Here is a 44,189-nt window from a genome sequence, read left to right as displayed (position 1 = left end):
CGCCGCCCATGTCCATCGTCGAGCAGAAGGCGGGCGTGATGCCGAGGTAGGCAGCGATGCGCGACGCCCAGCCGTGCTGCTCCCCCATCGCGGCGGGCATGCAGACCAGCACGCCGTCGACGTCGTCGCGCGCGATGCCGCAGTCGTCGATGGCGCGCTTGGCCGCCTCGAGGTTGAAGGCGAGCGCGCTCACGCCCGGCAGCTTGCCGAAGCGCGAGAGCCCGATGCCCGCGACCGCGTAGCGGTCACGGACGCGGCCAGCGTCCGCCACGCCCTACCCGCGCGCGAGCGCGAGCGAGGCGCTGCCGACCAGCTTCTTCTCGCCCTCTTGGTTCTCGGTCCAGATGTCGCAGTCGACGACGCGCACGGCGCCGTCGTCCTGGATCGCGGTGACGGTTCCCTTGCAGGTGATGACGTCGCCCGGCCAGGTGAGCTTCGCGAAGCGCGTCTTGAAGCGGCGGACGGCGCTCGGGTGGCCGGCGGCCCGGACCAGGAACTCGCCCAGGTAGCCCATCGACAGCATCCCGTGCGCGAAGACGCCCTTGTAACCCGAGTTGCGTGCGAACTCGTCGTCGAGGTGCATCGGGTTCGGATCGCCGGAGGCGGCGGCGTAGCCCTTGAGCGTGTCCTTCGTGATGGCCGGCTTGGTGAGCGTCGGCAGCGCCTGGCCGACCTGGACCGTCTTCGCGTCGAGTCCGGCCATCACATCCTCCGCGAGATCAGCGTATTGCGGGAGAAGAACACCACCTGCCCCTTGGCGTCGGTGGCCTCGGTCTCCATCACGACGAAGTCGAGCGTGCCGCTGCCGCCGGTCTTCTCGTAGACGTCGGCGATGCGGCCGGTGAGGGAAAGCGTCTCGCCGGCGCGGATCGGGCGGCGGTACTCGAACTCCTGCTCGCCGTGGACCAGCGTCATGAAGTTGAGCCCGAGCTCGAGGAACGTCTCCATGCCGCCCGACATCGCCTGGGTCATGAAGGCGATGGGATAGGTCGGCGGGGCGATCGTCTCGTACTCGGGGTTGGTGTCGCCGAGCGCCCTCGCGAAGCCCGCGACGTGGTCGGCGGTCACGGTCGCGCTACCCGTCGAGAGCACGCGCCCGATCATGTCTTTCGAAGGTGGCATGTCGTCAATCCATCCTGAAGGCCTTGCGCGTCCGCTGCTCCCACTCGAAGAGCGGGTGGAACCGCGCCATCTCCTTCATCTGCTTGAAGAGCGGGAGGCCCTTCTTCTGCTCCTCGCTCCACTCCGCCGCAAAGCGACCGGAGCGGATGTCGTCCAGGTGCTCGCGCAGGCGCGGCGTGAGGTCGATGTCGGCGACCCGGGCGCTGCGCGTCATCGAGCCGTACTGCGAGGTGTGCGAGTGGAACTCGTTCTGCGCGAAGAGGCCCGTGTCGGCCGCGCGCTGGAAGGCGTAGCCGAGCTCGCCCGAGGCGTAGAGCTCCATCACGACCGCTTCGGCCGGGTACCCCTGCTCCACCAGCATCTCGATCGATTGCCGGAGCGCGAGCCCCATCATCGGACCGAAGCCCTGCTCGGTGAAGAGGTCGAGATGGGCCTCCTGCGCCATCGTGAGCTCGAGACACCCGACCCTGGTCGACCCGATGCCGCGCGCGATGGCGAGCATGCGCGCCTTCGCGCGCCCCGTCGCGTCCTGATGCACGCCGACGAACGACGGGAAGCCCTTGCCGTCGACGTAACGATCGCGCACGCCCGGGCCGATCATGCGCGGCGCGACCAGGACGACGTCCAGGCCTGGGGCGGGCGCGATGTGCCCGAAGGCGACGGTGTACCCCGAGGCGAAGCACACGCAGGCGCCGGCGCGCAGGTTGGGCGCCACGTCGCGGGCGTAGACCTCCGGCATCACCTCGTCGGGGATGAGCAGCATGACGACGTCGGCGCGCCGGGCGGCGTCGGCGATGTCGTAGCCCTCGAATCCCTCGTCACAGGCGCGGGCCCGCGCCTCGTCGCCGATGTTGCCGACGATGACCCGCAGACCCGAATCGCGGAGGTTCAGCGCCTGCGAGCGGCCCTGGTTGCCGTAGCCGACGACGGCGATGGTCTGGCCGGCGAGCGCCGCCAGGTCGGCGTCTTCGTCGTGGTACACGGTCGCTGTCGGGGTGTTCGTCACGACGAAATCGCGCAGCCGTGTCGTATCTCGAAAAGGCGCCGCGGCTGTCAACCCGCGCCGCGTCGCCGCCGGAACGCTCCGGGGCGCCGCTTCAGCGCCCGCGGAAGTGACCGAACAGGATCGCCGCGACCGACACCACGAGCAAACCCGTGACGAGGATCAGCGACAGCGTCTCGAAGGAAGGAAAGCCGACCGGCACGGACCTCACGCTCCTTTCTCGAAATAGAGCAACTGCTCGATTCCGAAGGTAATCCCCTGGCGGGCCGAGTCAAGGTCCCGAACGTGCGACGGCGCGGGCTGCCGGAGTGCAGCCCACGCCGTCTCTACGCCGAACGAGGGGGGTCCAGGCTCAGAAGCGGTACTGGGCGCCCAGGGTGATGGGGACGAAGCGGAGGTCGGACACGTCGCCGGTGGGCAGGTCGTAGCTGCTCTCCAGGTTCACGACCACGTGCGAGGTCGCGTACACGTCCACGCCGCCACCGAAGCGGGCGAGGAACCCGGTGGCGTCGCTGGTGCGGAGCCCGAGCGAATCCGACGCGACCGCATGGAGCGCGCCGACGCCCGCGACGCCGTACGGCTGCACGCGGCCGGTGGTGAGGTAGCCCTTGCCGTTCAGGGTCGACGCGATGGCGCTGACGTGGCCGACGCGGTGGCCGTCCACGTCGACGCCGAACGAGGGCAGGTAGTCGACATCGAGCTCGGCCGCGAGGTTCGGATGGGCGCGGTATCCGCCGAGCACGCGGAGACCCGCCGCGTTGCCGACGTCGATGCTCCCCCTCGCCTGTCCGCGATCGAAGCTCTCGACGGCATACGTGCCGCCGCCTCCCACGTACCACCCCGTGCGGCCGAAGTCGGCGTCGGCAGCCGTCCCCGCGAATGCGCTGCCCCCCAACGCCGCCATGAAACCCAACCCGTACCAGAGTGTACTGCGGATCATGATCGACCTCCTCGCGCCGGAGCGCGGTTCGGCGAGCCCCGCGTCGCCACGCCGGGCCCGCAGGTTCGGGCGGGTCGAACCCGACCGGCGCGCGGGGGTTACGCCCTGCCCGGTGCTCTCCGGCACCGGCGGCCGATCAATCGAGGCCGAGGGTCCGGAGCGCCACCTGCGTCACGTGCTCCCGAACCTGGCGGGCCAGCTCGGGGTCGTCGAGCCCCCTGCCGAGCATGCGCTTGTAGAGGTCGTCGGCGACGATGTGCCAGTGCACGAGCGCGTCGATCGAGAGCATCAGCAAGACGGGGTCGACGTTCTTCACCTCGCCGCGCACCTGCGGCGGGCGGAGCGTCCCTTCGAGCAGGCCGAGCCAGCGCTCCGCGATGCGGTCGTCGGCGAGCGTGCCCGGCCGTCCTTCGAGCGCCATGCGGTGGCCGAGCTGGACGTAGGCGCGGTTGCGCAGGAAGAAGTCGAAGAGCTGGTTGATCGCCGACGCTGCCGTCTCCTTGAAGTCGCGGCCGCGCCCCAGGGCGGCCACGACCATCTCGCGCACCTGGTCGGCCATGCGCTCGAGCACCGCGTGGTAGAGGGCCTCCTTCGACGGGTAGTAGTGATAGAGGGTCGAGACGCGGATGCGCGCCTGGCGCGCGATGTCGCGCACCGACGTTCCCGCGAGCCCGGTCCGTGCGAACGTCTCGACCGCCGCCGCGAGCACGCGTTCTCGCGTCCGGTCGCCGCTCGCGCCGGCCGGCCGTCCCGGACGCCGCGTCCGTCGTCGCGCCGGATTCACTCGACCCAGCGGTTCATCGCCCGCACGCGGCACTCGGCCGTGAGCAGGAAGTTGCGGATGGCCTCCCGGCAACGGTCCTGCACCGCTCGCGTGGTCGCGACCAGACGGAAGAGGTCCGAGGCCCTGTCGCCGTGCTCGGGTTCGGCGTAGGCGTGCACCTCGAAGTTGCGGACCACCATCCCGTAGTGGGTCTTGAGGCCCTCGTGCAGGGTTCGGGCGTACCCGCTCCCGGCCGCGACGCGCTCGCCCGCGTAGCCGAACACGGCCAGACCCTCCTCGTACGAGCGGCGGATGTAGAACAGCATCGTGCACGTCATCGCGATCGTCTCGGGCAGCGGCGTGTAGGCCGCGATCTCGTCGTCGCCGAGGCCGAGCTGGTGGCACCACTCGACCTTCATCCGCACGTGGTTCGGATCGCGCAGATAGCCGGCCTCGTCGGCGAAGTTTTGCGCCCAGTGATGGTAGTGGGTCGAGTGCTCCATGGTGAAGCTGTAGGCGTCAGGGGCGTTCGCGATCAGGATCGGGAATTCCGGCGTCATCCACTTCCCGAGGTAGTAGTACTCGAGGGCGACGCGCCGCACGACGTCGCGCGACGCCGTGCCGGCGCCGATCGCGGGCGTCACCTTGTCCTGCTTCACGTAGTCGTGCGCGGCGACGAGCGCGTCGATCTCCTCCAGGTAGCGGTCGATCGGCAGCGCGGGCGGCGCCTCGCGCTGCTTCACGACGTCGGCGAAGGGTCGCGAGGCGTCGGGCATGGCGGTCTCCGCCATGGTGTGTCGTCCGCGGGACGGGTTCGAGTCAAGGGGCTGTTCGCCACCCGCGAATTGGAGTAGTGTGCGCTCGACTTCGGACGTTGAGGAGGGCGCTGCGATGATGTCGAACTGCTCGCTCTACCGTCTGCGGCCGCTCGATCCGGCCGTCGATCCCGCGTATCAGGACGGTCCGCCCCCGCATCCGCACCACGTGAGCCACTCCGGCGAGATCCGGATCGAATGGCCGATCCCGACGATCCCCTCGCCGCTCACGCGCTTCAAGACAATCTCCATCGAGGAGCTCGAGGACGAGATCGAGCGCGAGGCGCGACGAGAAGAGAAAAGCCCCGGTTGACCGCCCGCGCGCCCCGGTGTTAGGCCGCCCGCGCATGCGGCTCGAAAACCGGGTGGCCATCATCACCGGCGCGGCACAGGGCATCGGCAAGGCCTACGCGCTGCGCTTCGCGCGCGAGGGCGCGCACGTCGTCGTCGCCGACCTCCGCGAGGACGCCGCCGATGCCGTCGCCAAGGAGTGCACGGCGCTCGGGCCGCGCGCGATCCCCGCCAAGGTCGACGTGTCCAGCGAAGCCAGCGCGAAGGCGCTCGCCGACCAGGTGATGGCACAGCTCGGGCGGATCGACATCCTGGTCAACAACGCCGCGATCTACTACGACCTCGACCGCACGCAGAACACGCTCGAGTACTTCAACAAGGTGCTCTCGGTGAACTTGACGGGCGTCTGGATCATGAGCCGCGCGGTCGAGCGCCACATGAAGCGCCAGCACAAGGGGAAGATCATCCACCAGTCGTCGACCGCGGCCTACCTCGCGAACGTCGGCATGGTGGACACCGAGAATCCCGATCTGCCCATGCCCCCGTTCCACTACAGCGTCGCCAAGAACGGCGTGGCGGGGCTCACGAAGTACATGGCCGGCGCCCTCGGACCGTGGGGCATCAACGTCAACGCGATCGCGCCCGGCGTGACGCTGTCCGAGGCGACCAAGCGCGTCGTGCCCGAGCAGATCCTCTCGTCGCTCGTGATGTTCAGCGCGCTGCGCAAGCCCCTGCAGCCGGACGACCTCACCGGCACCGCGGTGTTCCTCGCCTCCGACGACTCGGACATGATGACGGGTCAGGTCCTGGTCGTCGACGGTGGCGGCGTCATGCTCGGCTGAGCTGCTCGCGCAGCAGGCGCTTCAGCACCTTGCCGTTCGGGTCGCGCGGCAGCTCGGGGACGAGCTCGATCCGGCGCGGCACCTTGTAGTCGGCGATCCGCTCGCGGCTCCACGCCTGCAGGCCCTCGGGCGTGAGCCCCGATCCCGCGCGCCGCTCGACGACGGCGACCAGCGCCTCCCCCCAGCGCGCGTCGGGTACGCCGACGACGGCGACGTCGACCACGTCGGGATGCGCGACCAGCACGTTTTCGACCTCCAGCGGGTAGATGTTGACGCCGCCCGAGATCACCATGTCGTGCTTACGATCGGAGATGAAGAGGTAGCCGTCGGCGTCGAGGTAGCCCATGTCGCCGACCGTGAAGAACTCGCCGCGGAAGGCGGCCGCCGTCTTCTCCTCCGCGTTGTGGTAGCGGAACTTCTGGCCGCCCCGTGAGGAGAGGTAGATCGTGCCGACGGCGTTCGGCGGACATTCGCGCCCGCCGTCGTCGAGGATCTTCACCGTGACGCCCGGCCACGGCCGCCCGACGCTCCCCGGCTTTCGCCGCCAATCCCCCGGGCTGATGATCGTGCCCGGCCCTTCGGTCGCGCCGTAGAACTCCCACACGACGTCGGGCGGCAGGACGTCCATGATCCGGCGCTTCACGTCGGCCGGACACGGCGCCGCGGCGTGCAGCACCTTGCGGAGGCTCGAGAGATCGTAGCGCCGCCGAACCTCCCCGGGCAGCTCGAGGATGCGGATGAAGTGCGCCGGCACCATCGCGGTCGTGGTGACGCGCTCGGCCGCGACGAGCCGCAAGCACTCCTCGGCGTCGAACTTCTCCATCAGGACGCACGTCGCGCCGATGAACAGGTGCTGCGTCACGTACGCGCTCGGCATCGTGTGGTACGCGGGCCCGACCATGAGGTGCACGTCGTCGGGGCGGAATCCCCACATCTCGACGAGCCCCTTCTGCGCCTCGAAGCCGAGCTTCGGGTCGACCGACGGATGGAGCACGCCCTTCGGGCGCCCCGTCGTCCCCGACGTGTAGATCACGATGTTGTAGCCGCTCTGCGCGATCGCGCCGCGCGGCGCCGCCTCCGGCGCCGACGCCACCGCGGCGTCGAACGACACCCAGCCCGGGGCCTCGCCCAGGACGAGCACGCGGTCGCGCGCGGGACGTCCCGCCGCTGCGAGGGCCGGCTCGACCTCGCCCAGGAACGCCGCGTCGACGACCAGCACGTCGGCCGCCGAGTCGGTGAAGAGGTACGCCAGCTCGTCGCGACGCCAGCGGTAGTTGATCGGGACGGCGAGCGCGCCGAGCTTCGCCGCGGCGTTCGTCACGGCGAAGAACTCGACACCGTTCGGCAGCATCAGGGCGACGCGTCCGCCCGCGGCGACTCCCCGGCCCGCGAGCACGTGCGCCGTGCGGTTGGCGAGCCGATCGAGCGCGGCGTAGGTGAGCCGCCGGGCGCCACAGACCAGCGCCGGGTGCTCGGGCCGAGCCGCGGCGTTCGCGACCAGACCGTACGCGACGGGCGCGTCGCTCAAGACGGAAACCAGCGCTCGAGGGTGCCGGTCGCGAGCATGCGAACGTCCTCGTCCGCGAGGCCGTGCGTCGCCTTGGCGAACCCCGCGAGGAGATCGGGGGTGCCGTCGTAGTGCGGCCAGTCCGACGCGAGCGCGATGTGATCGGCCGGCAGGAACTGGAGCGCGATCTTGATGTCGATCTCCTCGCAGGCCTCGACCGTGACCATCATCTGGCGCAGGAAGATGTCCATCGGCTTCGACTTCCACTCGGGCGCCTTCACCTTCCCGAACATCTCCATGTGCTCCTCGAAACGCTCGAACATCGACGGAATCCAGCCGCAGCCGGCTTCGAGGATCATCGTCTGCATCTGGGGGAAGCGGTCGAAGACGCCGCCCGCCATCATGTCGTAGAGCGTGTGCATCATGTCGAGCGGGAAGCCGAGCGCCGAGGCCGCCATGATGTCCTTCAAGGCGAAGCCGCGCGCCGTGCCATCCTGATCCCAGACGGGCAACGGATGGAGGCCGAGCTTCACGCCCGCGTCCTGGATCGTCTGCCAGAGCGGATCGAAGCTGCGGTCCGAGTACTTCTTCTTCAAGACGGGGTTCGTGCGGATGAAGACGGCCGGAAAGCCGCGCTCGGCGACCCGCTTCGTCTCGGCGATCGAGGCGTCGACGTCGACGATCGGGAGCGCCGCGACCGGGATCAGCCGCCCGCCCGAGCCCTTGCAGTAGTCGTCCTGGATCCAGTCGTTGTAGACCTGGCAGGCCGCCGCCGCGATGTGCGGCTGGAAGGTGCCGCCCGCGAGCATGAAGGTGGGAAAGAGCACCGCGCGGCCGACGCCGTGCTCCAGGTTGAACGCGAGCCGCTTCTTGCCGTCGCGTGTCCATTCGGGTGCATCGACCATCGTGTAGCGCTCGCGATCGTCGTCGGAGAAGACGCGCGCCAGGTCCTGGCCCATCGCCGCCGCGAGCCCCATGTTCTGCAGCATGTCGCGCGGCCGCATACCGCCGTGCATCGTGTCGAGCGTCGCGATGTCGATGCCGTAGATGTGCTGCCGGAATACCCCCTGCTCGTCGCGACCGAAGCGCGGCGCCATCTCGCGCAGGTCCGCCGGCATGCGCTCGGCCCACAGATCGCCCGGCTCGATGATGTGTCCGTCGGCGTCGCCCAGCTCCGTGATCTTCATGGATCGTGCCCTACTCCCGGCCCGACGAGCTTGTCAATCAACTGACCTAATCACACGACCGAGCCCGCGGGGTGGTCGACCGGTGGTTGCCGCGCGCCGGCCCCTCCTCTACCTAGCTGAACCGTGGCCGCTCGCTCCCCGGAGGCGCTCCGCATCGACAAGCTCACGCAGGTGGGTCGCTACGCCCTCGGCGTCCAGTGGGGCGACGGCCATGACAGCATCCTTCCGCATCGCAACGTGCGCCGGGCTTGCCCGTGCGACGCGTGCGTCGCGGAGCCGGTATCCGAGGTCTCGCCCCAAGCCGAGCAGCCGGTGCTGGTCGACGTACTCGGCGGGCAGAGCATCTTCATCCGGTGGGCCGATCGGCACGAGACGCTGCTCCTCGTCTCCGAGCTGCGCGATCTCTGTCGCTGCGCTCGCTGCGTGGGCGAGCCCGACTACCCGATCTCGGGACAGTAGCGTTCACGCCCCCGGCGCCGGTCGCAGCATGCGCTCGAGAACCGACGCGAAGTAGACGCCGATCTGCAGCACGCGCTGCTCGTCGTCGCGTCGTGCGTAGAGCGTGCTGCCCGCGGCGTTGAGCGAGCCGAGCGCGAGCCGCTGCGGCCCGCGCGGCGTCGCCAGGACGAGGAGCCCGTTCGGCGGATCCAGGCCGAACCCCGCGAAGCTCGTCGTCCGGAAGGCGTCGACCGCGCGCAGCCCCGCGAGATAGGCCGCGAGCTCGTGCAGCGCCTCGCGCGTAGACGGCGCCACCGGCGCGCCGCCCGAGCTCCAGCCCTCGTGCGTGCGCTCGGCGACGAGACGCCGTCCGCCGAGCGTCAGCTCGATGCCCCGGATGCCGCCGGGGCTGGTGCGGAAGACGCGTGGACCGCGCGCCAGCTCCTGTCCCGTGCGGCGGAGCGGCGGCTCCGTCACGAGGACGGCGATCGCACCCGCGACCACGAGCGCGACCAGCAGGAGCGTGCGCCGCATCGCTAGCCCCGCCGGCGGCGCAGGCCCACCAGCACGGCGCCCGCGACGAGCACGAGGCCGGGCTCGATCACCGTCGTTCCGAGCAGGAGCCCGCGAGCCTGCCGCTCGGTCAGAACGAGCGGCGAGAGCGGGCGGAAGACCTCGGCCACGCGCGTCGTGCGCTCGCCGGCGAGCGTGCGATCTTCGGTCACCCACGCGACGGCGTTGAGCGCCAGGTCGCGGTTCCCGAGCAGGTCGATGTAGCCGTCGCTCGCGAAGTCGGCGTCGCCCACGACGACCACGCGCCCCGGGCGCGTGCCCGGCCCGGGCGCACCGACCTCGGCCATCACCATCACCGCCGCGCCGCCGGGAACGTCGTGCGCGGCCTCGCTCGGCGCCTCGCCGCGGCGCGCGCGCTCGGGATCCGCCATCGCCCACGCGGTCGGTGCCGTGCGCGCGATCGCCTGCGCGTCGACGCCGGGGACCTCGTGGGCGACGTCCACCGAGCGCGCCGACGGCAGCACGGCGCCGCTCTGAATGGGATTGCCGGTCGGCTCGGAGATGGGATTCCCGCGCTTGAAGAGCTCGACCACGGCCGCGAGCCCGTCGGTGCCGATGATGCTGCGCTCGTGGTCGACGATGAAGTCGTCGCGGAGCTCGATCCCCATGCTCGAGAGCAGCGCACCCAGGTTCGGCAGGCGCCCGGGCTCGAGCAGCAGGAGGAGCCCGCCGCCGCCCTTCACGTAGGCGGCCAGGCGATCGACCTCGGCCTCGAGGAGATCGTGGCGCGGCCCTGCGACCACGACCAGCTCGACGTCGCTCGGGATGTCGGCGCCGACGAGCGACACGCCCTCGGTGCGATAGTTCTCGTTGGCGAGCGCCGAGACGAAGCGGGCGTAGGCGTCCGATTCGCCCGTCGGCGTCCGCTCGCCATGGCCCGACGTGAACAGCACGCGGCGCGGTGTCCCGCGCAGCACCTGCAGGATGCCTCCCACGAGCTGCTCCTCGGGCAGCGTCGTCACGACCGCGCGTCGGCCTTCGTACTCGAGCGCGGCGCGACCGTACTGCGAGATGCCGAAGACGCGCGCGCGCTCGGGGTAACGGTCGAGATCCAGAAGCTCGTACTCGACGCGCGGGCTCGCGGCTCGCATGCGGGCGAGGAGCGCCGCCTGCGGCCCGCGGCTTCCCCGCCGGTAGAAGGCGGTGATCCGCAGTGGCGCCTGAAGTTCGTCGAGCACCTGCTGCGTCACGGTCGAGAGCGAGAGGTCGCGCGCGCGCGTCAAGTCCACGCGACGGTTGGTGCGCTCCGCCGCCACCTGCAGGAGCCCGAGCCCGAGCAGCAGCAGGACCACCTGCAGCCCGAGCTGGAGCCACTGCCAGCCGGCGCGCGCCGTCACGAGCGCACCCCGCGCCAGCGTCGCGAGTCGAGCGCAAGGAAGGTCGCGCACAGGAACGCGGCCGTGAAGAACAGGAGGTAGCTCACGTCGCGGGTGTCGATGCCGCCCTGCGCGAAGACCGCGAAGCGGTCGAAGAGCGAGAACGGCCTCAAGATCCGCAGGCTGCCCTCGCTGACGGCGGCCTCGTTCCAGGTGATCATCCAGAAGAACAGGAGGACGCCGTAGGTCGACGCGCCGGCGATGAGCTGGCTGTCGGTGAGCGCCGACAGGAAGAGCCCGCAGGCGATGAACGCGGCGGCCAGGAGCCACAGGCCGAGGTAGCCCGCGACGAGCGGCCCGGCGTCGACAGGCTGGAGGCGCGAGAGCCAGAGCGGATAGGTGACCGTGCCGGCGAGCATCAGCGTCACGATCGCGAGACAGGCGAGGAACTTGCCGGCGATGATCTCGCCGTCGCGCAGCGGATACGTCCACAGGAGCTCGAGCGTGCCCAGCCGCCGCTCTTCGGCGAACAGACGCATGGTGAGGAGCGGCACCAGGACGAGCAGCCGCTCGCGCATGTCGAAGAGCTGGTACTGCCACAGGCCGCGCGCCAGGTTCATGCCGCCGAACCGGACGTAGAAGTCGAGGTTCGTGTAGAAGAGGTAGCCCGACAGCGCGAGAAACACGGCCGTGAGGGCGTAGAAGAGGAAGGACGAGAAGTAGAGCGACAGCTCCTTGCGCACGATCGCGAGGACGATCACGCCCGTCCCCCGTGCACGAGCTCGAGGAAGATGTCCTCGAGGTCGAGCGTCTCCTGCCGGAGCTCGCGCACGGCCCACCCACCGCGCTGCATCGCCCGGCCGACGCTCCCGGCGAGATCGTCCTCGCCCGTCGACTCGACGACGATCGCGCCGTCCTGCTCCTCGACGCGATCGACACCGGGCATCGCGCGCAGCGTCGCCCGGACGGCGTCGCCGGCGCCGTCGGTGCGCACGATCGCGCGCTGCCGCTTCCCGAGCCGCCTGGCGAGCTCGGCCGGCGTGCCTTCGCCCACGAGCGCCCCGCGCGCGATCACGATCACGCGCTCGCAGAGCGCCTCGACCTCGGAGAGGATGTGGCTCGAGAAGAGCACCGTGCGCGTGCCGCGCAGGCCGCGGATGAGGTCGCGGATCTCGACCACCTGCCCCGGATCGAGGCCGATGGTGGGCTCGTCCAGGATCAGGACCGCCGGATCGCCGAGCAGCGCCTGCGCGAGCCCGACGCGCTGGCGGTAGCCCTTCGACAGCGTGCCCACGCGCCGACCCGCCACGCTCTCGAGCGCGCACGCGTGCAGCGCATGCTCGACCGCCGCCGCTCGCCGGGCGCGGGGCAGGCGCTTCAGGCGGGCGACGAAGCGCAGATACTCGGTTACGAGAAGCTCGGGATAGTACGGGGCGTTCTCCGGGAAGTAGCCGATCGCCTTGCGCGAGAGCAGCGACGCGGCGAGCACGTCGTGTCCCGCCACGCGCACGCGTCCGCTCGTGGGCGGAAAGATGCCCGCGAGCATCCGCATGGTGGTCGTCTTGCCGGCGCCGTTGGGGCCGAGGAAGCCCACGATCTCGCCCTCGGCGACGCGGAACGAGATGCCGCGGACCGCGTCGATCGCGCCGAAGCGCTTCGTCACGTCCTCGACCTCGATCATCGGCCGCGCCGGCACGGCGGGCATGGTTAGCCTGCGCGTGACAGCTCCTGCAACAGATCGACGGTGAGCTCGTCCAGCCCCGAGAGGCGTCGCACGGCGTCGCGGAAGTCCTGATCGCGCGTGAGGTCGTTCGGAATCGCGATGACGAGGCACCCGGCGTCGCGGCCAGCCTCGACGCCGCGCAGGGCGTCCTCCACGACGACGCACTCCGACGGCGCGAGGCCGAGGCGGCGTGCCGCGGCGAGATACGCGTCCGGCGCGGGCTTCGCACGCGCGTAGTCCTCGCGCACCACGATCCCGTCGAGGAGATCACGCACGCCCACGCTCGCGAGCACGACGTCGGCGTCGGTGCGGACGGTGTTGGTCGCGAGGCCCAGGCGATACGCCGGCCGCAGGCGCTCGAGCGCGGCCCGCGCGCCGGGACGCGCCGCGACGCCGGTCGCGATGAGCTCCCGGTAGAGTGCGTTCTTGCGCGCGCGCAGCTCGGCGGCGTCGATCGGCAGGCCGTAGGTGCGACATGCGTACTCGGCGCCGCCCTCGCGCGCGATCCACTCGCGCTGATACTCGTCGACCCCGACGTCGACGCCGAAGGGCAACAACGCGCGCCGATACGCCTGCCACTGGATCGGCTCGGTATCGGCGAGCGTCCCGTCGAGATCGAAGAGCACGCCGCGGATCACGCGCCCGCCCTCACAGACTCCAGCCGCGCAGCGTGCGGTAGATCTCCCGCCACTTCTGATAGCGGTCGTCCAGGACCGCGGTCCGCGACGGGTCGGGCGACACCGTGCGGGTCCGCACCATGGCGGCGACCGCGGTCGGCAGGTCGGCATGGACGCCGGCGCCGACGGCCGCGAGGATCGCGCACCCGACGCTGGCGCTCTCCGGCACCTCCGCGACGAGCAGCGGGCGCCCGAGCGTCGCCGCCAGAATGCCGAGCAGGGTCGGGCTCTGGGTCATGCCGCCGCTCACCCACAGGCGATCGATGTCACGCCCGATGACGGCCGTGATCTGCTCGCAGTTGCCACGGATCGCGAAGGCGACGTTCTCGAAGAACCCGCGCAACAGCTCGCCGCGGGTCGGGCGGTCCATGTGCAGCATCGGGAAGCGGAAGAGCAGCCCCGCGGGCTGGAAGGGATTCATCTCCGCCAGGTTGAAGATGGCGGGGCCGATGTGGGCGAAGACGTGGCGGCCCGTGTCTTCGACTTCGGCGGCGGCGGCGTCCGCGCGCGCGTGGGCGTCGGCGTCGGCGGCGCCGTAGAGCAGCTCGAGCAGCCAGCGGTACGATCCGCCGGTGTCGCCGCCGTTCGATTCGAGCACCCAGCGGCCGGGCACCACGTGGCAGCTCGTCCAGAGATTGCCGGCGGGATCGATGACCGCGCGATCGGTCACGCTCTGCACCGGCGTCGTCGTGCCGAGCACCGCACCGGTCGCGCCGACCTCGAAGACCCCGCTGCCGAGGAGCGCGCTCTCCGTGTCGGCGCCCCCTGCGAAGACGGGCGTGCCCACCGGGATGCCGGTCGCGCGCGCGGCGTCGGCCGTCACGCGTCCGGCCACGGCGCCGGTCGGGCACACGCCCGGAAGGATCGCCGAGGGAATGCCGAAGGTCTCGAGCAGCTCGTCGGACCACGCGCGCGCCGTCACGTCGTAGAGCATCGACTCGCAGGCGTTCGACTCCTCGGCCACGCGCTCGCCGGAGAGCAGGAACGTGATCCAGTCGTTCAGCATGAGCAGCGACACGATGCGCGTCGCGTCGTGGTGCTTGCGGAACCAGAGGTAGCGCGCCAGCGGAAAGATGTACGGCGGCGCGTGCCCGGTGATCGCGTGCAGCCGGCCCGACGGAACCTGCCCCTCGGCCTCCAGCCCTTCCATCGCGGCACGGGCGTCGAGGTTCGGCCCCGCATAGAGCACCCGGCCGTCGCGGTCGAGGAACACGCACCCCTCGCGCTGGCTCGTCGCGATCACGCCGCGCACGCTCGCCCCCGGCGGGAGATCCGCCATCGCGCGACGCGCGCAGCGCGCCAGCGCCCCCCAGAAACGGTCGGGGTCGAGGTCGAACCCGCGCACCATCGGAAAGCTCGGATCGATGACCACGTCGTAGGTGAGCGGCTCGTGGGCCTTGGCGAGGACACGCCCGCCGGCGTCGACGACGACGCAGCGCCCGGAGCCGGTTCCCGCGTCGAGCGTGACGAAGCAATCCACGCGCGACTCAGCTCCGACGCTCGTACACGGCGGGGTTCGCGACCCAGCGCGGGCGCTCGCCGCGCAGGTGACGCTCGATCGCGTCGACCACGATCTCGCTCTGGTGGCGCGTGACGTCGACCGTGGCGCCGCCGATGTGCGGCGTGACGATGGCGTTGGGTAGCGCGAGGAACCGGTTCCCGGGCTGCAGCGGCTCGACGGTGAGGACGTCGAGCGCCGCGCCGGCGAGCCGGCCGGCGGCCAGCATCTCGTAGAGCGCGTCCTCGTCCGTGAGCGCCGCCCGCGCCGTGTTGACGAGATAGGCGGTGGGCTTCATGAGCGCGAGCCGCTCGCGCGAGACGAGCCCCGTCGTCTCCGGCGTCACCGGTGCGTGCAGCGAGACGACGTCTGATTGCCCGAGGAGCTCGTCGAGCCCGACGAGTGTCACAGCCGGGGGTGGCGCCGTCACGTACGGGTCGTAGGCCAGGATGCGAGCTTTGAACGGCGCGAGGCGCGCGGCCACCTCGCGGCCGACCGCGCCGAGGCCCACGAGCCCCACCGTGAGCCCGCCGAGCTCGACGCCCGTGAAGCTCTTGTACAGCTCGAGGAAATCGCTCGCGCGCTCGACCTGTCGCGCACCGCCGCCCCAGTACGTCGCCCACATCGCCGGCAGGCGGCGCGTCAGCGCCAGCATGAACGCCAGCGTCAGGTCGGCGACGGCGTCGGCGTTGCGCCCGGGCGTGTGGAACACCGGGATGCCCTTCTCGGTCGCGAGCGCGACGTCGACGTTCACCGGATCGCCGCGACAGCAGCCGATCATCTGGAGCGGGCAGGTGTCCAGGACCTCGGAGTGGACGAGGTCCGCCTCGATGATGAGCACGTCGGCGCCGACCTCGGCGATCCGCTTCGCGAAGGCCGCGCCGTCGAAGTAGATGTGGTTGCGTGCCTTCCAGTCCTCGTGGACGACGTCCATGTGGCGCGCCAGCCGCGCCAGCGCGGCGGGATCGAACGAGGCGGTGATGAGGGCTTTCATGGTGTCAGGGTTCCAGCAGTGCCTCGACGAGTCGCACGAGGTGGCGTTCCACCTGCTCGCGCAGCGGCGCGCGGAACACGCTCCCGCCGAGCAGGCTCTGATAGGAGGGGCTGTCGAGCATGTAGATGAGGAGCACCGAGTGCGCCGACAGCATGAACAGGCGCGACTCGGTATCGGACATGCGCCGTCCCGTCCGTCCCATCTGCTCGGTGAAGGCGGTCCACGCCGGGACGAGGACCTCGCGGTCGATGCCGAGGTCGACGTCGGTCTCGAGGAGGCGCCGGGCGAGGAGCTTTGGCACCGTCGGGTGGTCGGCCATGAAGGCGACCAGCTCCCGCATGACGCGCGACACGACGACCTCGCGATCGCGCTGGTCGTCGGGGCGGGCGAGCGTGGCGCGCAGGAGATCCAGCAGGCGCTCGAAGATGTCGTGGAAGACCGCGACGTAGAGCGTCTCCTTGGACGCCCAGTGGTAGTGCAGGCTCGAGATGTTGACGCCCGCCCGGGCGGCGATCTCCCGCGTCCCCGCGCCCTCGAACCCGCGCGCCGCGAACACGTCCTCCGCCGCCGCCAGGATGCGCGCCTTGGTCGACCCCGGCGCCTCGCGCGCCTGCTGCAACGGCGATTTTCCCACGACTTCGAGCAGACGATTAGAGCGCTTGACCTAGGGGGTCAAGCGAGGAGCGCATCTCGATCGAGGGATGCGTGTGCGGGCGCCCCCGCGCCCGCACTCCCACCGCTTCGCGAGAGCGCACGACACGCCGGACCCCCTCGCTCCGCGGCTGGGATGGATCGAGCCCGCGCGATCGGCGTTCCGAGATCTGTAGCGTGGGGGCGGGAGCGGGGGCGAAGCGCCTATGAGGCGCCGTACGTACCGCAGCGGTCGTGACGACGCGCATGTCGGCGCGCCGAATCGAAGCGGAGCCCCCGCTCCCGTCCCCACGCACGCAGGCTTCGAAACGACGAAGGCCCTAGTGCACGATCTTCTTCCGGATCGCGAACCGGACGAGCTCCGCCGTGTTGTGCAGATCGAGCTTCTCCATGATGTGCTTGCGATGTGTCTCGACCGTGTTGATCGAGACCGAGAGAGCGCTCGCGACCTCCTTGTTGGTCCGGCCCTCCGCGATGAGCTGCAGCACCTCGCGCTCGCGATCCGTCAGCTGCGCGACGCTGTCCTCGCCGTCGCCCTCAGGCCGGTCGCCCAGGTAGCCCGAGAGAACCACACGAGAGACCGGCGGGCTGAAGACCGAGCCGCCGCCGCGGATCGCCTTCACCGCCTTGATGAGATCCAGGTCCTCGGCGTCCTTCAGCAGGTAACCGCGGGCGCCCGCCTTGAGCGCCTGGCGGACGTAGACGTCGTCGTCGTGCATCGAGAGCACGAGCACCTTCACGCCCTCGACGCGCTTCATGATCTGGCGCGTCGCCTCGATGCCGTTCAGCTCGGGCATCGCCACGTCCATCACGACCACGTGCGGGCGCAGCTTCTGGGCGAGGTCGATCGCCGTGCGCCCGTCGCCCGCCTCGCCGACGATCTCGATCTCGTCGTCCGATTCGAGGATCCGCCGCAGGCCCTGGCGGACGACGGTGTGATCGTCAACCAGGACGACCCGGATCTTGTCCATCGGTCGTGTCCTTCGCCCCCGCCTCGCGCTCGGCGAGCATGCGCGCGAGCGCCTCGGCCCGCGCCTCGTGGTGTCGCAGGCTGGCGATCTCCTGCACCATCGCGGCGAGCCGGCGATTGGCCGCGCGCCGTACGCCCTCGAGCTGCTTCGCGTGGCGGACACGTTCGGCGGCGAGCGCGGCCTCCAGCCGCTTCACGCGGCGCTCGAGCGCGCGCACGCTCTCGCCCCCCTTCGCAGGAGACGGCTTCGGAGCGGGAGTGCTTCGTCGCTTGGCCGGCATCGTCAGTACAGCTTCGGCTCGCCCGCGGGGCGGGTCTTCCACCGCTTGTGCACCCAGAACCATTGCTCCGGGTAGCGGCGCACCATGCTCTCGAACACGTCGGAGTACCGTTGTGTGTTGATCCGCACGTCCTTTTCGAGATCACCACTACGCTCCGCATACATGAGGGGCAAGACGTGCACGCGATGGCGGGCGCCCCGCCCCTCCCGCACGATGAACACCGGGACGGCGGGGGCGCCGCTGCGTAGGGAGAGGCGGGCCATGCCGGAGTTCGTGCTGGCGGGGAGCCCGAAGAAGTCGACGAACACGCCGAGCCCGCGCGTCGAATTCTGGTCGAACGGCAGGACCAGGAGCTCGCGGTCGTGGAGGGCCTTCAGCACCCCGCCCGCCGCGTGACGCTTGCGCACGAGGCGCGTGCCGGCACGAGCCCGCAGGGCATTGAGCCACCGGTCGACGAGCGGGTTCGCGATCGCCCGATGCACCATCGAGACCGGATAGCCGCGCATGCCGTGCGCGAAGACGAGGAGCTCCCAGTTGCCGAAGTGCCCCGACAGGACGAGGCCGCCGGTCTCGCGCGGCGCGGCGATGTTCTCGGCCCACCACGCCTCGTTCTCGAAGACCACCATCCGCCGCAGATCGTCGTCGGTGAGGTGCGGCAGGTGCGCCAGCTCGGCCACCATGCGCCCGAGATTCAGGAACGAGACCCGCAGGATCCGCCGGCGCTCGCCCAGGGAGCGCTCGGGGAACGCGATCGCCAGGTTCTGCATGCCGACCCGGCGGTGCGGCCGGTCGCACACGTACGCGACCAGCGCCACTGCCTCGGTCACGCGCATCGCCACGCCGAGCGGCAGCATGGCGAGACCGCCCATCACGGCGCGCAGGCCGAGGTACGCCATCCGATCGAGCGCCGACGACCGTCGACGAACGCGGACGCGCCGCTGTTTGCCTCGCCGCCGCGGCGCGACGGGCGCCGCGGCGCGCCCGACCATCACCGCCATGCCCGGCGTCCTAGGCTACGCAGGTCGACGTTGCAACTCACCGCGCCGTCCGCATGCGCCGTCGCAATTTGTTGTTGCCTTGCGCGGAGCCGCTGTGCTAGGAGCGCGGCGGTCGCTGGGTTGCAGCGACGGCATCCTGGGAAGGAGACGCGACCCGTGGCACAGGGCAAGGTGAAGTGGTTCAACGGTCAGAAAGGCTACGGCTTCATCACGACTGACGAGGGCGAAGACGTCTTCGTGCACTATTCCGCCATCGGCGGGAGTGGCTTCCGCTCGCTCGAGCAGGGACAGCGCGTGTCGTTCGAGGTGACGCAGGGGCCCAAGGGGCTCCAGGCGGCAAACGTCGCCAAGGTCGATTGACGCGGCACCGGCGCTCCGGCGTCGGCGTGCGGCGCGTGGCGACGCGCCTCGGTTGACAACGTCGCACCCCTCCGTGATGGTTTTCGACCACCACCGGTCGAGGCTCGCATGCGTGTCGCCGTCATCACCCTGCTCTGTGCCGCGCTCGCTCCCGTTGCGGTGCGGGCCCAGTGTCCGCCCGCGTGCGCGGGCGGCGGCGGGCCGGCGGCGACGGACTGCTTCCTCGCCTTCGGGGGCGTCGGCGGCTCCGCCGTCGCCTGCACCGACGGTGATCCGACCTGCGACCAGGACGGAACGATCGACGGCACCTGCACGCTCGCGGTCACGGCCTGCACGAACGTCGGCGTCGGGTCGTGTCCCGCGACCCCGCTCGACGCCACGCCGACGGCGGTCGCGAAGGGCGCCGGCGCGGACGCCTTCGTCTCCGCCGTCGGTCAGCTCTCGCCCTCGGCCCAGACCTGCACCGCGCCCGGGCTCGTCCGGCTCTCGATCGCGCCGTCACAGGCGAAGCTCAAGCCCGCCGTGGTGACGGTCCGAACGACGGCTGTGGCGGGCGGCAAGAAGGACAAGGACAAGCTGAAGCTCGTCTGCAACCCGGCGCGCCCGGGGCTCGCCGCGTCGGTGCAACCCCTCTTCACCGCGACGTGCACCTACACGGGCTGCCACTCGGGAGAGCTCCCGCAGGCGAGCCTCTCGCTCGAGGACGGGCAGTCGCTGGCGGCGCTCGTGAACCAGCGTGCGGTCCGCTCACCCAAGCTCGCGCGCGTGAAGCCGGGCAGCATCAAGAAGAGCTTCCTCACCAAGGGGCTGTTCGGCGTCGGCGCGCGCCGGATGCCCGACGGATGCCCGGACATCGTGACGCCGGTCGAGCGGTGTCTCACCGACGCCGAGATCTACACGATCCTCGCGTGGATCCAGGCCGGCGCCCTGCCCTGACGCGCCGGCCCCGGCTCACTTGAGCTTCGGCTTCCACGCGCCGGCGTGGATCCACTCGACGTACGCCTCGAGCGCTTCGATGTCGTCCGGCGGCAGCAGCTTCCCGTACGCGGGCATCTTCGCGGCCTGGCGCCGGAAGAAATAGCCGCCGATCGGATGCTGCGAGATGCGCGGGATCTCGCCGTCGGCGATCCATTGGTGCAGCTCGTCGTCGCTGCGCACGAGCTCGTCGTAGTCGTCGCCCCAGAAGCCGGGGATGTAGCCCTTGAACGACCCGGGGTTCGAGACGCCGCCCGCGCCGAACGGGCCGTGACAGTTCATGCAGTGGTACTCCAGGGCCAGCTCGCCGCCGCGCGTCGCCTTCGCCTCGTCGGGGAGGATCTGTCCCGAGGTGGCACGGAGGTACGCGACCAGGTCCTCCACCTGCGACCCGGAGACGAGCCCGCGGTACGCCGGCATCCGGAGCGCCGCCGCTTCCATGCGGGCGCGATAGTCGGGGTCCTCGCGTCGCCGCTTCGGGGCGCCGTCGAGGATGTACTCGCGGAGGTCGTCGGGCGTCTTCACGTACATCATCTGCGTCTGCTCGGTGAACGCCGGGACCTCGCCCTCCTGGCTGCCGGGATTCTTGGTGCCGCCGCCGCCTTCGGGGCCGTGGCACGCGAAGCAGCCGAGCTCGGCCGCGAGGCGGTGCCCCCGGCTCGCCGGCGTCTCCTCGAGGGACAGTACGACGCGCCGGACCGTCGGGTAGGCGAGCCACCCCGTTTCGAGCGCCGCCACGATGGCGAGCGCCCAGACGAGCCACGTGCCCTCTCTCACGACCGCCTCGCTCCCCGCATCTCACGCAACCCTTGACACTCGGCCGCGAGCCGCGATGATCGCCCGATGACGCCGCGCGCCCGCATCGCCGCGCTTATCGCGCTCGTGGCCGCGACGCCCGTCCGCGCCGAGCCGCTGCCGGTTCTGCTCGATCTGGTGGCGCGCAACGCGCGCTTCCCGTCGCCGGCGCGGGCCGACGTCAGGCTCGAGCGGCAGGATCGGGGTGCCACGACGGTCGTGCAGGTGGTCATGCTCGGTAGCGGGCGCACCATATACGTCGAGACGCGCGACGGCACGCGCGCGCTCGTCCGACCGGGCAAGGTCATCCTGCGAACGGGCGCCCGGGTCGCCCGATCGGCGCCGGGCGCACGCCTGGCCGGCTCGGACGTCCTCTTCGAGGATCTCGCCGTCTTCACGCCGGGCTTGCTCAAGATCCCCCAGGTGAGCGACGAGGGGCCGACCGGGACCGTCGTCACCGGCGCGCCCGGCCTTCCGTCGGCATGGGCGCTCATCGTGCTGACGATCGATCCGGCCGACCACACGATCCTTCGCACGAAGTACTACGAGCGCTCGATCAGCAACCTGGCGGCGTTCGGTCGCAACGAGGACTTCCAGAGCGTCGACGGCCACCAGCGACCGGGCCGCACGACGGTCGAGGGGACGCTCGACCGGACGACGACGCGTCTCGACCTGACCTGGCGCTCCGACCCCGATATCCCACACGCCGTCTTCACGCCGGCGGGGCTCCGCGGCGCGTCGACGATCACCTGGTAGCACGCTCACGCCGCGCCGGCGGGCGGCGCGATCGTGATGTCCACGCAGAGGGCGGCCGCATCCTGCTCGAGTCGCGTCCGCAGGACCCGCGGCTCGAGGCCGGGCGGGACGCGCATCAGGATGCGCATCGTGTAGATCGGGGTGCCCGAGCCGGGCTCCGGGCGGAGCTCCGTGTGCAGGTCCTCGATGTTCACCCGAAGGCCCGCGAGCGTCCGCGCGACGCGCGCGACGATGCCCGCTTTGTCGACTCCGGCGATCGTGCATTCGAGCTGCGTCCCCGGGAGCTCGTCGGCGGGGATCACGGCGTCTTCGACCGGCCGGAAGAAGACCGTGAGGCGCCTCTCCCACTCGAGCCGCTTGCAGCCGGCCGACAGACGTCGCTCGACCTCGTCGCCCTGCCCCGAGAGCAGCAGGAGCACGGCGAACTCGGAGCCGAGCAGCGTCATGCGCGAGTCCTCGAGGTTGCAATCGCATTCGTAGATGAGCTCGGCGAGGTCGGCGACGATGCCGGGGCGATCCCGGCCGATGGCGGAGAGCGCGAACAGGCGTTTCATGCGCAGGTCCTTTCCGTGTCGGGAATGGCCGATACGACGTCGCGGAAGATCCGGTGCCAGTTGAGCACGGCCCCGCACTGCTTCAAGTACCCGTCGAGCCCCGCGAGCGCCCGCAGGAGCAGCACCGGGTGGCCGGGGGCGTGGAAGATGCGATGCACGAGGGCGAGCTGCGTCACCTGCATGCCCCGATCGACGAGATCGTACTGTGCGGGATCGAACGGCTCGTCGCGCTCGAGCGGCTCGCACACGACGTGCATCATCTGCACGACCGGCGCGGGATCGTCCTTCGCAAAGCCGAGGGCGACGCAGGCGGCCGCGATCTCGCGGTCGTCGCGCGCCAGCAGGCCGCGCGCGAGCCGGAGGTAGCCGGCGCGGATCTCCGGCTCGAAGACGCGCACGGAGCCGAAGTCGAGCAGGGCGATCTTCGGGTGGTGCGTCACGAGGTAGTTGCCCGGATGCGGATCGCCGTGCAGCACCCCGAACTCGAGCACCTGACGCCAGAGCAGGCGGAAGAGCTTCTCGGCCACCCAGCGCCGCAGCGCGGGGTCGACGCCGGGCGCCAGGATCTCCTGCAGCGGGTAGCCTTCGAGGTACTGCATCGTCAGCACGCAGCGCGTGCTGAGCGCCGGATACACGCGTGGGATCGTCACCTCGCGGTCGGACGCGAGCAGGCGCCGGAAGCGTTCGATGTTCGCCGCCTCGCGTGTGTAGTCGAGCTCCTCGCGCAGGCGCGCTTCCAGCTCGGCGACCACCTCTTCGCGGTCGAAGTCCTGCCGCATGACGTCCCGGACGACGGTCGTGAGCGCGCGCACGAGGGCCCGCACGTTGCGGATGTCCTGCGTCACCGTCTCCGCGATGCCGGGGTACTGCACCTTCACCGCGACGGCGGTGCCGTCGTGGAGCTCCCCACGATGCACCTGCCCGAGCGACGCCGCGGCGAACGCCTCCCGCTCGAAGCGCCGGAACGCCTTCTCAGGGGGCGATCCCAGCTCGCGCGTCAGCACCTCGCGCACCCGCTCGTACGGCATCGGCGGGACGCTCGACTGGACGACGGCCAGACGTTCGAGCGCCTCGGCGGGAAAGAGATCCGTGCGCATCGAGAGCATCTGCACGAGCTTCATGAACGCACCGCGGAGCTCCGTGGAGCCGGCCACCATGCGCTCGGCGTTGCGGATGTGGACGGCGAGGAGATCCTCGTCCGCCCGCTCCGAGGACTGGAACGGCCGCTTGAGCGCCTGCCAGATGTAGCTGCCGCCCACGGCCGACGTGAGGCTGCCCACCGACAGGAGGCGCCGGGCGCGACCGCTCGTGATCTCGGCCATCACGAGGACCGCTGCAGGATCCGCACCGCGGCGGCCGCGGCACCGAAGCCGTTGTCGATGTTGACGATGGTGACGCCCGCGGCGCAGGAGTTCAGCATCGCCAGGAGCGCCGCGATGCCCCCGAAGCTGGCGCCGTAGCCGACGCTGGTCGGCACGCCGATGACCGGGCGATCGACGAGGCCGCCCACGACGCTCGGCAGGGCGCCTTCCATCCCCGCGACGACGACGAGGACGGCGGCCTCCCACAGGCGCTGGTGCTCGGCGAGCAGCCGGTGGATGCCCGCCACCCCCACGTCGTACAGCCGCTCGACGCGCGCGCCGAGGAACTCGGCGGAGAGGGCTGCCTCCTCGGCCACCGGGAGGTCGGCGGTGCCGGCGCTCAGCACGAAGAGCGGGCCCGTCCCGATCGGCTCCACCGGCCGGACCTGTCGGATCGCGAGCCGCGCGACGTCGTGGTAGCGGAAGCCCGGCACGGCGCGGCCGAGCGCTGCCGCGGCGTCGGCGTCGAGGCGGGTCACCAGAACGTTGCCGGCGGCCGTCGCGAGCCGATCGGCGATCGCGACGATCTGCTCCGCCGTCTTGCCGGCGCCGAAGACGACCTCACCGAAGCCGTTGCGCAGGCTGCGATGATGGTCGAGACGCGCGAAGCCGAGATCTTCGAACGGGAGTGCGCGCAGGCGGTCCAGCGCGGCGTCCACCGTCTGCTCGCCTCGGGCGAGCGCACGGAGGAGATCCGCGAGCTGCTCCCGATCCATGCGCTCTGGTTAGCCGCGAGACCGGCGTCCAGCAAGTCGCAAGTGGTCGAAGCCTCGACGCGGTGGGTGCACCGTCTCGCCCCGCGCGTCGACCAGCACGACCGCGGGCGGCCCCGCGAGGACGACGCCGATCGGCGTCACGCGACAGCCGATGCGCCGCAGCCGCCGCGCGAGCGCCGGAAGGCGGCGGCGGGCGAGCGTGAAGGCGAGCTCGTAGTCCTCGCCGGCCGTCGCCGCGACGATCGGGGCGCGCTTGCCGAACCGGCGGCGGCACGCGGTCGCCACCGGCACCCGCGCCGCGTCGATCCGCATCGCGACGCGGCTCGCCCGGCAGACGTGCCCGAGGTCCTGCAGAAGGCCGTCGGAGACGTCGATCATCGCGCTCGCGACCGTCGCCAGCAGCCCGCCCGCGGCGAGTCGATCGGGGACGCGCGGCAGCGGCGCCGTGCGTCCCGCGCGCCGGGCGTGCACCGCCGTCCCCGTCGCTCCGAGCGCCCCGGTCACGCAGACGAGGTCGCCGGGGCGCGCGCCGGCTCGCCTGACGATGCGGCGCCCGGCGCGCCCGAGCAGCGTGACGGTGACGGCGAGGCGGGCGCCGCGCGTGACGTTGCCACCGGCGAGATCGGCGCCGTGCCGGCGCGCGTCCGCGACGAAGCCGGCGACGATCCCGTCGAGCGTCCGCACCGGCGTCGTGGGCGGAACCTCGAGCGCCATGACGGCCGCCAGCGGTCGTCCGCCCATCGCCGCGAGGTCGCTCGCGTTCACGCGAAACGCCCGCTCGCCGAGCGCACGCGGCGCGAGCCATCCGCGGCGGAAGTGCACGCCGTCGACGAGGCTGTCAGTGGTGACGAGGAGCGTCGCGCCGCCGACCCGGAGCGCGGCCGCGTCGTCGCCGGGTCCGACCCGCACGGCGCCGCGCGGGCGTCCGAGCCGGCGCACGACCGTCGCGATCCAGCCGTGCTCGCCGAGCTCGGAGAGGCGCCGCGGCACGGGCGGCTCGCGCCTAGCCGAGCATGGACTTCACCTTGTCGAAGAAGCTCTTCGACAGCGGGTGAACGTCCTCGCCGGCTTGCTTCGCGAACTCCTCCAGGAGCTCGCGCTGGCGCGCGGTGAGCTTGCGCGGCGTCTCGACGACGACCCGGACGAGCTGGTCGCCGGTTCCGTAGCCCCCGACGTCCGGCACCCCGCGGCCTCGCAGCCGGAACGGGTGGCCCGACTGCGTGCCGGCGGGCACCTTCACCTTGGCGCTCCCGTCGAGGGTCGGCACCTCGAGCTCGGTGCCGAGCGCCGCCTGCGTGATGCTGATCGGGACCTCGCACACGAGGTCGTTGCCGTCGCGCGTGAAGATGGGGTGCTCTTCGACGTCGAGCAGCACGTACAGGTCGCCCGACGGGCCGCCGCTCTCGCCGGCCTCGCCTTCGCCGCGCAGCTTCAGGCGCGAGCCCTGGTCGACGCCGGCGGGGATCTTCACGTTGACGGTGTACGTCATCCGGCGCGCCCCGGCGCCCTCGCAGGACGGACACGGGCTCGTGACGATCTGCCCCTGCCCGCCGCACTTCCCGCACGTCTTCGCGATCGAGAAAAAGCCCTGCTGGAAGCGCATCTGGCCCGAGCCGTTGCACTGCGGGCAGGTCTGCGGCGTGGTACCGGGCTTGGCGCCGCGGCCCCCGCACGTCTCGCAGCGCGTGAGGCGCGGGATCGAGAGCGTCTTCTCGCAGCCGCGGCTGGCTTCGACGAACGAGATCGTGAGCTGGTACTGCAGGTCGGCGCCGCGGCGCGCCCGCGAGCGCCCGGACCGTCCCCGGCCCGTCCCGAAGAAGTCGCCGAAGAGATCGCCGATGATGTCGTCGAACCCGGCGCCGAAGTCGAAGCCCATGCCGCCGCCCTGCTCGAACGCGGCGTGCCCGAAGCGGTCGTACTGGGTGCGACGCTGGGGGTCGCAGAGGATCTGGTAGGCCTCGTTCAGCTCCTTGAAGCGCTCCTCGGTCTCGCGACCACCGTCGGGGTTCTTGTCGGGGTGATACTTGAGAGCGAGCTTCCGGTACGCCTTCTTCAGCGCCTCGTCGTCGGCCGTCCGTGAGACGCCGAGCACCTCGTAGTAGTCGCGTTTCATCGGAAGACCGAAGGGCCCTCACCGCCCGCGCGATGAAGGCCCCTACTCTCGCACTCGCACGTCCGTCGCAAGCGACGGACCCTTTATTCCTTCACTTCCTCGAACTCCGCCTCGACGACGTCGTCCTTGCTCTTGGCGCCGCCGCTCGGTCCCGCGCCGTCGGTCGCGCCGCCGCCGTCCGGCTTGGTCGCCTTGCTGTACATCGCCTCGGCCAGCTTGTGCGAAGCCCGCGCGAGGGTGTCGGCCGCGGCCTTGATGGCCGACGCATCCTCGGACTCGAGCGCCTTCTTGGCCTCGGCCAGGGCGGAGTCGATCTCGCCCTTCGCCGTCGGGTCGAGCGACGCGCCGTGCTCGCCGAGCGTCTTCTCGGTTTGGTAGACCAGCCCGTCGAGCTGGTTGCGTGCGTCGATCGTCTCGCGCTTCTTGCGGTCCTCGTCGGCGTGCGAGGCGGCGTCCTTCACCATCTTGTCGATCTCTTCCTTGCTGAGACCGCTCGACGCCGTGATCTGGATCGACTGCTCCTTGCCGGTGCCGAGATCCTTCGCAGAGACGTGCACGATGCCGTTCGCGTCGATGTCGAACGTGACCTCGACCTGCGGCACGCCGCGAGGTGCCGGCGGGATGCCCACCAGGTCGAACTGGCCGAGGAGCTTGTTGTCGCCCGCCATCTCGCGCTCGCCCTGGAAGACGCGGATGGTGACGGCGGACTGGTTGTCGCCCGCGGTGGAAAAGACCTGGCTCTTGCGGGTGGGAATGGTCGTGTTCTTGTCGATGAGCTTCGTGAACACTCCGCCCAGCGTCTCGATGCCGAGCGAGAGCGGCGTCACGTCGAGGAGCAGCACGTCCTTCACGTCGCCGGAGAGCACGGCGCCCTGCACGGCGGCGCCGATCGCGACGACCTCGTCGGGGTTCACGCCCTTGTGCGGCTCCTTGTTGAAGAGCTTCTTCACGCGCGCCTGCACGGCCGGCATGCGGGTCATGCCGCCGACCAGGACGACTTCGTCGATCTCGCGCGTGGTGAGCTTCGCGTCCTTCAGCGCGGTGACGCACGGACCTTCGAGCCGATCGAGCAGGTCGGCGCACAGGGCTTCGAGCTTCGCCCGCGTGAGCTTCATGTTGAGGTGCTTCGGACCGCTCTGGTCGGCGGTCACGAACGGCAGATTGATGTCCGTCTCGGTCACCGTCGAGAGCTCGGCCTTCGCCTTCTCCGCGGCTTCCTTCAGACGCTGGAGGGCCATGCGGTCCTTGCGCAGGTCGATGCCCTGGTCCTTCTTGAACTCGTCGGCCAGGTAGTCGATCACGCGCTGGTCGAAGTCCTCGCCGCCGAGGAACGTGTCGCCGTTGGTGGCCTTCACCTCGACGACGCCGTCACCGATCTCGAGGATCGACACGTCGAACGTGCCGCCGCCCAGGTCGAACACGACGATCTTCTCGTCCTTCTTCTTGTCGAGACCGTAGGCGAGCGCCGCCGCGGTGGGCTCGTTCACGATGCGCTTCACGTCGAGGCCCGCGATGCGGCCGGCGTCCTTCGTCGCCTGGCGCTGGGCGTCGTTGAAATAGGCCGGGACCGTGATGACGGCCTCGGTCACCTTCTCGCCGAGGTAGTCCTCGGCGGTCTGCTTCATCTTCTGGACGATCATCGCCGAGACCTCGGCCGGGCTGTACTTCTTGCCCCGGATCTCGACCCACGCGTCGCCGTTGTCGGCCTTGACGATCTTGTAGGGCAGGACCTTCGTGGCCTTCTGCACCTCGGCGTCGTCGTAGCGCCGCCCGATCAGCCGCTTGATGGCGAAGATGGTGTTCTCGGGATTCGTGATGGCCTGACGTCGCGCGATCTGGCCGACCAGCCGCTCACCGCTCTCCGCGATGGCGACCACCGAGGGGGTGATCCGTGCCCCTTCCGCGTTGGTGATGACGGTGGTGTCCCCGCCTTCCATGATGGAGACGCACGAGTTCGTCGTCCCCAGGTCGATTCCGATGACCTTCGGCATTCTCAGGATTCTCCTTAGGGTGCGCTGTTAATCACCGCCCCCGTCGTTGGCAAGGTTCAACGACCCGGGCGTGCCTTTCGAGACGGTCACGAGCGCCGGCCTAAGCAGCCGATCGTGCAGGCGATATCCGGCCTGATGCTGCTGGAGGATCTGGCCGGCGGGGTGCGTGGCGCTCTCGACGTGGGCGACGGCCTCGTGCTGGGTCGGGTCGAAGGGCGCGCCCTCGGCCGTCAGGCGCTCGACCCCGTGACGCTGCAGGGCGTCCAACAGCGCCTTGAGGACCAGCTGGACGCCTTGGCGGAGGGAGCCGGCGGCATCGGCACCCCCGGCGGCCTCGATCGCCCGCTCGAGGTTGTCGACGACCGGCAGCAGGTCCCGCATGAGGGCCTCGGTCCCGAACCGCGTGGCGTCCTGGCGCTCGCGCGCCGCCCGCTTCCTCTGGTTCTCCAGGTCGGCGCGCTCGCGCACCCAGCGATCGTGGTTCTGTCGTGCCTCTTCCCGGGCGGCCGCGAGCTCGGCTTCGAGCTCCGCCACCCGCTCGGCCGTGGCGTCGCGACCCGCGGCGCCGGAGGGCGTCGCTTGGCGCCGTAGGATGTCGTCTTCGTCCATGACCGAGAGCCGCCTCGGTGAGGCGCTCAGCGTCGGGCTGGTAGGCACCGTTGGCTGCAAAGTCAAGGTTGTGGTAGCCGACTGGAGCCGTCCAGCGTGTCAGTCGAGATCGCGAGCCCGGCCTACGTGCTACGAACCCGCCCGTATGGGGAGCTCGACGTCATCGCGACGCTGCTGACCCAGGGCCACGGCAAGATCACCGGCATCGCGAAGGGCGCCAAGCATTCGCGCCGGCGCTTCGGCGGCACCCTGCAGCCGTTCGTCAACGTCCGGGCCGTCTTCCAACAGCGCCCGCACGCCGATCTCGTCTTCCTGGTGCGGTGCGAGCTGCTGGCGCCGCTGCGCAGCTTCTCGCAGGACGTCGATCGGTTCGCCGCCGGCAGCTACGTCATCGACGTCACCGACCGCATGACCGTCGGGCGCGAGTCGGGCCACGACGTCTACGGACTCCTGCACGAGACGCTCGCGCTGCTCGACGGCGGCGTGGCGATCGAGCCCGTGCTGCGGGCGTTCGAGCTCCATCTGCTGGCGGCCAGTGGGTACGAGCCCGCGCTCGACCGCTGCCGGGGCTGCAGCGCGGATCTCGGTCGCGGCGACGGCGCCTTCCTCGTCGTCGAGCGGGGCGGGCTCGCGTGCCGGCGCTGCGTCCCGCCGGGCGAGATCGTGCGACCGCTCGCGCCGGCGACGGCGCGCCTGCTCGCGCGTCTCGCGACGCGGCCGATCGGCGAGGCCGCGACCGCCGGACCGATCCCGGCCGAAGCGCGTTCGGTCGCCGAGCAGATGCTCGCCAGCGTCACGTCGGGACCCGTTCGCTCGCGCGCGTTTCTCATGCGCTCGCGCGTTGATTCCACACCTCGCGTCCGCTAGCTTCGCCGCTTTCCCTCGAAATCCGGGGAGGAAGAGGTTCAGAGCATGGCGAAGACGCGCACCAAGGCCACGGCGAAGCGATCGGCTCGCAAGCCCGTCGCCGCGAAGGGCCGGCGGTACGTCTACTCGTTCGGCGGCGGCGGTGCCGACGGACGCGCCGAGATGAAGGATCTCCTCGGCGGCAAGGGCGCGAACCTCGCGGAGATGGCCCGCATGCGCCTCCCGGTTCCTGCGGGGTTCACGATCTCGACCGAGGTCTGCACCTACTACTACGCGAACGGCCGGCGCTACCCCGCGGTCCTGCGCGCACAGGTCGAGACCGCCCTCAAGAAGGTGGAGAAGGCGCTCGGCAAGACCTTCGGCGATCCCGAGAATCCCCTGCTGGTGTCGGTGCGGTCGGGCGCTCGCGCGTCGATGCCGGGGATGATGGACACGATCCTCAACCTCGGCCTGAACGACCTGACCGTGCAGGGTCTCATCCGCGACACGGGCAACGAGCGCTTCGCGTACGACTCTTACCGGCGCTTCGTGCAGATGTACGGCGACGTCGTCCTCGACCTCAAGCCGCGCACCAAGACCGAGGAGGATCCGTTCGAGGTCGCGCTCCACGAGAAGAAGCGCGCGCGCGGCGTGACGCTCGACACCGACCTCACGGCCGACGACCTCCGCGAGCTCGTGCAGGAGTTCAAGGCGCTCATCAAGATGCGCAAGGGTGTCCTCTTCCCCGAGGATCCCCACGAGCAGCTCTGGGGCGCCATCGGCGCGGTGTTCGGCTCGTGGAACAACGAGCGCGCCATCATCTACCGCAAGCTGAACGACATCCCCGAGAGCTGGGGCACCGCGGTGAACGTCCAGTCGATGGTGTTCGGCAACATGGGCGCCGACTCCGGTACGGGCGTCGCGTTCACGCGTGATCCCGCCTCGGGCGAGAACGTCTTCTACGGCGAGTACCTGATGAACGCCCAGGGCGAGGACGTCGTCGCGGGCATCCGCACGCCGCTGCCGATCGCGCAGCTCGGCAAGGAGAACCCGAGGATCCACGGGCAGCTCATGCAGGTCCGCCGCACGCTCGAGCGCCACTACCGCGACGTCATGGACATCGAGTTCACGATCCAGCAGGGCACGCTCTACATGTTGCAGTGCCGGGTCGGGAAGCGAACCGCCGTCGCGGCCGCGAAGATCGCCGTCGACATGGTGCACGAGAAGCTGATCGCGCCGAAGACCGCCCTCCTGCGGGTCGATCCCGAGCGGCTGAACGAGCTGCTGCGCCCCGTCTTCGATCTGTCGGCGAAGCGCGAGGCCGGGGCCCGCCTGCTCGCCAAGGGACTCAACGCGGGACCCGGCGCGGCGAGTGGCAGGATCGCGTTCCACGCCGAGGACGCGGAGGAGATGGCCAAGCGCGGCGACCGCGTGATCCTGGTCCGCAACGAGACCTCGCCCGAGGACATCCGTGGCATGGCCGCGGCCGGGGGCATCCTCACCGCGCGCGGCGGCATGACGAGCCACGCGGCGCTCGTCGGCCGGCAGATGGGCAAGGTGTGCGTCGTCGGCTGCGGCGTGCTCGTCATCAACTACGAGCGCGGCGAGATGCGCATCGACGGACGGAGCGAGGTGCTCCACCAGGGCGATCCCATCTCGATCGACGGGTTCACCGGCGAGGTGTTCTCGGGCGAGATCCCCACGCGTCCGTCGGAGATCGTGCAGGTCCTGGTCGACAAGACGCTCGAGCCGTCGAAGGCGCCCGTCTACAAGATCTACGCGCAGCTCATGAAGTGGGCCGACCAGGTGCGTCGTCTCGGCATTCGCGCCAACGCCGATCTTCCCGAGCAGTGCGAGCACGCCGTCGCGTTCGGCGCCGAGGGCGTCGGCCTCACGCGCACCGAGCACATGTTCTTCGGCGAGGGCAAGATCGAGCCGATGCGCGAGATGATCCTGGCCGAGACCGCCGAGGAGCGCCGTCGCGCCCTGGCGAAGCTCCTGCCGCTCCAGCGTGCCGACTTCGAGGGCATCTTCCGCGTGCTCGCGGGGCGTCCCGTCACGATCCGGCTGATCGACCCGCCGCTGCACGAGTTCCTGCCGCACGATGCCGAGGGCCAGGCCCAGATCGCGGCCGACATGAACGTGCCGGTCGAGCGGATCCACAACCGCGTCGAGCAACTGCACGAGTTCAACCCCATGCTCGGCTTCCGCGGCTGCCGGCTCGGCATCATCTATCCGGAGATCACCGAGATGCAGGCGCGGGCGATCTTCGAAGCGGCGTCGAACGTGAAGCGCGAGGGCATTCCCGTCGAGCCCGAGGTCATGATCCCGCTGGTCGGGCACGTGAAGGAGCTGAAGCTGCAAGCCGAGATCGTCCGGCGCGTCGCGGCCGAGGTCCTGAAGGAGACCGGCGCCAAGTTCCGGTACCTGGTCGGCACCATGATCGAGGTGCCGCGCGGCGCCCTCACGGCCGATGCGATCGCCGCCGAGGCCGACTTCTTCTCGTTCGGCACCAACGACCTCACGCAGACGACGCTCGGGGTCTCGCGCGACGACGCGGCCAGATTCCTGACACCCTACGTCGCCGACCTCGAGATATATTCGCGCGATCCGTTCGAATCGATCGACCAGGACGGCGTGGGCGCGCTCATGCGCACCGCGGTCGAACGGGGCCGCAAGACGAAGCCCGCCTTGAAGCTCGGCATCTGCGGCGAGCATGGGGGTGATCCCGCCTCTGTCCGGTTCTGTGACACGGTCGGGTTGAGCTACGTGTCGTGCTCGCCGTTCCGCGTTCCGATCGCCCGACTGGCGGCTGCGCAGGCGCGGCTCACTAGGTAAATTTTGCCTACTCCCCGACCCGGTCTAAAGATCCGGGCACGGGCGGCCGACAAACAGGTGGGTTGGGGCGCAGACCCTTGGGCGCCGTACCCGGAGCGAGACAGGCGTAGGCATGCGTGGAGAGGCGCGGTTGTTCGGAGTGCTGGGAGATCCGGTGGAGCATTCGCTCTCGCCGGCCATGCACAACTCGGCCTTCGCGGCGCGTGGGATGCGCCACCTCTATCTGCGCTACCAGGTCCCGCTGGAGGCGTTGCCCGAGGCGCTGGACGAGGCCCGCACGCTCGACATGGGCGGCCTCAACCTGACGGTCCCGCTGAAGGAAGCCGCGCTGCCCCTCGTGGACGAGGTCACGGCCGAAGCCGAGCGCATCGGGGCCGTGAACACGATCGTACACCGCGACGGGCGCCTCGTGGGCGACAATACCGATGCGCGCGGATTCTTGCGCGCCATCATGAGCCGGGTCCGCCTCGAGCGCGCCCAGGTGGTGGTGATCGGCGCAGGGGGAAGCGCCCGAGCGGTCGGCACGGCGCTTGCGAGCGCTGGCTGCGATCGCGTGACCATCGCCAACCGCACCGTATCGCGAGCCCAGGAGCTCGCCGAGCGTCTCTCGGCCCTCGGCGGCGCGCGCGTCGCCGCCACCGGGCTCGACGCGCTCGAGGCCGCCGACGTGCTCGCCGGCGCGAGCCTCGTCGTGAACACGACGAGCACCGGCCTTTCGGCCGAAGGCATTGTGATCCGCCATACGATGACGCCCCGACATTGCCTCTTCATGGACCTCGTCTACGGGGCCGAGCCGACGCCGTTCCTGCGCGCGGCCACGCGCGCGCGGCGCCCCGCCCTCGACGGCACCGGCATGCTGCTGCACCAGGGCGCCCTCGCCTTCGAAGCCTGGACGGGGGAACCCGCGCCGCTCGACGCCATGCGCCGCGCCCTCGGACAGGCCGGCCTTCCGGTCGCCGACGCCAAGCCGTCGGCCGGACGGGGAGGGAACTGATGGCGTCCCGGCTCGGCGATCTGCTTCAGCGGCGCGGGGACCTCTCGGCGGAGCAGCTCGCGCACGCGCTCGTCGCCCAGCGCGAGCACTCGGGCGCGCTCGCGACCCACCTCATCAAGCTCGGGTTCATCTCCGAGGAGGACCTGCTCGCGATCCTCGAGCGCGAGTATCGCCTTCCGGTCGTCGATCCGGCTTCGCTGGAGATCCCGAAGGAGGTCCTCGCCCTCGTTCCGCAGGCGCTCGTCGGCAAGCACCACCTGATTCCGACGAGCCTCTCGCGGAACACGTTGACGCTCGTCATGGCCGACCCGTCGAATCTCGTCGCCATCAACGAGGTCAAGTTCCTCACCGGCTTCGACGTGAAGATCGCCGTCGCATCGCCGGCAGCCATCCAGGCAGCGATCGAGCGGCACTACAACAGCGACGCCAACTTCGACGACGTGCTCTCGCAGCTCGGCAACGAGAACGTCGAGGTCGTGCAGGACGAGGACGACGTCGACCTCGGCGAGCTCGAGAAGGCCACCGAGGAAGCCCCGGTCGTCAAGCTCGTCAACGCCATCCTCACCGACGCCATCCGCAAGCGGGCGAGCGACATCCACATCGAGCCGTACGAGAAGGCGCTCCGCGTCCGGTTCCGCGTCGACGGCATGCTCTACGAAATGATGCAGCCGCCGCTGCGGCTCAAGAACGCCATCACGTCACGCATCAAGGTGATGGCGCAGCTCGACATCGCCGAGCGCCGTCTGCCCCAGGACGGCCGCATCAAGATGAAGCTCACCGGCAACAAGGAGATGGACTACCGCGTGTCCGTTCTGCCGACGATGTTCGGCGAGAAGGTCGTGCTCCGGCTCCTCGACAAGTCGAACCTGCAGCTCGACATGACGAAGCTCGGGTTCGAGGAGGAAAACCTCCGCCACTTCAAGGAGGCGATCTACAAGCCGTTCGGCATGGTGCTCGTCACGGGTCCCACCGGCAGCGGCAAGACGACGACCCTCTACTCGGCCCTGGCCGAGCTGAACAAGGTGGCGAACAACATCTCGACTGCCGAGGACCCGATCGAGTTCAACCTGGCCGGCATCAACCAGGTGCAGATGCACGACGACATCGGGCTCAACTTCGCGGCCGCCCTGCGCGCCTTCCTGCGGCAGGACCCGGACATCATCATGGTGGGTGAGATCCGTGACTTCGAGACGGCCGAGATCGGCGTCAAGGCGGCGCTCACCGGCCACCTCGTGCTCTCGACGCTGCACACGAACGACGCGCCGTCGACGATCAACCGGCTCCTCAACATGGGCATCGAGCCGTTCCTCGTCGCCAGCTCCGTGAACCTGATCCTCGCCCAGCGGCTGGCGCGCGTCATCTGCTCGCACTGCAAGGAGGACGAACCGGTTCCGGTCGAGACCCTGCGCAAGATCGGGTGGACCGGCGAGCCCTTCGTTCCCCAGCACGGCACCGGGTGCGTCAACTGCGGCGGGACCGGCTTCCGCGGGCGCATCGCGCTCTACGAGGTGATGCCGATCGGGGACGCCCTGCGCGAGCAGATCCTCGCCGGCGGCACGGCCATCGACTTGAAGCGCGTGGCCGTCGCCCAAGGCATGGCGAGCCTCCGCCAGTCCGGCCTGGTCCACGTCGCACGCGGCACGACGACCATCGAGGAAGTCCTCCGCGTGACGATGGCCGACTGACGCAGGCGCTCGGCTGAACGTGGTGCGCGGGTGCGGGGGCTCCGGCTCCGCTCCGATTCGGCGCCGACGCTCGAGCAGGCACGAGCTTGCGTCGCAGCCGGCGCCTCATAGGCGCTCCACCGGCGCCCCAGCGCCCGCGCTTCCGAAGCTCGCACGTCGGCGTCGGGCGGCGGCGTCCGCCGTACAGGAATGTTGCCCGAGCGTTTCAAGAGCGAGGGATCGACGCAAAGCTGACGCATGTGCGGGCTCGCTTCGGAGCAAGCACGTGCAGCGCGGCGTGGCACGCAACCTGCTTTTCCGCCTGCGATGCCGTCCATCGAAGCCTTCCTGCGTGAAATGGTCGAGCGCGGTGCGTCCGACCTCCATTTGACCACCTCGAGCCCGCCGATGATCCGCCTCCACGGCGAGCTGCAGGCGATCGCGCATCCGCCGCTGACGGCGAGCGATACCAAGAACCTCGCCTACAGCCTGCTGACCGAAGGGCAGAAGAAGCGCTTCGAGGAAGAGGCCGAGCTCGACTTCTCGTTCGGGATCAAGGGCGTAGCCCGCTTCAGAGGCAACCTCTTCAACCAGAAGGGGTCCATCGGCGGGGCGTTCCGTACGATTCCCCATCAGACGCCACAGCTTCATCAGCTGGGTCTGCCGCCCGCGACCATCGAGATGACGAAGCTGCCGCGCGGCCTCGTGCTGGTCACGGGGCCCACCGGCAGCGGCAAGTCGACCACGCTCGCGGCCATGATCGACAAGATCAACCGTGAGCGACACGAGCACATCGTCTCGGTCGAGGACCCGATCGAGTTCGTCCACGAGCACAAGGGCTGCCTCGTGAACCAACGCGAGGTCTTCGCCGACACCCACAGCTTCGCGCAGGCGCTCAAGCACGTGCTGCGGCAAGACCCCGACATCGTGCTGATCGGCGAAATGCGCGACCTCGAGACGATCGAAGCCTCGCTGGTCGTCGCCGAGACCGGTCACCTGGTCTTCTCGACGCTGCACACGAACTGCGCCGTGCAGACCATCAACCGCGTCATCGACGTCTTCCCGCCCCACCAGCAGGCGCAGGTCCGCGCGCAGCTCTCGCTGGTCCTGCAGGCCGTGATCTCGCAGCAGCTGATCCCCCGCAAAGACGGGAAGGGCCGCTGCCTCGCCGCCGAAGTGATGATCCCGAACCCCGCCATCCGCAACCTCATCCGCGAAGAGAAGGTCCACCAGCTCTACTCGCAGATGCAGGTCGGGCAGTCGAAGTTCGGGATGCAGACCATGAGCCAGTCGCTGGTCGCGCTCGTGCAGCAGAACCTGATCTCCGTCGACGAGGCGCTCGGCCACGCGACGGAGCTCGAAGAGCTGCGCCAGATGCTCGGAATCAGTCGGACCCAGACGACGACACCCCAGCAGCCCGCAGCCCGGGCAGCCGGTCGCTAGCCGCAGGAAGGAGCCGTACCCATGCCGACCTATCGCTGGCAGGGCGTGTCGCCCAAGGGCGAGACGCTCAAGGGCGAGATGGAGGCGACGAGCCGCGAGGCCGTCATCATCCGTCTGCGCACGCAGCGCATTCAGCCGGTCCCGTCGAAGATCAAGGAGAAGGGCAAAGGGCTCGACAGGGAGCTCGCGCTTCCGAACTTCGGCGCACCGGTCAAGGCCCAGGACATCGTGATCTTCACGCGGCAGTTCGCGACCATGATCAACGCGGGCTTGCCGATCTTCCAGTGCCTGCAGATCCTCTCGACCCAGAGCGAGTCGAAGGTCTTCCGCAAGGTGATCTCGGAGATCAAGGACGACGTCGAGTCGGGCAGCACGCTCGCCGACGCGACCCGCAAGCACCCGAAGGTCTTCCCCGACCTCTACACGAGCCTCGTCCAGGCCGGTGAGATCGGCGGTATTCTCGACACGATCCTGCAGCGCCTCGCGAGCTACCTGGAGAAGGCCGCCGACCTCAAGCGCAAGATCAAGGGCGCGATGATCTATCCCGCGTGCATCGTCACCGCCGCGATCCTCGTCACGGCCGTGCTCCTCATCTGGGTGATCCCGGTCTTCGCCGACGTGTTCAAGAGCTTCGGCGCCCAGCTTCCGGCGCCCACGCAGTTCGTCATCAACCTCTCGAACTTCATGGTCGCCAACGTCTACTACCTGGCGTTCGTACCGGTGGCGGCGGTCTTCGCATTCCGCGCGGCGTATCGCACGGAGCAAGGGAACATGGTGATCGACAGGCTCCTGCTCAAGGCACCTGTCTTCGGGCAGCTCCTCCGGAAGTCGTCGGTGGCGCGCGTGACTCGCACCCTCTCGACCCTCGTTTCGTCCGGCGTGCCGATCCTCGATGCGCTCAGCATCACGGCCCGCACGGCAGGAAACAAGGTGATCGAGAAGGCGATTGCCGAGGCGCGGCAGAGCATCGCGAGCGGCCACACGATCGCCGACCCGCTCATCGCCAGCAAGGTGTTCCCACCGATGGTCTGCCAGATGATCTCGGTCGGTGAGACCACGGGCGCGCTCGATGCGATGCTCGGCAAGATCGCCGACTTCTACGACGCCGAGGTCGATCAGGCCGTGGCAAACCTCATGTCGATGCTCGAGCCGCTGGTGATCGTCTTCCTCGGCGTCGTCATCGGTGGCCTCGTCATCTCCATGTACCTGCCGATCTTCAACCTGGGAGCGGTAATTCAGTGACCATTGTCGTCGTAGCAGTGGCGCTCGTCATCTATGCGTCGCCCGCCGCGCTGGCCGCCCGACCGGAGCTAGCACGAAAACCAATGCAACCACGCGGGGTTCTGTCGCCCTGCTGGAACGGCCGCCGTCGGCATCGGGCTTGCTGCTAATCCCAAAACGCCGAGAGGACGGCGACACATCATACCCAATAGGGAGGACGGAAATGCGCAGTCTCGCCAAAGTGAAGAAGAAGAAGCAGAAGGGTTTCACGCTGATCGAGCTCCTGGTCGTGGTGGCCATCATCGGCATCCTGGCCGCCATCGCCATCCCGCAGTTCGCCGCGTACCGGCAGCGGGGATTCCGCAGCCGCATCGTGTCGGACGTGCGTAACGCCGCGACCGGCATGGAGGCCCTCTTCGTCGACAACAGCAGCTACGCCGCGGTGAACGCGACGTGCTCGAACCTGCCCGGCTTCGCGGTGTCGGCGGGAACGACCCTTGCCTGCACGGGCACGGCCACGGCGTTCACGGTGACCGGGACCAACGCCGGCGCCCCGGGTTACACCTGCACCTGGAACAGCGCGTCTTCGCCGCCGCTCGTCTGCGCGTAAGCCGTCGAATGACGACGGAGAGGAGAACTACAATGCGAAATCACACAATCAAGCGTCAGAAGCAGACGGGCTTCACCCTGATCGAGCTCCTGGTCGTGGTGGCGATCATCGGCATCCTGGCCGCCATTGCGATCCCGCAGTTCGCAGCGTACCGTCAGCGCGGCTTCCGTAGCCGGATCGTCTCGGACGTCCGGAACGCCGCGACCGGTATGGAAGCCCTCTTCGTAGACAACAGCAGCTACGCTGCGGTGAACGCGACGTGCTCGAACCTGCCCGGCTTCTCGGTGTCGGCTGGTTCCGTCCTCGCCTGCACGGGCACAGCGACCGCCTTCACGGTCACCGGGACCAACGCCGGCGCTCCGGGTTACACCTGCACCTGGAACAGCGCCAGCAGCCCGCCGCTCGTCTGCGCGTAAGATCAGACCACAGACCTGCGACGTAGAGGAAAAAGAAAATGCTCAAGCAGACTAATCTGAAGCGTCAGAAGCAGACCGGCTTCACGCTGATCGAGCTCCTGGTCGTCGTTGCAATCATCGGCATTCTCGCCGCGATCGCGATCCCGCAGTTCGCTGCCTACCGGCAGCGTGGGTTCCGCAGCCGGATCGTCTCGGACGTCCGGAACGCTGCGACGGGCATGGAGGCCCTCTTCGTCGACAACAGCAGCTACGCGTCGGTCAACGCCACGTGCTCCAACCTGCCGGGCTTCTCCGTCTCGGCCGGCACGACCCTCGCCTGCACGGGAACGGCGACCGCGTTCACGGTCACCGGGACCAACGCGGGCGCTCCGGGCTACACCTGCACCTGGGACAGCTCGGCCTCGCCGCCTCTTACCTGCGCCTGATCCGACCTGATCCGTACGAACCCGACGGGGGATGGACGCAACGTCCATCCCCCGTTTGCGTTTTAGCGCCGTCGATTGACGGCCGATACTCCGAACGATAGCCGTGAACGCACTCCTGGCCGTCATGACTCCCGATCCCGCGACCGCCGAGCTCGGCGGCTGGTTTCTGGGTGTGATCGCCTTCTGCATGGGCGCCTCGATCGGGAGCTTCCTCAACGTCTGCATCCACCGGATCCCCGAGGACGAGTCGATCGTGCGTCCCGGGTCGCGGTGTCCCAAGTGTCGGACGCCGCTGGCGTGGTACGACAACGTGCCGCTGCTGTCGTGGGTGCTCCTGCGGGCGCGCTGCCGGCGCTGCGGCGTGCGGATCGCGGCCCGCTATCCGCTGGTCGAGCTCGCGACCGGCGGGCTCGCGCTCCTGGCGCTCTGGCGGCTCGGTCCGACCCCGGCCGCCCTGGTCGCCTTCGCGTTCACCGCGGCGCTGCTCCTCATCACCTTCATCGACTTCGACCACTTCTTCATCCCCGACGAGGTGAGCCTGCCGGGCATCCTCATCGGCCTCGCCGCCTCGTGCCTGCCCTCGGGCATCGGGCTCGCGAACGCCGTCCTGGGGGCGGCGCTCGGGGGCGGTATCCTGTGGCTCGTCGCGTGGGGCTACGAGCGCACGACGGGCACCGAGGGCATGGGCTTCGGCGACGTGAAGCTGCTCGCCATGATCGGCGCGTTCGTCGGCTGGCAGGCGATCCCGACGGTGTTGATCGTCGCGTCGATCGCGGGCTCGTTCGGCGGCGTGCTCGCGATCTTCGGTCCGCGCGGCCGCCGCGCGCTCGCGCGCGTGCGCCATCGCCTCGGCTGGCGCGCGGTCGGCCCCTTCGTACGGCGTGCGGCGCGTCGCACGGCGATTCCCTTCGGACCATTCCTCGCGCTCGGCGCAGTCGTCGCGCTCTACCTGCCGCTGTTCTCGCTGCCGTTCACGCTCTCGGCGTGAGCGTCCCGTTGCGTCAGCTCGCACGCGCCGCTACCTAGGCTCCCGCACGCGACGCCCCGCCCCGCCGACGTGCTCCGGAAGGAGGCATGCATGCAGGGGCGACGCGGCACGACGCTGCTCGAAGCCGTGATCGCGCTCGCGCTCGGGAGCATCGTGGCGGCCACGGCCTCGGCGCGCCTGGCGACGATCGCGTCCGCGCTCGAGCTCGCGTCGAGCGCACGCGGTCTCGGGCAGGCGCTACGCATGGTCCGGGCACAGGCGATCGCCGAGGGCGCGGCGCTGGACGCCACCTTCGACGCTGCGAGCGGCACCTGGTCGATCCAGGACGCGGGGGGTGCGACACGCTCGACCACGGCGCTGCCGGCCCCCGTCGGCTTCGCGTCGCTGCCCGTGCGCCGGCGCATCCGCTTCGGGTCGACGGGCACGGCGGAAAACGGGACCGTCGTCCTCGCCGCCGACGGGCGCGACGCCAGCATCATCGTCAATCAACGCGGCCGCGTCCGGCTGCAGTGACCATGCGCGGCTCGTCGATCGTCGAGGTGCTGGTCGCCCTGGCGCTCGCCGCCGTGGCCGCGGGTGGGCTCGCCGCCACGGCGGGAACCAGCGTGCGGGCGCTCGTGCAGGCCGGCCGCGACGCCGCCGCGCTGACGCTCGCCACCGAGCGCCTCGAGACGTTGCGCGCGGGCCCGCGTGCCGACGGCGTCGATTCGACCGTGGCGTCCGACGGCGCGACGTTCTCGCGGACGTGGGCCGTGTCGGCGGGTCGCGGCCGGCCCGACCAGCTCGCCACGAGCGTCACGTGGGGCCCCCATCGCCTCGATCTCGAGACCGAGGTCTGGCCATGACGCACCGAGCGCGCCGAGCTCGGGGAACGATGCTCGTCGAGCTGTTGGCCGGCCTCACCCTGGGTGCGCTCGTCCTCGCGGTCGCGATGACCGCCACCGCCAGCGGCGTGCGCCTCCTCTCGCGGCTGTCGCTCCACGCCGAGGTCGACGACACCGCGCAGCTCGCGGTAGAGGCGTTCCTGTTCGACGTGCGCCGCGCCGGCGACGACCCGCGCGCCGCCGGTGTCGCGCCGCTGGCCGAGGCGCTCGCCGACCGTCTCACCCTGCACGCCGACCTCGACGGTGACGGGATCGTCGATGATGCATCGGAGGAAGTGACCGCGTACGCCTGCAACCTCGCGGCGCGCGGGCTCTCGCGCATCATCGGCAACCAATCGCTCCCGCTGGCGAACGACGTCGTCGGCTGTGGATTCGCCTACGCCGACGAGACCGGCGCCGCCCTCGTCGTTCCCCCCGCCGGACTCGACGCCGCCGCGCGCGCCCGCGTCCGTCTCGTCACGCTCGATCTGGCGTTGCAGCCGGCGGGATCGAGCACGCCCGCGATGCGGCGCTTCGCAACCGCCGTCAGGGTGGTGCCATGAGGCGACCTCGTGGCAGCGTCGTCCTGCCCGTCGCGCTGGTCGTGCTGGTGATCGCGACGGTGCTGTCCGCCGGCCTCGCCGAGGTGACGCGAACGGAGCTCGTGATCGGACGCCATCGCCGCGTCGCCGCGGCGGCGCTGGCCGCAGCCGACGCGTGCCTCGCGCGCGTCGTCTCCGTGCTGCCCGCGGGTTGGGACTTCCGGCCTGCCCTGGCCGGCGCCGACGGCGTGCTCGGCACGGCCGACGACGGCGCGGTCCCGGCGCCCGCCGGGTGCACCGCGAATCTGCGCCCCGGTCCCCTCGATGCCGCTCGTCCAACCCTCGACGTCGCCGCCTCCGCGGCGGGCGGCGCCCGGGCGCTGCGCGCGACGATGGGCCGAGCCGCAGGCATCGGCGCGCAGAGCCTCGTGTGGATCACGGACCCCACCCGACTGGGCAGCGTCACGGGGACGCTCGCGCTCGATGCGAACGATCCCGCCCGACCCGATGCTCCGGCGCTCGCCGGCATCGCGGGTCCCGCCGACGCGAGCGTCATCGACGCGTGGCTCGTCGCCGTACCCGGTGTGTCGTCGGCCGCCGGAACCGGCGCGCCGCTCTACGCGCCGGCCCCGCCATTCGCCGAGCTCGAGGCTCGCATGGTCGCTCTGGGCGCCGCGCCCATCTTCGTGTCGAGCCCTCCGCCCGCACCGGCGACGGTGACGCTCGCGTCCGGTGATCTCGTCCTCGACGTCGGCGGCGCGGGGGCCGGCGTGCTGGTCGTGCAGGGTCGCCTGGACATCCGAGCAAACTTCTCCTTTAGTGGTGTCGTGGTCGCGGGGGGCGGTCTGGTGGTCGCGAGCGGCGCCAGGTTCGACCTGGCGGGGACTCTCTGGCTCGGCGCCGCCGCGGGCGCGCCCGCGCTCGACGTCGCCGGCACCGTCACCGTCCGGCACGACGTCGCTGCGCTCGGCGCGGCCGAGGCCCTCGTACCGCTTCCGCGGCGCGCGCGGGCCGTCGGAATGCAGGACATCTGACCGTGCCGAGCATCCTCATCATCGACAGCGACGACGAATCGGTACGGTCGATGTCGGACCTCCTCGCGACGCGCGGTTTTGCGGTCGAGGCCGCGACCAACGGCGAGACCGCGTTGGCCATGCTCGAGCGCCGGCGCCCGGACGTCGTCCTGCTCGACGTGAGCATGCCCACCATGGACGGTATGGAGGTGCTCGATCGCATCCGCGCCAACCCGCAGCTCGCATCGACGCCCGTCGTGATCGTAACGGCCAGGAAGGGCGACGACGACGTCCTGGCGGGCTACAAGTTCGGTGCCGACTACTATCTCACCAAGCCGGTGACGCCGCGGCGGCTCCTGCGCGGCATCGGCCTGGTGATGGGTCGCGAGTTTCCGGAGTAGCGCAGCTTGCAGCGCGCCGAGCGGCCGGGCTACAGCCACCCTGCCCGTGTCGCTCCTCATCACATTCGAAGGCATCGAAGGCTCCGGAAAGTCGACGCACGCGCGCACCCTGGCGGCACACCTCCGTCGTGGCGGGCGAACGGTCCTGGAGACGCGCGAGCCGGGCGGTACGGCCGCGGGCGCGGCGATGCGCCGCCTCCTGCTCGGCGACGAGGCGACGCCGCTCGTGCCGCTCGCCGAGCTGCTGCTCTACTGCGCGGACCGTGCCCAGCACGTGGCGGAGGTGATCCGGCCGGCGCTGGCGGCCGGGACGATCGTCGTCTGCGACCGCTTCTCCGATTCCACGATCGCGTATCAGGGCTATGCGCGGGGTCTCGACCTCGATCTCGTACGGGCGCTCGACGCCCACGCGCGCACGGACGTCACCCCGTGGCTCACGTTCCTCCTCGACTGCCCGGTCGCGACGGGCCTCGCGCGCGCGAAGGCCCGTGGCACACCCGGCGACCGCTTCGAGCGCGAGGCGGCCCGCTTCCACGAACGCATCCGCGACGGCTTCCGCCACCTGGCCGCGGCGGAGCCCGACCGCATCGTCGTCGTCGACTCGACCGCCGACGCCCGCTCCGTCGACCACCAGATCGCCACCGAAACCGACCGCCGCCTGGAGCGCGCGTGAGCGCGCGACGGCCGTCCGGCGGGTGCGCCCCGCGCACCCGCTCTCACCGGAGCGCGCGTGAGCGCGCGACGGCCATCGGAGGCGGGTCGCTTCTCCCACATCGTCGGGCACGAGCGCGTGCTGCAGCAGCTCCGTGCGTCGGTCGCATCGAACCGGCCCGCGCACGCCTACCTCCTCTCGGGCCCGCCCGGCATCGGCAAGCGCACGGTCGCTGCGGCGTTCGCGGCGGGGCTTCTGTGCGAAGCGCCGGCGAACGGCGACGCCTGCGGGCGCTGCAACCAGTGCACGCGCGTCGCCGCCGAGACCCATCCAGACCTCGTCATGGTGCGGCGCGAAGAGGGGCGGCGTGACATCCGCACCGAGCAGGCGCGCGAAGTGACGCGCTGGCTGACGCTCCGGCCGCTCATGGCCGAGCGCAAGGTGGCCGTCATCG

The 44,189-nt window shown here is 70.4% G+C and carries 50 protein-coding genes and 1 pseudogene; 23 read left to right on the top strand and 28 right to left on the bottom strand.

The features are described 5' to 3' along the window. The 7 genes from VMS22_22235 to VMS22_22205 form a co-directional block, all read right to left on the bottom strand. A partial coding sequence (locus tag VMS22_22235; protein ID HXJ36764.1) for a thiolase occupies positions 1-271 on the bottom strand: 271 nt, incomplete at its 3' end. 3 nt (positions 272-274) lie between these two features. Then, the gene (locus tag VMS22_22230; protein HXJ36763.1) at positions 275-703 is read right to left on the bottom strand and encodes a MaoC/PaaZ C-terminal domain-containing protein; all 429 of its coding nucleotides are present in this window, start codon (positions 701-703) and stop codon (positions 275-277) included. Next, complete coding sequence (locus VMS22_22225; protein ID HXJ36762.1) at positions 703-1,122, bottom strand: MaoC family dehydratase N-terminal domain-containing protein; 420 nt, start codon at positions 1,120-1,122, stop codon at positions 703-705. The genes VMS22_22230 and VMS22_22225 overlap by 1 nt, the downstream gene beginning before the upstream one ends. 4 nt (positions 1,123-1,126) lie before the next feature. Further along, entirely contained in the window at positions 1,127-2,128 is a 1,002-nt protein-coding gene (gene ilvC, locus VMS22_22220) for a ketol-acid reductoisomerase (protein HXJ36761.1), read from the bottom strand. Between the two features lie 349 nt (positions 2,129-2,477). Further along, positions 2,478-3,065, bottom strand: a complete 588-nt coding sequence (locus VMS22_22215; GenBank protein HXJ36760.1) for an outer membrane beta-barrel protein — start codon at positions 3,063-3,065, stop codon at positions 2,478-2,480. 136 nt (positions 3,066-3,201) lie between these two features. Beyond that, the gene (locus VMS22_22210; protein ID HXJ36759.1) at positions 3,202-3,774 is read right to left on the bottom strand and encodes a TetR/AcrR family transcriptional regulator; all 573 of its coding nucleotides are present in this window, start codon (positions 3,772-3,774) and stop codon (positions 3,202-3,204) included. Between the two features lie 71 nt (positions 3,775-3,845). After that, on the bottom strand, positions 3,846-4,619 hold the full coding sequence (locus tag VMS22_22205; protein HXJ36758.1) for an iron-containing redox enzyme family protein: 774 nt from the start codon (positions 4,617-4,619) through the stop codon (positions 3,846-3,848). Positions 4,620-4,719: 100 nt separating this feature from the next. On the opposite strand from VMS22_22205, the gene VMS22_22200 reads away from it, so the two are divergent. Together VMS22_22200 and VMS22_22195 are read left to right on the top strand one after the other, a co-directional pair. Then, entirely contained in the window at positions 4,720-4,956 is a 237-nt protein-coding gene (locus tag VMS22_22200) for a hypothetical protein (GenBank protein HXJ36757.1), read from the top strand. Between the two features lie 34 nt (positions 4,957-4,990). Further along, positions 4,991-5,776, top strand: coding sequence for an SDR family oxidoreductase (locus tag VMS22_22195; protein HXJ36756.1), 786 nt, complete (start codon positions 4,991-4,993; stop codon positions 5,774-5,776). Here the strand turns inward: VMS22_22195 and VMS22_22190 are convergent. Continuing rightward, positions 5,763-7,304, bottom strand: a complete 1,542-nt coding sequence (locus VMS22_22190) for an AMP-binding protein (protein HXJ36755.1) — start codon at positions 7,302-7,304, stop codon at positions 5,763-5,765. The two genes, VMS22_22195 and VMS22_22190, sit on opposite strands and share 14 nt — an antisense overlap. After that, on the bottom strand, positions 7,301-8,470 hold the full coding sequence (locus VMS22_22185) for an amidohydrolase family protein (GenBank protein ID HXJ36754.1): 1,170 nt from the start codon (positions 8,468-8,470) through the stop codon (positions 7,301-7,303). Before VMS22_22185 ends, VMS22_22190 begins: the two co-directional genes overlap by 4 nt. 123 nt (positions 8,471-8,593) lie before the next feature. Between VMS22_22185 and VMS22_22180 the strand changes: the two genes are divergently transcribed. Continuing rightward, positions 8,594-8,929 carry a gamma-butyrobetaine hydroxylase-like domain-containing protein gene (locus tag VMS22_22180; protein ID HXJ36753.1) on the top strand — a complete coding sequence of 112 codons (336 nt, stop codon included), beginning with the start codon at positions 8,594-8,596 and terminating at the stop codon, positions 8,927-8,929. A 3-nt stretch (positions 8,930-8,932) separates the two neighbouring features. On the opposite strand, the gene VMS22_22175 is transcribed toward VMS22_22180, so the two are convergent. The 11 genes from VMS22_22175 to VMS22_22125 all read right to left on the bottom strand — a co-directional run bounded on the left by VMS22_22175 (position 8,933) and on the right by VMS22_22125 (position 18,487). Next, the gene (locus VMS22_22175) at positions 8,933-9,442 is read right to left on the bottom strand and encodes a hypothetical protein (protein ID HXJ36752.1); all 510 of its coding nucleotides are present in this window, start codon (positions 9,440-9,442) and stop codon (positions 8,933-8,935) included. Positions 9,443-9,444: 2 nt separating this feature from the next. Further along, positions 9,445-10,818 carry a DUF4350 domain-containing protein gene (locus tag VMS22_22170; GenBank protein HXJ36751.1) on the bottom strand — a complete coding sequence of 458 codons (1,374 nt, stop codon included), beginning with the start codon at positions 10,816-10,818 and terminating at the stop codon, positions 9,445-9,447. Next, a complete protein-coding gene (locus VMS22_22165; GenBank protein ID HXJ36750.1) occupies positions 10,815-11,558 on the bottom strand; it encodes an ABC transporter permease in 744 nt (247 codons plus the stop codon). Before VMS22_22165 ends, VMS22_22170 begins: the two co-directional genes overlap by 4 nt. Next, the gene (locus tag VMS22_22160) at positions 11,555-12,502 is read right to left on the bottom strand and encodes an ABC transporter ATP-binding protein (protein ID HXJ36749.1); all 948 of its coding nucleotides are present in this window, start codon (positions 12,500-12,502) and stop codon (positions 11,555-11,557) included. The genes VMS22_22165 and VMS22_22160 overlap by 4 nt, the downstream gene beginning before the upstream one ends. Positions 12,503-12,504: 2 nt before the next feature. Further along, positions 12,505-13,158 carry an HAD family phosphatase gene (locus tag VMS22_22155; protein HXJ36748.1) on the bottom strand — a complete coding sequence of 218 codons (654 nt, stop codon included), beginning with the start codon at positions 13,156-13,158 and terminating at the stop codon, positions 12,505-12,507. A gap of 10 nt (positions 13,159-13,168) precedes the next feature. Beyond that, positions 13,169-14,677: an FGGY family carbohydrate kinase gene (locus tag VMS22_22150; protein HXJ36747.1), complete on the bottom strand. Its 1,509-nt coding sequence runs from the start codon at positions 14,675-14,677 to the stop codon at positions 13,169-13,171. 7 nt (positions 14,678-14,684) lie between these two features. Next, on the bottom strand, positions 14,685-15,689 hold the full coding sequence (locus VMS22_22145; GenBank protein HXJ36746.1) for an NAD(P)-dependent oxidoreductase: 1,005 nt from the start codon (positions 15,687-15,689) through the stop codon (positions 14,685-14,687). A 4-nt stretch (positions 15,690-15,693) separates the two neighbouring features. Beyond that, positions 15,694-16,323: a helix-turn-helix domain-containing protein gene (locus VMS22_22140; GenBank protein ID HXJ36745.1), complete on the bottom strand. Its 630-nt coding sequence runs from the start codon at positions 16,321-16,323 to the stop codon at positions 15,694-15,696. A 337-nt stretch (positions 16,324-16,660) separates the two neighbouring features. Then, on the bottom strand, positions 16,661-17,311 hold the full coding sequence (locus VMS22_22135; GenBank protein HXJ36744.1) for a response regulator transcription factor: 651 nt from the start codon (positions 17,309-17,311) through the stop codon (positions 16,661-16,663). Next, positions 17,283-17,528 carry a hypothetical protein gene (locus VMS22_22130; protein HXJ36743.1) on the bottom strand — a complete coding sequence of 82 codons (246 nt, stop codon included), beginning with the start codon at positions 17,526-17,528 and terminating at the stop codon, positions 17,283-17,285. The genes VMS22_22135 and VMS22_22130 overlap by 29 nt, the downstream gene beginning before the upstream one ends. A gap of 65 nt (positions 17,529-17,593) precedes the next feature. Then, positions 17,594-18,487 (bottom strand): lysophospholipid acyltransferase family protein, encoded by an 894-nt coding sequence (locus tag VMS22_22125; protein ID HXJ36742.1) that lies wholly within the window; start codon positions 18,485-18,487, stop codon positions 17,594-17,596. A gap of 258 nt (positions 18,488-18,745) precedes the next feature. Between VMS22_22125 and VMS22_22120 the strand changes: the two genes are divergently transcribed. Together VMS22_22120 and VMS22_22115 are read left to right on the top strand one after the other, a co-directional pair. Beyond that, positions 18,746-18,949, top strand: a complete 204-nt coding sequence (locus tag VMS22_22120; GenBank protein ID HXJ36741.1) for a cold-shock protein — start codon at positions 18,746-18,748, stop codon at positions 18,947-18,949. A gap of 108 nt (positions 18,950-19,057) precedes the next feature. Beyond that, positions 19,058-19,885, top strand: a complete 828-nt coding sequence (locus tag VMS22_22115; GenBank protein ID HXJ36740.1) for a hypothetical protein — start codon at positions 19,058-19,060, stop codon at positions 19,883-19,885. A gap of 15 nt (positions 19,886-19,900) precedes the next feature. Here the strand turns inward: VMS22_22115 and VMS22_22110 are convergent, their stop codons facing one another. After that, on the bottom strand, positions 19,901-20,701 hold the full coding sequence (locus VMS22_22110) for a c-type cytochrome (protein HXJ36739.1): 801 nt from the start codon (positions 20,699-20,701) through the stop codon (positions 19,901-19,903). Between the two features lie 66 nt (positions 20,702-20,767). Between VMS22_22110 and VMS22_22105 the strand changes: the two genes are divergently transcribed. Then, a complete protein-coding gene (locus VMS22_22105) occupies positions 20,768-21,475 on the top strand; it encodes a hypothetical protein (protein HXJ36738.1) in 708 nt (235 codons plus the stop codon). Positions 21,476-21,480: 5 nt separating this feature from the next. Here the strand turns inward: VMS22_22105 and VMS22_22100 are convergent, their stop codons facing one another. From VMS22_22100 to grpE, 7 genes are all read right to left on the bottom strand, one after another. Further along, on the bottom strand, positions 21,481-22,029 hold the full coding sequence (locus tag VMS22_22100) for an ACT domain-containing protein (GenBank protein ID HXJ36737.1): 549 nt from the start codon (positions 22,027-22,029) through the stop codon (positions 21,481-21,483). Continuing rightward, positions 22,026-23,351 carry an AarF/UbiB family protein gene (locus VMS22_22095; GenBank protein ID HXJ36736.1) on the bottom strand — a complete coding sequence of 442 codons (1,326 nt, stop codon included), beginning with the start codon at positions 23,349-23,351 and terminating at the stop codon, positions 22,026-22,028. Before VMS22_22095 ends, VMS22_22100 begins: the two co-directional genes overlap by 4 nt. Continuing rightward, positions 23,351-24,106, bottom strand: a complete 756-nt coding sequence (gene larB, locus VMS22_22090) for a nickel pincer cofactor biosynthesis protein LarB (protein HXJ36735.1) — start codon at positions 24,104-24,106, stop codon at positions 23,351-23,353. The genes VMS22_22095 and larB overlap by 1 nt, the downstream gene beginning before the upstream one ends. Positions 24,107-24,115: 9 nt before the next feature. Beyond that, positions 24,116-25,096: a thiamine-phosphate kinase gene (gene thiL, locus VMS22_22085; GenBank protein HXJ36734.1), complete on the bottom strand. Its 981-nt coding sequence runs from the start codon at positions 25,094-25,096 to the stop codon at positions 24,116-24,118. A gap of 13 nt (positions 25,097-25,109) precedes the next feature. Beyond that, entirely contained in the window at positions 25,110-26,219 is a 1,110-nt protein-coding gene (gene dnaJ, locus VMS22_22080) for a molecular chaperone DnaJ (GenBank protein HXJ36733.1), read from the bottom strand. Positions 26,220-26,302: 83 nt separating this feature from the next. Next, the gene (gene dnaK, locus VMS22_22075) at positions 26,303-28,210 is read right to left on the bottom strand and encodes a molecular chaperone DnaK (protein ID HXJ36732.1); all 1,908 of its coding nucleotides are present in this window, start codon (positions 28,208-28,210) and stop codon (positions 26,303-26,305) included. A 27-nt stretch (positions 28,211-28,237) separates the two neighbouring features. Then, the gene (grpE, locus tag VMS22_22070; protein HXJ36731.1) at positions 28,238-28,819 is read right to left on the bottom strand and encodes a nucleotide exchange factor GrpE; all 582 of its coding nucleotides are present in this window, start codon (positions 28,817-28,819) and stop codon (positions 28,238-28,240) included. Positions 28,820-28,915: 96 nt separating this feature from the next. Between grpE and recO the strand changes: the two genes are divergently transcribed. From recO to VMS22_21985, 17 genes and pseudogenes are all read left to right on the top strand, one after another. After that, positions 28,916-29,686, top strand: coding sequence for a DNA repair protein RecO (recO, locus tag VMS22_22065; protein ID HXJ36730.1), 771 nt, complete (start codon positions 28,916-28,918; stop codon positions 29,684-29,686). A gap of 45 nt (positions 29,687-29,731) precedes the next feature. Then, positions 29,732-32,503, top strand: coding sequence for a pyruvate, phosphate dikinase (gene ppdK, locus VMS22_22060; GenBank protein ID HXJ36729.1), 2,772 nt, complete (start codon positions 29,732-29,734; stop codon positions 32,501-32,503). A gap of 112 nt (positions 32,504-32,615) precedes the next feature. Next, positions 32,616-33,497: a shikimate dehydrogenase gene (gene aroE, locus VMS22_22055; protein HXJ36728.1), complete on the top strand. Its 882-nt coding sequence runs from the start codon at positions 32,616-32,618 to the stop codon at positions 33,495-33,497. Continuing rightward, entirely contained in the window at positions 33,494-35,182 is a 1,689-nt protein-coding gene (gene pilB / locus VMS22_22050; GenBank protein HXJ36727.1) for a type IV-A pilus assembly ATPase PilB, read from the top strand. The genes aroE and pilB overlap by 4 nt, the downstream gene beginning before the upstream one ends. A gap of 306 nt (positions 35,183-35,488) precedes the next feature. Beyond that, entirely contained in the window at positions 35,489-36,604 is a 1,116-nt protein-coding gene (locus VMS22_22045) for a type IV pilus twitching motility protein PilT (protein ID HXJ36726.1), read from the top strand. Between the two features lie 21 nt (positions 36,605-36,625). Further along, positions 36,626-37,846: a type II secretion system F family protein gene (locus VMS22_22040; GenBank protein ID HXJ36725.1), complete on the top strand. Its 1,221-nt coding sequence runs from the start codon at positions 36,626-36,628 to the stop codon at positions 37,844-37,846. 202 nt (positions 37,847-38,048) lie between these two features. Beyond that, positions 38,049-38,435 (top strand): prepilin-type N-terminal cleavage/methylation domain-containing protein, encoded by a 387-nt coding sequence (locus VMS22_22035; protein HXJ36724.1) that lies wholly within the window; start codon positions 38,049-38,051, stop codon positions 38,433-38,435. Between the two features lie 32 nt (positions 38,436-38,467). After that, entirely contained in the window at positions 38,468-38,851 is a 384-nt protein-coding gene (locus tag VMS22_22030) for a prepilin-type N-terminal cleavage/methylation domain-containing protein (protein ID HXJ36723.1), read from the top strand. A gap of 56 nt (positions 38,852-38,907) precedes the next feature. Continuing rightward, positions 38,908-39,003, top strand: a pseudogene (locus tag VMS22_22025) (type II secretion system protein). 376 nt (positions 39,004-39,379) lie between these two features. After that, positions 39,380-40,264 (top strand): prepilin peptidase, encoded by an 885-nt coding sequence (locus tag VMS22_22020; protein HXJ36722.1) that lies wholly within the window; start codon positions 39,380-39,382, stop codon positions 40,262-40,264. A gap of 90 nt (positions 40,265-40,354) precedes the next feature. Continuing rightward, positions 40,355-40,777 carry a GspH/FimT family pseudopilin gene (locus tag VMS22_22015; protein ID HXJ36721.1) on the top strand — a complete coding sequence of 141 codons (423 nt, stop codon included), beginning with the start codon at positions 40,355-40,357 and terminating at the stop codon, positions 40,775-40,777. A 2-nt stretch (positions 40,778-40,779) separates the two neighbouring features. Then, a complete protein-coding gene (locus VMS22_22010; protein HXJ36720.1) occupies positions 40,780-41,109 on the top strand; it encodes a hypothetical protein in 330 nt (109 codons plus the stop codon). Next, positions 41,106-41,690, top strand: coding sequence for a hypothetical protein (locus tag VMS22_22005; GenBank protein ID HXJ36719.1), 585 nt, complete (start codon positions 41,106-41,108; stop codon positions 41,688-41,690). Before VMS22_22010 ends, VMS22_22005 begins: the two co-directional genes overlap by 4 nt. Next, complete coding sequence (locus VMS22_22000) at positions 41,687-42,703, top strand: hypothetical protein (protein ID HXJ36718.1); 1,017 nt, start codon at positions 41,687-41,689, stop codon at positions 42,701-42,703. Before VMS22_22005 ends, VMS22_22000 begins: the two co-directional genes overlap by 4 nt. Before the next feature lie 2 nt (positions 42,704-42,705). Further along, positions 42,706-43,083 (top strand): response regulator, encoded by a 378-nt coding sequence (locus VMS22_21995; GenBank protein HXJ36717.1) that lies wholly within the window; start codon positions 42,706-42,708, stop codon positions 43,081-43,083. 46 nt (positions 43,084-43,129) lie between these two features. Then, entirely contained in the window at positions 43,130-43,756 is a 627-nt protein-coding gene (tmk, locus tag VMS22_21990) for a dTMP kinase (protein HXJ36716.1), read from the top strand. A 57-nt stretch (positions 43,757-43,813) separates the two neighbouring features. After that, on the top strand, positions 43,814-44,189 hold a 376-nt coding region (locus tag VMS22_21985; GenBank protein HXJ36715.1), incomplete at its 3' end, for a DNA polymerase III subunit delta'.

This window comes from Candidatus Eisenbacteria bacterium, from assembly GCA_035577985.1.
Taxonomy (GTDB): Bacteria; Desulfobacterota; Binatia; order DP-6; family DP-6; genus DATJZY01.
Note: the sequence above shows the minus strand (reverse complement) of the source record. Positions and strands in the feature narration are given on the sequence as shown.

Coding starts and splice junctions, on each gene's coding strand:
- ppdK (HXJ36729.1), top strand. CDS start 29,732: ATGGCGAAGACGCGCACCAAGGCCACGGCGAAGCGATCGGCTCGCAAG.
- larB (HXJ36735.1), bottom strand. CDS start 24,106: ATGGATCGGGAGCAGCTCGCGGATCTCCTCCGTGCGCTCGCCCGAGGC.
- VMS22_22135 (HXJ36744.1), bottom strand. CDS start 17,311: ATGGACAAGATCCGGGTCGTCCTGGTTGACGATCACACCGTCGTCCGC.
- VMS22_22125 (HXJ36742.1), bottom strand. CDS start 18,487: ATGGCGTACCTCGGCCTGCGCGCCGTGATGGGCGGTCTCGCCATGCTG.
- VMS22_22160 (HXJ36749.1), bottom strand. CDS start 12,502: ATGCCCGCCGTGCCGGCGCGGCCGATGATCGAGGTCGAGGACGTGACG.
- VMS22_22145 (HXJ36746.1), bottom strand. CDS start 15,689: ATGAAAGCCCTCATCACCGCCTCGTTCGATCCCGCCGCGCTGGCGCGG.
- VMS22_22185 (HXJ36754.1), bottom strand. CDS start 8,470: ATGAAGATCACGGAGCTGGGCGACGCCGACGGACACATCATCGAGCCG.
- VMS22_22205 (HXJ36758.1), bottom strand. CDS start 4,619: ATGGCGGAGACCGCCATGCCCGACGCCTCGCGACCCTTCGCCGACGTC.
- VMS22_22225 (HXJ36762.1), bottom strand. CDS start 1,122: ATGCCACCTTCGAAAGACATGATCGGGCGCGTGCTCTCGACGGGTAGC.
- dnaJ (HXJ36733.1), bottom strand. CDS start 26,219: ATGAAACGCGACTACTACGAGGTGCTCGGCGTCTCACGGACGGCCGAC.
- aroE (HXJ36728.1), top strand. CDS start 32,616: ATGCGTGGAGAGGCGCGGTTGTTCGGAGTGCTGGGAGATCCGGTGGAG.
- VMS22_22215 (HXJ36760.1), bottom strand. CDS start 3,065: ATGATCCGCAGTACACTCTGGTACGGGTTGGGTTTCATGGCGGCGTTG.
- VMS22_22195 (HXJ36756.1), top strand. CDS start 4,991: ATGCGGCTCGAAAACCGGGTGGCCATCATCACCGGCGCGGCACAGGGC.
- dnaK (HXJ36732.1), bottom strand. CDS start 28,210: ATGCCGAAGGTCATCGGAATCGACCTGGGGACGACGAACTCGTGCGTC.
- VMS22_22115 (HXJ36740.1), top strand. CDS start 19,058: ATGCGTGTCGCCGTCATCACCCTGCTCTGTGCCGCGCTCGCTCCCGTT.
- VMS22_22000 (HXJ36718.1), top strand. CDS start 41,687: ATGAGGCGACCTCGTGGCAGCGTCGTCCTGCCCGTCGCGCTGGTCGTG.
- VMS22_22030 (HXJ36723.1), top strand. CDS start 38,468: ATGCGAAATCACACAATCAAGCGTCAGAAGCAGACGGGCTTCACCCTG.
- VMS22_22200 (HXJ36757.1), top strand. CDS start 4,720: ATGATGTCGAACTGCTCGCTCTACCGTCTGCGGCCGCTCGATCCGGCC.
- VMS22_22010 (HXJ36720.1), top strand. CDS start 40,780: ATGCGCGGCTCGTCGATCGTCGAGGTGCTGGTCGCCCTGGCGCTCGCC.
- VMS22_22005 (HXJ36719.1), top strand. CDS start 41,106: ATGACGCACCGAGCGCGCCGAGCTCGGGGAACGATGCTCGTCGAGCTG.
- grpE (HXJ36731.1), bottom strand. CDS start 28,819: ATGGACGAAGACGACATCCTACGGCGCCAAGCGACGCCCTCCGGCGCC.
- VMS22_22045 (HXJ36726.1), top strand. CDS start 35,489: ATGCCGTCCATCGAAGCCTTCCTGCGTGAAATGGTCGAGCGCGGTGCG.
- VMS22_22100 (HXJ36737.1), bottom strand. CDS start 22,029: ATGAAACGCCTGTTCGCGCTCTCCGCCATCGGCCGGGATCGCCCCGGC.
- VMS22_22040 (HXJ36725.1), top strand. CDS start 36,626: ATGCCGACCTATCGCTGGCAGGGCGTGTCGCCCAAGGGCGAGACGCTC.
- VMS22_22035 (HXJ36724.1), top strand. CDS start 38,049: ATGCGCAGTCTCGCCAAAGTGAAGAAGAAGAAGCAGAAGGGTTTCACG.
- VMS22_22015 (HXJ36721.1), top strand. CDS start 40,355: ATGCAGGGGCGACGCGGCACGACGCTGCTCGAAGCCGTGATCGCGCTC.
- VMS22_22230 (HXJ36763.1), bottom strand. CDS start 703: ATGGCCGGACTCGACGCGAAGACGGTCCAGGTCGGCCAGGCGCTGCCG.
- VMS22_22175 (HXJ36752.1), bottom strand. CDS start 9,442: ATGCGGCGCACGCTCCTGCTGGTCGCGCTCGTGGTCGCGGGTGCGATC.
- VMS22_22095 (HXJ36736.1), bottom strand. CDS start 23,351: ATGGCCGAGATCACGAGCGGTCGCGCCCGGCGCCTCCTGTCGGTGGGC.
- VMS22_22105 (HXJ36738.1), top strand. CDS start 20,768: ATGACGCCGCGCGCCCGCATCGCCGCGCTTATCGCGCTCGTGGCCGCG.